We start from the raw sequence: 57,671 nt of genomic DNA on the forward strand, positions 1-57,671 counted from the left end.
GTGATATTTTTAAGCAACTTAACAAAAAACCTAGTTCGAACCGCTTGCCCAAAACTACAAGAAGTCAAAATTTGATAAGCCATAGCTGCTTCAAAAGAACCAGCAATTTTATGCTTCAACTGACTTTCCTTACTAAGATTTGCGCTTGTTTCAATATATGTCCCTGAAAAAAGTCTCAGGTGGACATGAAATTTCTTTCATGTTGGAGCGAGATTTTTTTCTGGTAAGGCTATATTTTCTTCTTTTCATTTTTCGTTATAATGCTGAAAATTTTTTAGAAGTTTTATGCAAGGGACATTACGTAACTTAACATTGTCTTTAATTATTGTCCTATTTTCAACTTCAATAAAACCTGCATCTCTTAATTCTACTAAGCATTGCTTAACTCTTCTTTGACCAACATTCAGCTTATCCTCATAAAGCTGATAACTTTCCTGTAATTCATCTATATCTTTGTTGTAATAGATATGTAGTCTAAATACTATGAATGATAAAAGCTGTTTAGATGTCTTACTTAATGCTTTTCCATTATCTGCAGTTAGCTTTCTCCATTCTAGCGAAATGATATTTCCAATAAAGTTATAAAATATTGTAGCATTATTATTACTATATTTTTTTAATAATATTACAACTATTAGTTAAAAAATCGAATACTACAGGTCGCATTTTTTACCTCCAAAAATACAGCTATAGTAGGTGTTTTAGAAAATAATTTTTTTACAAATTAAATTGAATGTATACGACGCTTTAAGGAAGTTAAACTGACTTACGTATAACTTCGAAAATGGTACTATAGTTACTAACAAAGAAGGTTGTCGTCAAGGCTCAATTGTTTCATCAATCTTGGCTAATGTCTTTCTGCATTATGTTATAGATAGCTTGTTTGCCAAAATCAGCAAAGAGAACTTAATTGGACAAATAGGAGTGGAGAGGTATTGCTACGATATGGTATTTGTCTTTGAAAATGAAAGCAGATGCGAAAAGGTTTTATGATATTTTGCCTAAAAGGTTAAATAAGTATGAGCTAAATATCAATGAAGCTAAATCACAAATGATAAAATCTGGTAGAGACAATGCTGCAAATTTAGCCAAACAAGACAAGAAGATTGCAAGTTATAATTTTCTTAGATTTACTTGCTATTGAGGCAAATCAAGATTTGGTACAACATGGAGACTAAATATACCACAAGGAGAGATCGTTTTACCGAGAAACTGAAAAGACTGAGAAAATATTTGCTTAGTCAGCTAAATCAGCAAGACAAAACACAGATATTATCACAAGTCATTAGAGTTATTAGGTAATGAATCAACTATCATGATATATCAGATAATGAAAGACGAGTAAGGTCATTTATCAACCGAAGTACACGGACAATATATAACTGGTTTAATAAAATAGGAGGAAAACGTAAGATAAATTGGCAAAGACTAACCGAGATACTTAAAAGGGTTAATTTTCCTAAAAATTGAAAAATTATCTCAATGTTCTAAACAACAAATAAGTCATAAAGCTTTATCTTATTTTTCTAGAGCAAAATGTGGTAATTATGCAAGTCAGGTTCTAAGAAGGATCCTAATTGAGCGATTGGTCAGCTCTACTCGCCCAATATTCTGAAACTTTCTGCTATTTTTACTAACAGCTAGTAGCTAAAATTTATATTTATCAGCAAACCTTAAATAATAATAGCAAAAGACTTGCAGTACAAACATACTGGCTTTACTTATAAAATTAAGCCTTAGTTCTTTTAGTAAGTTCGTTGAGTTTAGAGTCGTTTTTTTGCTCTATTTCTTGATGTAGATTTCTATGTAAGCTATTCGCTGGCTCATGAGCATTAATCAATTGATAGTGAAAATAGCAGGAGTTGCAACATAGTAGCAAACTTATGAACCTTCTCCATGATTTGCTTCTGCAATCTTTGAGCTGTAATAACACTTGCAAGCATTGGATTATCAAGCGCTATACGCTGAGCTTGATTAAATTGCTCATTTAATTCTTCGACTCTCTGATCATGAGCTCCACATATCAACTTGGAAGTAGAGTTATCAAGCTCATGACCATGTTTATCATTGTACAATTAAAAACCTTGCTGGCTAAGAATTAGTCGCGTCAACTAATTCTATCGATAAATAATTAAGAACAATCAAGATACCATAGCATACAAAAGCATACAAATAATAACCAGTTTATCTAATAGCTTACTTAAGGTTCTCTGCAGTTGCTTTTAGGATTTTTTTTTGGCCTATTGTTTTCACGCTCAACAAAAGAATAACTTTGTTGTTGCTTTTGAGCTTCCTCAATTACATTTTCTATAGTACATGCAACTCTAGCTGTATTAGGCATAGTTATTGATTGCATGGCTTTTAAATTATCTTTTTTATTTTTAATCTCCTCTAGTGCTTTCTCTACACCTCTTGCAAAAGCATACACATCATATTCTGCTTGTACCTTTTGCTCTTTTCTCCAATTAGCACAGCTAATGCATGTTGTTACAAAATTAACAAATTCTGTAACATAGTACATAAGTGTACCTTTCAAATTTTTTGACTTTTTCTTACCTTCTTGACGTTTAAACAAATCAAGAACGTTCTTATCAAACGCTTTCAGCCTTTTTTGTTGATCTTCAGTTAAAGGTGGCAAATTTTCCTTAATTTTTTTGATTCCATCTTGAACTAAATGTTCTATGCTACAGTTTTCTTTATTAGTTAGATTCATAATCACCCTCTATAAATTATTACATATTACAACTATACTATATTTTTATTTCCTTTTACTAATCTTTAATCTCATAATTACTTTTATTAGTATTAACAGCTTTTTTAACTATACCTAGAATTTCTTTCACAACGGTTTCTGGTTCAAATCATATTTATTGATTTTTAATATTGAACTTATAATTTTTTTTGAATTATTAGCTTCATTAGTATTATTATAGCTATAGCTAAACTAGTATGAAATAGTTATGTTATATACTTTTTGAAAATGGTGTCTACGTTACAGTGATATTTGATTCTCTTGATTAGCTTGAAGCTATTTTTTCAATAGGTTTAAATCAGGAGAATGAGGAGGTAAAATAGTCTAATACATGTCCATCTTTTTCTATCATAGTTTTTAAACGCCAGATTAGGATAAGTGAAAATATGAAATGTAGAGAATAAAAGGTATACAAAGAGAGAATAAAGTAGTTATGGCTGGTTCTTAGGCTTTAAGCAACATATTATAATCAATAATAATATGTGCAAGATTATTAAACTTTATGTCTTGATTTTGCGATGATAGCAACTTTATATGCTCAAGTTTTGTTAACCATGTATTTTCATACTGTGCACGGTCGTTGTTTCCATCTGACATTCTTACTTTTCTGCTACCCCCTTCGCTTCACAAACATTATTGAGTTTCATCACTACTATGGCTAACTTAGCCATCTTTATACCATCTCCAAAGCCTTATGTTGCACCACTTGTACCTTGAATACTTACTTAATTAAGTAAGAGTTATAAGGACTTCTCAAGTTGTGTCATTAATCTTTATAAACTCGCTGACACCTGCGACTCCAGTGGTTGAAAATTTTTGGATTTTCACTAGTTTGACCTCCAATCTTCTTTTGCCTACTATGTGGTATAACATATCAGCTTCCACTACATCTTACTTTCATGGCTATCACGTTCACCATTTGGTTTCGGCTCGAATGTTTCACCTATCTACGCTTTACTACTGTTGCTACCTTCAGCAGCACAAGACTCGCTATATAGTGGAAGTAGCTTCTCCTTCCATAACTGGATTTTCACCAGTAAGATTAATTTACCTTATCTTGACTCACCTCCAATTTATGAGACTAACATGAAGAATTTAACAATTAATAATGATGCAGCAGACTTTAATATAATCACTACTAGTAATTCAATTATAAATCTAGGTCATTACGAAGGAAAAATTTAGTACTGTACTTTTATCCTAAAGATAATACTCCTGGGTGTACAATTGAAACACAGAAATTTAATGAAGCTATTTCTGAATTCAATAAATTAAACAGGATAATTCTTGGTGTACAGAAAGATAATATTGCTTTACATCAAAAATTTCAAGATAAATTCTGTTTAAAATTTGAGTTAGGATATGATGAAACTGATAAGATATTTATGTTAGAGGAATTGCTCTATGTTATTGTTTTAAGAAATTTAAGAAGGTATCAGAGAATTTTTTGCTAAAAAGTTTTTTAGAGAGTAGCTAAAGATTTATTGCTAGCCCCATTAGGATATCCAAGGATGCTGGGCAAAAAAGTTAGCAAGTAATGAATCATCTCTTTAAGCAAAATGCAATACAAGAGCTGGTTAAGTATAATAAATGCTTACTTTCAGTAACTATATTGCTGGCTGCAGTTAATATAATTGTGATAATGCTGCAATTACAAAAGAAGAAAAGTGGTTGTTTCAAGCAATAGAGCCTGATCGTAAAATGACTGTTTCATCAAAAAATTATCATGAAACGTATTTAAATAAATGGGCAATTTTTGTAATAAGAGGCCTATTTACTACTTCTCAAAATGAGGTAGAAAGACAAATAGCAGATATGAAAGTGGTATCCAGTAATACTGATCAGTTATTCTTTTTTAGTAAAAAAGAATAACTTGCAAAAAGAAGCAGAATGAGTTAATTTTTCTTAACTTATAGATTTTGCAAAATCCGCCATTAGCGTTTATGTTAATTTATTCAGTTAATATTCAACCTTTAACTGTATAAGAATTGTTTGTCAATATTGCTAACAGACTAAAATAACATAAGCAATATCACATCAGAAATTTTAAAACTAAGAATTGATTTTTAACTTTACAACCAACAGATTTTATTAACTATTTTATTGCTTCTTTTTATGCTCAAACCTCATTGTCGATGAACTCTAGCATACTTTTCTTCTTATATCAAACTTACGGCTATATTCTAGTTATCTGCAGCATTAAAGGTAATAAACATACCATTACTAGATTTATAATAATTTAGAATTGTAATTAATCTTGCCTGAAAATACGTAATTCTTTATTAGCTCTGTATAACAGAATGGCGGGAGCAACGGGACTTGAACCCGCGGCCTTCGGCTTGACAGGCCGACGCTCTAACCAAGCTGAGCTATGCCCCCTATTATATAATGTATAACCCAATAGTATTGGTCAATGATATACTAAAACTATAAAGCGTTCAAGGAAATTTAAAAGGTACAAAATATATTTTTGATTAATATCACTCTTAGAAAAGCAGATTATTTATTAGTAATATTTATAAACTAGCAAAAATGATAAAAATAACCCAACTTTAATAGACCTCTTTCGAAACTGGTTAAGGTAGTTCAAAATTATTGCTGATAAATATCGAAATAGACGTAAAAGATTCGGTCTTAGATTTAATTTGATCTCTGGCATTTATAATTTTGAACTACCTTAACCAGTTTCGAAAGAGGTCTATTGTGTCGCATCTTATTTTAGTTTATCAATAGAGATTTTTGTTGGAGCTCTGTTTCCATTTTTTTACGGCAATATGTTTTTACTTCATACAAATACTGTATTTTTTCTATCACAAAATGTTTTGATATTAATTCAAAACTGACTTTCTCTCTTGATTTTATCGTTAGCACTTTCTTCCAAAAATCTATAGAACATGTCATACTAATTGACTTTTCTATTACATCTTAATTATTATAATTGTTTTATAGTAGTTGGGCTATAACTAATACATTGAAACAAAGCAACTATATAAATATCTAGTTCTTTAGCTAAAGTTTTTGTGAGCAACTAATTTCACTAACTTCTGATGTCAGATTTCGATATCTTATCCTGTACCGCAAGTTATTCAATTTTGCAAATCTCTTTGATAATATTTCGGTACGCTTTAAAATTTTTCATTTAACATAAATTCTATAATAAAAAAATAAAACTTTTACTTGTAAAATAAAATAATTTATATTATAATTTAATGCTAGCTAATAGGTTTATAAATAAATTGTGCCTTTTATAAGATCTGATTATTTTGTATCCTATTCGTTTACGTATTCATTATAGTTTTGCATTTTGTAGCTTTAGCTACAGGATTATTGTATTAATTAGCAAAACTACTATAATGTTATAACTTTTTTTTGGAGATTGTTATGTTAAATAAATTAAATAATATAAGGCTAGCATTGATAAAAAAAAGTAGCTGTATTCACATTTCACATTTCCTCTGGTGCGTAGCATAGTAGTTATGCATACTATGCCATAGCAGAACTTTTTTTCTTTTCTTAGTTTATACTGAGTTTTTGCTAACAGTTTTTAAAATAATGTTATTATGAGTTTGTAGTGCATAGGTTACAAGGTTTTTAACAAAATAGATAATCTATTTTATAAAAAAATTGTTAATTTTAAAAAACAACAGCTCTAAGCATAAATTGCTTAAAAAAGTATAAAAGTTTGCATCAAAGCTAACAACTTAATGGCATAATGGTTCTACACCTCAATACTTTACAGTAAAAGTATTAACATAGTTAAGAATAAAAAAATATCAAAAATTCGACATAAGTTATGATTTATGTTACATAAATATAATTTTGATTGTTAATCTTTTTTTTACTGAAGCTATAAGTATAGAGTCATAATTTACTTAAAATTACTTTAAAATTAACTAATTAGTGTAATGGAATAGTTTATGAATAAATCAATCAGTGTATTAAATACAACAACCACAGTTAGAAAATTTCCGCAATTTTTATTGTTATTATTCTTTGTTGAGATGTGGGAACGCTTTAGTTATTATGGAATGAGGTCACTTTTAGTGCTTTTTCTAACTTCTCAGTTAGGCTTTACTGATATAAAAGCTTATACTACATACTCTTTATTTGCTGTAGTATGTTATGCTGGACCAGTGATCGGAGGCATTTTAGCGGATAAATTAATGGGATTCCGCAGCATGGTACTAATAGGAGGAATTGTTATGGTAGCTGGACATATGAGCATGCTGCTAGTAGGATTTAATTCAGACCTAATATATTTTAGTCTATCTTTAATAGCTGTAGGCACTGGAATGTTTAAAGGTAATATCTTGAACTTACTTGGAGCTTGTTATAGGACAGATGATTCTGAACGTAGCAGAGGGTTTACTTTGTTTTATGTAGGAATTAATTTAGGTGCAACATTAGCAGCTATTTCTTGTGGGTATATAGCTCATTTATATGGTTGGCACTATGGATTTGGTCTAGCAGGCATTGGCATGACTATTGGTCTTATTACTTTTATAATATTTCAAAACATATTAGGAGATAAAGGTCTTTCTGCCTATCCTATGCTTATGAATAAAAGAATGCTAGGAATAAATATTTTTGGAATAGTATTAGCTGGTTGCTTCTTGCTGGCATTAATGGTATCTAAAATGCTTATATTTAGCGAACTCTTTACTTCTGCGCTTACATTTAGTGGAATAATAGTTCTAGGAGTATTTATTAGTATAATATTCAAAACATCAGTTGAGCAAAGACCAAAGTTAGTAGTATTAGCAATTCTTATGATATTCCAGATGTTATTTTTTGCACTAGAAATGCAACTTGGTTCTTTAATTAACTTGTTTACTGAAAGAAATGTTGCTAACAATATCTTAGGTATAACAATTCCAGCTTCAGTATCTCAAGCAATCAATCCTATATCAATTACAATACTTGGATCTCTCTTTGGAATGTTTTCAAAGTTCAGAAAAAAAGATGCTGCTGCTATCTTTGCTTTTGGTCTTTTTACAATTTCTATATGTTTTTTTATTTTATATACAGGATGTTTGAATGCTAATGATGGAAAAGTAAACTATTTATATCTAATAGCTGCTATTTCTATTATGGGACTAGGAGAGCTTTGTGTTGCACCATTAGTACAAGAACAAGCAACTTTATTATCTCCTAAAAATGCAAAAGGAGCATTAATGGGTATGATGATATTATCATTAGCATTTTCTAACCTAATTGGTATGGTGGTATCAAACTGTATGTTAGTACCTTCTGTAAATGGCGAAGTAAATCGTTTTGAATCTTTAGCAATATATCAAGAGGGATTTTTAAATGTAACAATATCTGCTGCAATATTAAGTATTATATTTTTACTTTTCTTTAAAATGATACATAAAGTTATTGCTATGCAAGAATAATTACAATCCAAATAGGATTTTAACTATTTAAAAACACAAGAGTTCGATATAATTGAGAACAACAGAAAGTAGGAAAAATGTGATGTAATCTTTATATCGAATTTTAGTTTATTTTATAGATTGCTTTTTATACTTTCAACACTTTATGCAATACAATCTAAAATTATTCTTTGCTGCCTATCATGTTCTCAACTTTAACATATAGGTCAAACTCCTCTGCAGTTATTAGATCCAATGATATTGCAGCTTCTTTCAAAGTAATATTATTTTGATATGCTGTTTTAGCAATTTTAGCTGCATTATCGTAGCCAATATGTGGATTGAGCGCTGTTACTAACATTAAAGAATCTTCGCATGTTTTTTTTATTCTATCTATGTTAGGCTGAATACCAGATAAACAATGATTATTAAAGCTAAGAATTCCATCTGATAATAATTGAATTGATTGTAATAAATTATAGATAATTACTGGTTTAAATGCATTCAGCTCAAGATGCCCATTAGATCCAGCAATAGTAATTGTTACATGATTTCCAATAACTTGAGCGCAAATCATTGATAGCGCTTCAACTTGAGTTGGATTAACTTTACCTGGCATAATTGATGATCCAGGCTCATTTATTGGTAAAACTATTTCCCCTAATCCACATCGTGGGCCCGATCCAAGCAATCTAATATCATTAGCGATTTTCATTAAGCTAGCAGCTAATACATTTAATGATCCAGATAGTTCCACAAGGTTATCATGACATGCTATTGCTTCAAATTTATTTTGCGCTGAGTAAAATTTTATACCAGTTAGCTTTGAGATTTTTTCGACAAATTTTACTGAAAAATCTTTATGGCAATTAATACCTGTACCTACAGCAGTTCCTCCCTGAGCAAGTTGACATACTCTTTCTAAAACAGATGTAATACGCGTAATAGCATAACCAATTTGCGCACTATATGCTGAAAACTCTTGCCCTAAAGTTAATGGTGTAGCATCCTGTAAGTGAGTTCTACCAATTTTGACTATTGATTGCCATTCTTTGATTTTGCTTTTAAATGTTACATGTAATTTTTCCAGATTAGGAATTAAATTATTAATTAATATTATTGCTGTAGCAACATTCATAGCAGTAGGAAAAGAGTCATTAGACGATTGGCTCATATTAACATGATCATTTGGATGTACTGGATCTTTTGCTCCCTTACTGCTACCTAGCTGTTCATTAGCAATATTAGCAATTACTTCATTTATATTCATATTAGTCTGAGTGCCTGAGCCAGTTTGCCATACTGATAATGGGAAATTATCGTCATACTTTCCTTGACTTATCTCTTTAGCAGCATTAATAATAGCATCTGCTATTCTAGGTCGAAGTAATCCAAGCTCTTTATTTACTTCTGCTGAGCATTGTTTTTGTAATGCAAGGGCATATATTAACCTAAGAGGCATTTTTTCATGCCCAATTTTAAAATTTAATATTGAACGCTGTGTTTGGGCTCCCCAATAATATTGCTCTTCGACTTCTACATTACCTAGTAAATCACTTTCAGTTCTAACTTTATTTATTTTCATTTGCTTAATTTCAATAGTTCTAGTTTAGAATTAGTAATAAGACAATCGTCACAAAGTCAAAATTTATTGCTCAATAATATAACTAATGTAATCTTCACCATGCTTGCATGATATTGAAGCATTAACCATTTTTTTTAAATAGTACACATAGTAAGCATGAACATTAAAGAATGTAATATTATCATCACTAAGATCAGTAGCAGTTAATATAAAATTCTGCTCTTCGTTATTTTTTATAGATTTGCCTTTTGCTGAAATATTAATTTGGGTTTTATCTTGCTTTCTATATATTTTAACAGTTATATCTCCACCATGTAGTAATGCGTCTTGAGCTGATATTACTAAACACATTAGTAATTTACCAGTACTAATATCAATATTAGTACCTTTAACGTGAAAAAATTCATCTTTAAAAACTAAATTTATCTTAGTATTAATCAAAGCTTTAAAGTAATCATCAAGTACTGCTCTAATTTCATCAAAATTTGCTTCATGATATAACTTATTGTCACTATATGATTTGCTAGCCGAGCCATACATTTGACGATACAGTTGTAGCTTAACAAGCAAGTTTGTGCTACCTATCTTAATAGTATCAAATGCTAAACCATATAATTTGTTATTAAGCTGGTATTGATTATCTATACAGTACTTTATTCCATTTGATATAGCTCCTAATCCGCCAGCAAAATCGTGAAAAATTTTTACGCTAATAAATTGTGCTAATTTAATATTATTCATGTTTAGATTAATAAATGAGACCCTAATTATAAAATTTTTTGTTAAAAAATCAACAATAGACTTCTTTCGAAACTAGAGAATGATGTAGAATGGTGTTACAAATAACTGATTTGAGGTAATAATGAAATTTGATCAAATTAAAGAGTTAAAGGATGAAAAATTTTGTCGATGATTAACAGGAGTAAGGAAGTGAACATTTGCAAAGATGGTGGATATTTTGAGGAAAGCTGATGGTCTTAGAATACCTTAGAGAATACTGTACTTATTTCCATATAGGTCAGAACTATGGGATTAGTGAAAGTTCAGCATATAAAGCTGTTAAATGGGTAGAAAACACCTTAGTTAAACACCAAAACTTTGCTCTTTCAAGTCGTAAAACTCTAATGAAGAGTGATATGAATTATGAAGTAGTCTTGATTGATGCTACTGAGAGTCCTATAGAAAGACTCAAAAAAACAAAAATTCTATTATTCAAAAAAGAAGAAAAGGCATACACTAAAAACTCAAATAGTGGTAGACAAGAAAACGCACTAAGTAATATGCACAGATTTTTCTAACGGTAAAAAACATGACTTTAGATTATTTAATGAATCCAAAATTCTTATCCATCCTAAGGTTAAAGCGATTACTGATACAGGATATCAAAGTATACAAAAAATTCACAATAATTCTGCATTACCAAAGAAAAAAAGCAAGAGACATCCTTTAACTAAAAATGATAAAAAGAATAATCGTAGATTAGCAGGAGAAAGAGTTGTCAATAGACCTCTTTCGAAACTGGTTAAGGTAGTTCAAAATTATAAATGCCAGAGATCAAATTAAATCTAAGACCGAATCTTTTACGTCTATTTCGATATTTGTCAGCAATAATTTTGAACCGTTTTAGCATAGCAATAACGTTTTCATTGACAACTCTTTTTCCTGCTAACCTACGATTATTCTTTTTATCATTTTTAGTTAAAGGATTTTTCTTGCTTTTTTTCTTTGGTAATGCAGAATTATTGTGAATTTTTTGTATACCTTGATATCCTATATCAGTAATCGCTTTAATCTTAGGATGGATAAGAATTTTGGATTCCTTAAATAATCTAAAGTCATGTTTTTTACCGTTAGAAAAATCTGTACATATTACTTGGTGTGTTTTCTTGTCTACCACTATTTGAGTCTTTAGTGTATGCCTTTTCTTCTTTCCTGAATAATAGAATTTTTGTTTTTTTGAGTCTTTCTATTGGACTCTCAGTAGCATCAATCAAGACTACTTCATAATTCATATCGCTATTCATTAGAGCTTTACGACCTGGAAGAGCAAAGTTTGGGTGTTTAACTAAGGTGTCTTCTACCCATTTAACAGCTTTATATGCTGAACTTTCACTAATCCCATAGTTCTGACCTATATGAAAATAAGTACGGTATTCTCTAAGGTATTCTAAGGCCATCAATAACTGTTCCTCCAAATTGAGCTTATTTTTACGCCCTCCTTTTGATTTCTTAACACCATCAGCTTTCCTCAAAATATCCACCATCTTTGAGAATGTTCCCTTCCTTACTACTGTTAATCGACGAAATTTTTCATCCTTTAACTCTTTAATCTGATCTAATTTCATTATTACTTCAAATCAGATTTTTATAACACCATTTTACATCATTGTATAGTTTCGAAAGAAGTCTAATGAAAACGTTATTGGTATGCTAAAACGGTTCAAAATTATTGCTGACAAATATCGAAATAGACGTAAAAGATTCGGTCTTAGATTTAATTTGATCTCTGGCATTTATAATTTTGAACTACCTTAACCAGTTTCGAAAGAGGTCTAATGAAGTTTGCGTATAAAATATCCTGTTGGTAAATCTTATGATGCTATTGTCGCTTTTTTCTATGCTCAAACCTCATTGTAAATGACTATATATTGGAAGCATACATAAAAAATTGGTTTAAATTCATCCAATAGAATCTGGTGCTTCCAAAGGTAAAATAATTTCACCATTACTTGCAAATATGGCATTAGATAGACTAGGAAGATTACTGGCGGAAAAATTTCCGATGAAGATATCCTTAAGAAAACCGGTTCTCAAAGTCAATTATATAAGGTATGCTGATGATTTTGTTATTCTGGAATATCAAAAAAATAATTAGAAAGTCTTGTGTTACTGATAGTTAAAACGCTAGATTAGGATAAGTGGAAATATGAAATGTAGAGAATAAGAGGTATACAAAGAGAGAATGTTGAGTTATAAAAAAAATTTAAATAAACAAGGAATAACCCAACATGAAAAAATGTATTATAACAGTATACTATTTAATAGACAATTTTTGCAAAATATATCACGAGTTGGAGAGAAAGAGATTAATACCAAGTAGAGTAATCAAAGGAACAGAGATGGGAAGTTGTCCTTAGCTGAGTTATTAACAATAGCGATATATTTTTATGTATCTCCATGCAAGGATTGTAAAAATTATTATCTATATTACTTGAGTTATAAGTATAAAAGATACTTTTGCTTACCAAGCTATAGTAGAATAATACAACTGTGGCCTAGAATGTTGCTACCATTAGTCGTATTAATGCATTATCTGAAAGGAGAAGAGACTGGTATATATTACATCGATTCTACAAAGTTAGCAATTTGTCATAATAAATGTACCTCAAGCAATAGAGTTTTTAACAAAATTTCTAAAATTGGTAAAAGTAGTTATGGCTGGTTCTTAGTCTTTAAGCTTCATCTTATAATCAATAATAAAGGCGAAATAATGTCAGTTAAAATTACTAAAAGCAATAAAAGCGACCTATCTATAGCTTCAGTTATTTCTAAAGTCTTATCTGGTAAATTGTTTGGTGATAAAGCTTACATATCTAAAGAGTTATTTCATCAACTGCTGACCAATGGTCTACGTTTATTTACTAATCTTCGTAAAGATATGAAAACATATTTATTGGTCATACAAGATAAGCAGTTATTAAATAAACGTTCTTTAATTGAGTCTGTCTTTAATGTACTAAAAAAACATATGCATTTAGAGCATACTAGACACCCTTCTCCTCTTAATTTCTTTGTTCATATAATTGCTTCTCTTGCTAGTTATTCTATCTCTAAACTTAATCCCCATTTATCTCTTCTTCTTCTGACTCCTTATCCTAAATTGACGTTTTAAGGCTGCAATGTCCTTAACACAGCTGTACAATTTTTGTCGAAAGCTATTCCATTTTAAGCTATGAAGGTGAATGTAGTGTTTAATGTTTTCGATTGGTTCAGAGAAAAATTTTAAAATCACGCTGCTTTATTTTGCTGTTCTTTATCAAAAATATCTTTACCAATTGTAGTCCAATTATCTTGAACATTTGGATGTTATGTTAAAGTTTCTTTTAGTGAAACAATCGTATCAAATAAAGTATTTGTTGGTAAGTGATCAAGCTTAGCCTTAGCAACTAGTCCACCCATTTCGATAAGACGTCGAGTATGCATTTTACATTCTTTAATTTTGAGGTTAATCTCATTCATAATTAGCTTAGCATTTTTTTGTTGGAGAGTAATTTTTTGGTGCACAAGATTTGCCATGTTAGTAATTTAGAAAGATAAAAAATTAGGCGAAGATATATCAAAATAAAATTCCAGTAAAGAAAAAAACACACCTACCAAACCAACATCAAATAATTATAGTCAAAAAAGCGTAAATCCAAGGTTAGAAACTTCATTGAAAAGTAAGTTTATACAACGATATTTACAATCTTATTAATAGCAGTAGATGAAGCTGAAATGATAGGTACTAAGGCTTATACAGAGCTATTTAGAGTAGTCAGGAAGAATAATTATCAACTGATGCTCGCTGTGGATGAAAAACAGCTAGATTCAATAGAAAGAGGTGGAATATTTGAGATGCTGAGTAATATTTTCGATTTACATGTTTTAACAGATATTAGAAGACAAAGTGAAAACTTGATTCGAGAAGTAGCAATGAAGTTTGCTGATAGTAATATTTTAAGCGGCATAACCTTACTGAAACAAAATAACTGCGTTAACTTTGATAATACATTACTTGGACTCAATGAGTAAGTTAGTATATAACTAGAGTCTAAGCAAGTTTAAGCTACACGAAAAATTGGTAATTACTATACATAATAAAGATGTCAACATCCTTAATTCAAGTATTAGGTCTTTGTTAAAAGAAAATGGCATGCTATAAGGTACAGAATGTAGGTGTTCAATTGCTGGAAAAAAAAGAATCATATATGGCAGGAGATAGAATCATATTTCAAAAAAGCAATAAAGATTTACAAATACAAAACAGTGAATTTGAAACTTTAACTTCGGTTAATAAAAATGAATTTGTAGCTAAGACAGATACAGGGAAAGATGTGAGTTTTGATCAAAGTAAAATACAATTTAAACATTGCTATGCTACAACAGTTTGTAACAATCTATAAATAGCTAAAAAGATGTATATGTTCTTCATAATAATAGTATAGGCATAGAAAGTTCTAACATAAGCATGATAGGAAATGCAAAGCAAGTACTGTTGTACTATAACATGCAATCTACAAAAAAAAATGTTGCTAACATGATAGAGCAGCTTAGCACAGCTAAGACAGATTCTATGAATTCCAAAGTTATATAGGAGAATAACAATATTTAAGCAAATGAAGTAAGGCAATATCAATCGGCTCAAAACTATAAACAAAATGTTGCGATGTGAAGTTATGTATAGTCATTTACAATGATGTTTGAGCATAGAAAGAAGCGATAATATATTCATAAGATTTAGCAAATTGAGTAATTTGATTTCTAATCCACATCTTCATATTGGCCTAAAACTTTTCTATTAGATTTAGAGAATAAGGTAGCAAAAAATAACTTTATAACTAACGGATTCTATTAATTTTTATCGCTTCTTTCTATGCTCAAACAATCATATATATAACTTCACATCGCACACACTTTACAATGTTTCTTATATCAATTTGTGATTTATATAAATCGCAGTACTCATTAATTAAGTATTGTAAAACGATTTATTTTGTGCTTAATTGATAGAAAGTATATTTTTATTAATTAAACTGAAATAATTTTTAAGTAAAAAACATGTTTACTAAACAAATATCGCAAGAAAGATACTTCAAAAAATTAATTACTAGGCAAGATACGAAAGTAGAATCACAAGAAAATTTGCAAACTGCAACATTATTATCAAAAATGGATGTATGCATAGAAAAAGTTGATCAAGAATTATTTAGGGCAGAGCAAATAATAAAAAAGCAAGATATAAGGTTGCAAAAACTAAAATTAATACACAAGACATTAGATAATCTTGAGCATAATTACAAACAAAAAATTCTTCAATCTCATGGAATGCAAGGTTTAGATAGTAATAAGAAAGATCTATTGATGATAGATGATTCTAAATTACTAAATAATCATGTTAAAGATGAGTTAAGTAAATTAATTAATATGAAAGGAAAAAAAATAGAATGGCAGGAAAATTGGCAAACATTATTATCAAAAATGGATGCTTGCACAGAAAAAATTGATCAAGAATTATCTAATGCAGAGCAAATAATAAAAGAGCAAGGTATAAGATTACACCAACTAAAATCAATACACAAGACATTAGATAATCTTGAGCATAATTACAAACAAAAAATATACCTAAAAGATGCTAATGCTTTTATTTCTGAACAGAAAGAAAATTATTTTGTACATTTAATATTAAAAAAATTAGAAACACATAGATCAACTCTTGATACTGCTTTACAGATTTTGACAAGCAACAAACTAAGCACAGAAAATCAAGATATAAAAATTAGAGATTTACTTGATACTACATATAAAGCAGAAAATGTAAATAACCTAGAGATAATAATTTGTGATACATTTAATATTATACATAAGGTAAAAAAGTTAATAGACAACACTAGTAAAACCAAAGATGGTGATGCTATTTTAGCACAACATGTACTTGAGATATTTGAGAAAATTGTTGCTAATCTGCAAAGTAATCAAATTATTTTAGATTATGCGAAACAAAATCTAGGAAAGAGTTATTTAAAGTTATTTTCTGAAGATAAACAAGTAGATTTAAATTGTAGTTTAGAAAGCACAAAAGCTCAAAATACAGAAGATGTTCCTATCTTAAATAGTAAAACTGAAAAACTTGTTAATAAAAATGAAGAGATAGCAGATAATGAAATAATACATAAAAATTCCTCAGCATATCTGCAAATATATAATTCAGACTTGAAAGAGATAAAAAGTATAATGCGTGATATAAAAGAGATAGCAGAAACAGAATATTCAAATGATGAGTGTAATAATGCTATTAAAAGAGCAGCAATAGAACAAATTGATACTTGCATTAGTAAATGTGATACTATTTGCAATACTGAAAAAGAAAATCAAAATTCTGATAGCGAAATTACGCTCGAAGAGTGGAAACAAATGACCGAATGTACAAAAGAGAATAGCAAAAAAACAGAGCAAAATAATCTTAATGAACACACAACTTTCTTTGATAAAGCTAAAGAAGCAGTTGTAACAGTCGCTTCTTCGTTTTTTAAACTATTTTTACCTATAGAAGTAAACAATAAAAATTCTGTTCATGAAACACAAGATCTAGATATTTCAAGTAGTTTTGAATTATTAGATATAAATGAAAACGATACAGAAGCTATAGGAGAAGTTCTATAGCTTCGTCTGTTTATAAATTATAATAGTTTGGCTATCATTATGACCTAGCTATGCTTTTTGAAAAGTATATAATATAACTGTGTTATAGTAGCTTAGCTATAGTGCAGAATAGCTGAAGTTATTTTTCGACAAATCTATGTTTTCAATATTTATTGGTTAGGCTGATTATTCCTAAGTAATGAATTATTGTAAAAAATACCGGTCAGCTGCTCACCATATTATTAATAAAATTTAGATTTTTAATATGTTGTAGCTGCCAGGTAGCAAACATAAAGATCATTGAAACTACTAAAGCAAAAAATATACAGATTGTAAAATTGGAATTATACAAGCGGATATTTCACATGCTACTAAGTATGAAAATGACAGTTGAAATAGCGATCTGATTGGACGCATACTCACTAGATTAGTATGAACACGTGATATAGAAAATTTATTTCTGTGCTAATAACTCATCTAATTTGTCAGTATTATCAAGATCTTGTAATTGCATATATCCGCCAATAAATTGGCCATATATAAATATATATGGTACAGTAGTTTGAGAAGTAGCTTGCTTCAATTTTTCGTGTAACTGTTGATTATTGCTAATATCTATTTCTTTAAATGATACTGACTTTTGATTTAAAAGTGATTTTGCATTTAAGCAATATGGACATGTTGGTTTAGTATAAATATAAATATTATCATCATCATAAATCATAAAATCCTCATCCTGTAAATCTGATTTTTTCATGTATTCTAGTATACCAGTTTTTTCTATAATAAAATATGATAAAATGATAGGTAGTATTACAATGATAAGAATTCTTTTCATTTAATTAAAAATTTAAGTGAATTTATTTTAAACCTATGCTTTAAAATAAATAATACAAGGAAGTTAAAAACTATGTCAAGACAAATGATTCTAATTATATTTGATAGCAACCCTATAGTTGTTTATTCATATTTAGCTAAGTAGCTATACTATATTATAAATCAATTTATATGGTTGTATGATTTATATTATGGCTTTATTATTGCCTTAGTTATTATGAAAGTCATATTTTTTTGAATTATAAAGCTGATCATATATTAATCCCAAGCTTGTCAGCTTTTGCATTTTATAAATATTAATTAAATATCCTATCAACATTATTATTAAAGAACTTACGATAAAAATATAGAGCTTATTTACTGATTGAATATTCACTAAATAAAATGATGTCAAAAAAATAATAGTTAATGATAAAACTAAAAACAGTAAATTTATTTTCTTAAATAAGCTGATAATTATATTTTGAGTATCATTTAACACCTGTTGATGTTTTTTCTTATTTTTGACTGATTCAATGAATGTAGAGCGGTTTTGATACTGTATTTCATGGTTGTATTCATTATTGCTATTTTTTGAATAACCTTTGTTTAACGTATTATTATCATAAAAAAAATAACTGTACTTTACTTGGGCCATATCGACTATTCTTATAAATTTCTAGAATAAAATTATATTTTGAGAATCAATTTATTGTATATAACTAGACTAAAAAAGTACATAATTAACTATTATTTTATTTAAAAGTTTTAAGAGTATCAATAAAAGGTTCTCCGCGAAAATTTATAGCATTGTTGAATTTTTGAATACAGTTATTAAAAGTTTTATCACATCCTATAGTTAATTTAATTTCTGAAGTATTATGTAAAAATTCAGGAATAGTAATACTGGTTTCAATAATACTATTATTATTCATTAACGGAGTATTATAATGCTTAACAATGTTAAATTTATGTTTAGAAGAAAATACAGCTTTGCCATAAGCATAGTTTATGGCTTGTGGACAACAGTCAATAACTATAATATCGTTAGCTTGAATATTATGAACTTTATAAGATTTTGTATACTGATCGGTATTAATTTTACAATATTTATCTCCTAAATTTGCTCTGCAACTTTTGCTATATGTTTTTAATATAGTTTGATATAGCTTAATACCAATTGATGATAAAGAAAGGCAAAATTTAACTGTATCATGATTAACCTCAATACAATAGAAAGTAAAAAAATCATTATAAGAGGTTTGATCAACAGTAATTAATATTTCAATTCTCAAATTATGAAGAATATGCTCATACGTTATACCTTGTTTTTCAAAAATTCCTTCAATTTCCGCTATAGCCTCTCCTGAATCATTTAGGTTAATACTATTTATTACTAGTCCTGAGTTAGGTAAATATAGATTCTTACCAAGCAAAATTGATGTAGGAGATGAAGTTAAATATAATTTCTCTCCAGAGAATAAAGTAATTTTATAACAAAAGTCAATATTATTTGAATTATTAATCTTATTAGCAAATTCATCAGAAAAAATACGCATAATTACCAACTTTTATATGACTTCAATTAATTCAAGATTACTTATTATAATGGTTTGATCTGAATTAACACTATAGACTAAGGAGTCATTATTGAAGCGCACTTGTACGTCGAATTGATAGGTAATATATAAGCTTTGAGTTAAATGGCATGATTGATTATTTCTAAAATATATAATTCCAGTATTATAATCAGCTTCAAATTCTACGATTGCATTATTTTCACTCTCTATTTTAACAGATCCTTTAACTGGTTTTGTAATTTTACGGTAAGCAATTTCATAATCATCTTTATAAATTTTTGTTAATTGAAGCTTGTTGCCAATCAGCATGTGACTAATTGCTTGTTTACTAACAGTAAAATCAGCATAATCTTTTAACCGAAAGGAGAAAGCTTTGCCTTTTCTAGCTCGAAAAAAACTGTTAAGCAGATAAAGCTTCTCATTACTTAAATAACAATTTTTAATAGTATATTTTTGTAGTGGATAGTGCCAGTTAATATATCTGTGCTCACGTCCTGATGCAGTTGAGATATGATAGGTATTAAATACCGGTCCTCCATGAGCATGCATTGCTATAAAATCAGGTATGTTAACATCATGAAAATTAGTCATTATATCTTTCGCAATATTGTAAAATTGATTTATAATTTATATTAAACTTATCTGTAATAAATAGTTTATCAGTGTGCCATGAAACACTTTGGAATCTAAGATTTATTACTAAATATTTGTTTTGCTGTTTTTCAATGTGAGAAGCAGTAATAACATTTAAAATTTGCTCTCCAAGTGCTATAATTCTATTAGTAGCTAGATCATTAGTAAAAAGAGCTATGTTAAAGCTCAATTCATAAGTTATTAAGCCCAGGCTGGTTAAATTATTAGCTGTTAAAAATTCTACTGCTATAAATGGTGTAGGGCTATTTTTGTGAAAACCAAGGTAAATATTATTAACTTCTTTTCTTAGAATAGAATCAGTATTAAGTAAATTATATATATCCGTTTGAAATTGCTGTAATACTAATAAATGCATTATGCTGGCTCTTTATTATGATGAAGTTCAAAAGCAAAAATTTCTAGGTTATGATTTTGCTCAAGTGGATTGATTATCCTGTGTATCTCAAATCTTCTTTGCGCAAATTTAATGCGCATATTAATACAGATGGCTGAGCTAAATCTTATGGTAAATAAATAGTAGTCCTCTGTAGTTAAATTACCAAAAGTAAGATTTTGAGTGATTATTGGTTTATAAAGATATAAAGCTTTTATTTCAGCAAAACATGATAAAACTTCAATCCATCTACTAGTATTACTTTCTTTTGAAAAAAAAGTGATATTATGCTTTAGTCTACTACTAAAATTAATGATACTCATTTTATATTAATACTTTTTTATAGCTTTGATATATTTGGTTTATATTAGTAAATACCTTGTGGTCTATAATTCTTCGATCATATAACTCACTTATATGTAGTAATATTCCAGGTTTAATCGCATTAATAATTGAAGGATCTGTAGTTAAAACAGTGTATTCAATTTTAAAGGACTGATTAATAAAGTCATTGCTTGAAAATTGAATATTAGTGCTGTTGCAACTTAACTGATAAAATTGTTGATCAATAATAGAATTATTACTACGATTTTTAACAGAAATAATTTTTTTTGCTGGCACAATTGGTAACAAAATCTTAAGACTTTTAACCTTTACAATTATATAGCAAACATTTTTTTCAATTAAATTAATGCGCAGGAATTTTTCTGCATAGCTAATAGCAGCTATAGTTATTGTATTCAAGATTGTGTTTTCCATCTCATTATGAAAGTTGCTACTATTTATACGTAGGTAAGTTTTAATTTCTGCTATAGATAACAGTTGTTGCTCATGTATCTTAGTAATATTGTAGTAACAATTTTCATTCATAATGATTCAACTTTTTTGCCTAAAGCTATTTTATTACTGTTTAGTTTTAGTACTAAATTGCAAAATTTTTATTGCCTTAGAAACAACAATATCACCTCCAACTCGCTTTACCGCATAAAATTTAACAAAAGGTTTTTCAGTATATGGATCCCGTGTCATCTTAATATTGGCAGCGTGATCAACAATTTTATATGCTAGTTTAAAATCAGCTAATATAATAGGATAACATGGTATAGAGTCATTGGTTAGCTGAGTAGTTGGCATATCGCTTGCACATATTACTGGTATTCCTAGGATTGTTTGTGGCAAATTTCTTGATAATTTAGGTTGCCAGATAAATCGACCTGATGAGTCTTGAATAGTTTGAATTTTTGCTAAAGTAGTACGATGCATTAACAATGTTGAATTAGCGTGATAATAATCATCAAGTGAATTGATTAACGATAACAATGCTTCAAGATCTATTTTATGGCATGGTATAATTTCAATACCATATTCTTCAGGATTATATAATATACCATGTGGCTGACTAATACCATTTCCTAAGATGAAACTTTTATTTTCAGCATTAGCAAAACTATCTTCTAATCGTTCAATTAGCCAGTTTTCAATATTGATATTAGAATCATCTAAAAGCTTTTGAGTAGCTTTAGGTTGAGCGTAGAGTTCATGTACTGCGATCTTACGGCGCAATAGAGTAGGAGACTTTGTTTCTGCTCTCTCATCTTGCTCTGCGACCCAGCCAGTTATGAATTCATTATCTTCGATTACTGTATCTAATGCACTGCTGGATATTAATTCGAGACTAGCAAGCTGACGCATAGGAGATTTATGTTTAATTCCACCAACAATTTTTTGATGTAAAGTTGGTTGTACTAAGTAGCAGCCTTCTTTTTCACTGCCAGCAGTTAGTTGACTTGATTTAGTAGTAAGTTCTCCAAATCTGATGAATTCATTTAATCCATTATGACTATCATTGGAATTAATTTGGTTGTTAGTTAAAATATCTTGCCTAGCTATTATGGTTTCTAGGTTATGTATTTTAGTTTCCAGGTTATGGATCATGTTTTTAGATACTAATTCATTTTTATGTTTACACCAATCATTAGATAATTCTAAAATTTTGTTATTAATTTGTTCGATTTGCATGATATTGATTATTATTGAGTTATGTTGTTTAGCGACTTTTGCGCTTCAATTAATGAATTTAATATGGTAACAAGCTGATTAGAGCTAATAACATCGTATGGAGATGTATGTTTACAGTTTCGTATTTTAGCATGTTTATTTGCAGGAAAAGTAACCAAACTTACTTCCCATAATAATGCTGATTTTATTATTCTATTTCCCTTTTTGTTATAACTAGAATCTTCAATAGTAAAACCAATACTAAAATTGTTAATTACTCCTTGTTGAATTAATGCTGTAGCTTCTTTGCCTTTTTGAATATGTTGGTTAATACTTGCATCAACTCTAACTCCATATTCATCTTCTTCTATATTAGTAATTAAGCCAATAGGAGAAGCAATATTATGTTGCCATAGTAATTTAATATCAGATAGATATCGATGATGAATATTTTTAAATGCTCCTTTAAGAATATAGTCTCCAGAACTGTCAACAAGATTAAAAACAGTAGCATATCCGCTAATAATGACATTATCGTGATTAACTGCTTTGATAATTAAATTAGTCTTATAATTGTTGCTATCCACTATTACTTATCTCCATAATGGTTATTAAGTAGTTGGTACTATACTCAATAATATGGTATGCACTAATAGCTAATAGAGCTCTTTCGAAACTGGTTAAGGTAGTTCAAAATTATTGCTGATAAATGTCGAAATAGACGTAAAAGATTCGGTCTGTGCGTCAAGAAAAGGGGAATTAATCTTACTGATGAAAGTGCAGTTATGGAAGGAGAAGCTAGCTCCACTATATAGCAAGTCTTATGCTGCTGAAGGCAACGACAGTGGTAAAGCATAGACAGTGAAACATTCAAGCAAAAACTAAATGGTGAACGTAATAGCCCCTAAAGTGTGATGTAGTGGAAGTCGATATGTTCTACCACATAGTAGGCAAAAGAAGATTGGAGGTCAAATTAGTGAAAATCCAAAAATTTTCAACCACTGGAGTCGCAGGTGTCAGCGAGTTTATAAAGATTAATGACACAACTTGAGAAGTCCTTATAACTCTTACTTAATTAAGTAAGTATTCAAAGTATAAGTGGTGAAACATGAAGCTTTGGAGATGGTATAAGGATTGCTGAGTTAGCCATAGTAGTGATAAAACTCAATAATGTTGGTGGAGCAAAGGGTTAGCAGAAAAGCAAGAATGTAAGAGAGAACCAATGACTGTAACAGCATAGACAGAAATACATTGTTAACGAAACTTGAGCATATAAAGTTGCTATCATCGCAAAATCAAGACATAAAGTTTAATAATCTTGCACATATTATTGATTATAAGATGTACTATAGGAAAAATTGGTCTTCTAAGGCAGATAGTATAAGTATGAAGATTTATATAGGTTTGGCATAATGATTTTTGTCAACCTTTTGCATAAAAATTTGATGGTAATTTGTAAAAAAATTATTTTCTAAAACACCTACTATAGCTGTATTTTTGGAGATGAAAAATGCGACCTGTAGTATTCGATTTTTTAACTAATAGTTGTAATATTATTAAAAAAACAGTAACAATAATGACACAATATTTTATAACTTTATTGGAAATATCATTCCGCCAGAATGGAGGAAGCTAACTTGAGATAATGGAAAAGCATTAAGCAAAACATCTAAACAGTTTTTATCATTTATAGTATTTAGACTACATATCTATCACAACAAAGATATGGATGAATTACAGGAAAGTTATCAGCTTTATGAGGATAAGCTGAATGTTGGTCAACGAAGAGTTAGGCAATGCTTAGTAGAATTAAGAGACGCAGGTTTTATTGAAGTTGAAAATAGGACAATAATTAAAGACAATGTTAAGTTACGTAATGTCCCTTGCATAAAAATTCTGAAAAATTTTCAGCACTATAGTAAAAAAGAAAAAGAAGAAAATATAGCCTTACCAGAAAAAAAATTTCGTCCCAACATGAAAGAAATTTCAGGTCAACCTGAAACTTTTTTCAGGGACATATATAGATATATAGTCATTTACAATGAGGTTTGAGCATAGAAAAAAGCGACAATAGCATCATAAGATTTACCAACAGGATATTTTATACGCAAACTTCATTGTAAATGACTATATAAAAAAATCTAAAATATCTAGATCTACTGAAGGTGAGTTAGTAGAGAATAACAAAAATGAAAATGAAGAACAAAATTTTCAAAATGTTGATGATTTTGAAAATGATATACGAACTTCAACTAAAAATTGTAATCAAGACATTGAATAACTAATAACAAATATTCTCAAGTCTTCGAATGGTAAAAAAGAATGGTTCAAAAGGTACAGGCTAGAAGAGTTTTACCCACTAACACCAGAAGATGCAGTTGCACTGCAACACAAGTCTGATAGAGCTTTTAACATATACTTTATCAACAAATTGCTATTAAAGCTAGCAGATCAATATTCGAATTATCATTTTGGCTGTAAGGCATCAGTTCTAAACTATATGGCAAAAGTGTTAGCAAATGAATTACGAAATACTGATCAGGCAAATAGTGGCAACTGTAGATTTGATAACGTAGAAAAATTTAATAAGGAAAAATATCTTGCTCAAATTGAAACAAGCACAAATCTTAGTAAAGAAAGTCAGTTGAAGCGTAAAATAGCTGGAGTCTTTGAAGCAGATATGGCTTATCAAATTTTGACTTCTTGTAGTTTTGGGCCAGCAGTTCGAACTAGGTTTTTTGTTAAGTTGCTAAAAAATATTACACTAACAGAATGTGATAGATCAAAGATATTACAAGCTATACAAGATGTGTATGGATACGAAATTCAAGACTTACAAGTTACACAATTTGAGCAACCTACAACTGTTTCACAGAAACAAATCAATGAAGAAGAGTATCTCTTGAATCTCAGTAAACAATTGGACTCCAACTCAACTTGGTACAAAGTACGAGAATCTTTGATTAAAAGTTATGGTAAAACTATTGATAAAAAATACTTTAGCGAATTGAACATTAGACCTCTTTCGAAACTGGTTAAGGTAGATCAAAATTATAAATGCCAGAGATCAAATTAAATCTAAGACCGAATCTTTTACGTCTATTTCGATATTTGTCAGCAATAATTTTGAACCGTTTTAGCATAGCAATAACGTTTTCATTGACAACTCTTTTTCCTGCTAACCTACGATTATTCTTTTTATCATTTTTAGTTAAAGGATTTTTCTTGCTTTTTTTCTTTGGTAATGCAGAATTATTGTGAATTTTTTGTATACCTTGATATCCTGTATCAGTAATCGCTTTAATCTTAGGATGGATAAGAATTTTGGATTCCTTAAATAATCTAAAGTCATGTTTTTTACCGTTAGAAAAATCTGTACATATTACTTGGTGTGTTTTCTTGTCTACCACTATTTGAGTCTTTAGTGTATGCCTTTTCTTCTTTCCTGAATAATAGAATTTTTGTTTTTTTTGGGTCTTTCTATTGGACTCTCAGTAGCATCAATCAAGACTACTTCATAATTCATATCGCTATTCATTAGAGCTTTACGACCTGGAAGAGCAAAGTTTGGGTGTTTAACTAAGGTGTCTTCTACCCATTTTACAGCCTTATATGCTGAACTTTCACTAATCCCATAGTTCTGACCTATATGAAAATAAGTACGGTATTCTCTAAGGTATTCTAAGGCCATCAATAACTGTTCCTCCAAATTGAGCTTATTTTTACGCCCTCCTTTTGATTTCTTAACACCATCAGCTTTCCTCAAAATATCCACCATCTTTGAGAATGTTCCCTTCCTTACTACTGTTAATCGACGAAATTTTTCATCCTTTAACTCTTTAATCTGATCTAATTTCATTATTACTTCAAATCAGATTTTTATAACACCATTTTACATCATTGTATAGTTTCGAAAGAAGTCTAATATAAAAGGTCTACAAGAGATATTATGTAATATCTTTAAATATAGTTTCAATTAATAACAGTTTATTTATTGCTCACATGTCTGTAAATGCAATTTTAGGATAAGAAACAATTAGAAATATGTAATATACAAGTGTTACAATGGTGAATGTTCAGGTTATTAATATAGATTATGAAAGAATATTTGTAGAAATATGAGCAATAAATAAACGGTTATTAATTGAAACTACAGATAATATATAATTATACATTATCTCTTGTATACCTTTTACTCACTACTTTTCATATTTTTTCTTATCCTAAATTAGCGTAACTAGTGATATGTAAAGTTATGACTCTTGTGTCTACTACCATATGTAATAAGTGAATCCATTTCTATCTAAGCTTTTCAAGTCTAGTCAAGTGGCGGCCACCTTCAAATTTTGTAGTTATAAATTTTGAAATCATATTAATAACAGACCTAAAATTAGAAACCTTGGCTCCTATAATTAAGATATTAGCATTATTGTGCAAACGCGATTGCTCTGCCATATATTCATTAAAGCATAAAGCGGCTCTAATATCAGAATGCCGATTTGCAGCTATACTCATGCCAATACCTGTTGTGCAAATTAAAATACCATATCTAGCTCGATTATTAATTATAGTATCACATAATAAGTTGGCAATATCTGGATAATCAACCTGCTGATTATTATTACCTCCTAGATCAAGGACTGAAAAACTAATAAAACGTTCTTGCTCAGATAAATGTTGACAAATTTTTGTTTTTAACTCGTACTCTTTTTGATCAGATGCAATAGCAATAATATTAGATGAAACCATAAAAAAAAATCTTGGCAATAAAAACACCTTCATTTTAATATTATATTTTGTATTATCAATAATAAAATTATGAAAAAATAAGAATTTTTTGGTAAAGCATTACTGTATCTTCTTCCTGCCAAAGCTGTCATTTAGTAAAAAATATTTGCTGTATATGTTCTGGATCATCAATTAATAATAGACCTCTTTCGAAACTGGTTAAAGTAGTTCAAAATTATAAATGCCAGAGATCAAATTAAATCTAAGACCGAATCTTTTACGTCTATTTCGATATTTATCGGCAATAATTTTGAACTACTTTAACCAGTTTCGAAAGAGGCCTAATATATCACCATCTAAAAAATTAATTCTACTATCAGATTGTTGCAACATTGTTGAGTTAAGCTATCTAATTGTTCCTGTAACCCTTTATTCTGATTATTATATACAATAGTTAAGTTAGTTTTATTACTTTGGCATATAGATGATAATATATAATGCTTATCTACTATTGATCTTAGTATATTACAATCAAAATTTATTAGTGTATATACATTTCGTTTGCTATAGTTAAATATATAACTGTAAACTAAATTTGTTAATTCAGCTAAATTATTGCTGTTAGGCAAGATTTGGATAGAATCACTAGTATCACTGATTCGCATAACCACCCTATATATTTAAAAATTGTATTACATTCCTGATTTATAAATTACATTAGCTGAATTATCAAGCTGTATTTGTTGTATAGGTATTAAAAAACTAAGATATAAGCTCTAGTTTATACTGAATATTAAGAAGGCTATGCTTTAAGCCTCAATATCCTTAACATAACTGCGCGCTATTCTTGACGAAAACTATTCCATTTTAAGCCATGAAGGCGAATGTGACGGTGTTTTAATCTAGTTCAGAGGAAAATTTTAAAATCAATGCAGCTTTATTTTGCTGTTCTTTATCAAAAATATCTTTACCAACCATAGTCCAATAATCTTGAACATTTGGATGTTACGTTAAAGTTTTTTTTAGTGAAACAATTGCACCAAATAAAGTATTTGTTGGTAACTGATCAAGCTTAACATTAGCAACTAATCCTCCAATTTCAATAAAACGTCGAGTACGCATTTTACGGTCTTTAATTTTGAGGTTAACTTCATCCATGATTATCTTAGCTTTTTTGTTGGAAAGTAATTTTTTGCTGCATAAGATTTGCAATGTTAGTAATTCAGAAAGATAAAAAAAATTAGGAAAAATATATCAAAATAAAATCACGTAAAGAAAAAAACGCACCTACCAAACCAGCATCAAATAATTATAGTCAAAAAAACGTGAATTCAAAGTTAGAAGCTTCATTAAAGAATAAGCTTAAGCTGGCAGGTAAGCTAGATAGCGCTTTCCATCCATAAGAACAGTACTGTGATAGTACATTTCATGTTCAAGATGATTTAACTAACTAGAAGAAATAAGTTAGAGTAAGAGTTATTATGAGCCTTATACGCTTTATAAAAGCTGCTATTTAGTTTATTCTCGTTTAAGTTGATACACGAAATTTAACTGTAGCTGTATTAATATTATTTGTCATATGACAATAATATCTTGATGTTAATTGTGAAAATATAGCGCAAATTTATGTATAACATTTGGCTAATTGGAGTGCTAATTTTTAATCCAACAACTTGAATTTATAGTTGATAAGGTTAGAGTAGCATTCAGTTGATAATGTTGCTTAAAAATATTTCTTAGAGTAAAGAAGTATGCAGCATCTTTATACAATAAAAAGATATCATAGATTATCAGAGAAGATACTCAGAAAATTTTTGATTAAATAAAACAGAAAGAAAGCACTATGTAACAGCAAACAATATTCTAAAACTGTTAAGTCCTATATTCAATAAGGCTATAGACTGTGGATTATTAGATAAAAATCCTGTATATAATAAAAAAAACACAAGCAAAAATCAAGATCTAAATATATAATATATAATAGACTTCTTTCGAAACTAGTTAATGTAGTTCAAAATTATAAATGCCAGAGATCAAATTAAATCTAAAACCGAATCTTTTACGTCTATTTCTATATTTATCATCAATAATTTTGAACTACATTAACCAGTTTCGAAAGAGGTCTAATAAATGAAGAAATGGTAAGACTCATGAAAGTGCTAAAAGAGCAGGAGATCATCAATTAACAGAAGAGCAAAAACAATTAAAGGTATCAGATTTAAAAGAATGTGCAATTTTTGTGATGAAAAGCTTGTTTATTACTTCTCCAAATGAGGTAAAAAGACAAATAACAGATATGAAAGTGGTATCTAGTAATACTGAATCTTTAAATAAATTTTTTCATGATCACTTGCAATTTGTTAAAGGCTTAAATGTGCCTTCAGTCTTTTTTTCTAAAGAAAGTTGAAGTGATAAAGGGTGGAGTATTAATTAGTGAAACGCCTCGTTATTGGTTTAGCGATAGTAAACATGTCGCTGTCAATAAGACTTACCTTTTGACTTACAAGCAAAGTTCTAATTACCTTTTGTTGTTGAATGGCATTAAAGAGAATGAGATAAAAAAATGAGATTAGAGTTTTGAGGTTTATGATAGGGTTTATTGCTTTAGTAAAGTTTAGTGATGTATATGCTGTAGAATATGAGTTAGAGGCTAATAATTTGCTAAAGCTTGAAATTTCTGATAGTTGATCAAAGAGGCTAGATCGGACTTTTTATCTAACTTTCCATCCATTTTAGCAACAATGGCTGCACCTCAGTATATAACAAGCAATCTGCGACCAATGTTACAGATGGCTTTAACACTTGCACTATTCTCCCTCATATAGAGCATATGCTCCTTTAAGTACAGCTTCTGCTTCATCAAAGTCTTGGAGTTTTATTAAATCGTTAGTACTTAAATTCTCTAATACTATCATCTTTAATTCTGGTGCCAAGGAAAGCCAACATGCCTGACATTCTTGATTAGCATCATGATTGGATTCAAATATCTCATCCATTGATTCAGCTGCTCCTTGTAGTAGCTTAGTTCTTCCTGTCGCTTCTACAATAGACTTTACAATAAATGGAGAATACATACAAAACTCATTCGTAAGCTTTATAATATCATCATGCTTATAACTACATCTTATTAGCTCTTGTTTATCTTTTTGCAGTATAAATATATCCCAAACAGATAAGCCACTTTCGTTAACGTAGGTAGACTTCATTTGATCTATTTCTTTACAACATTTTTGTTGAAATTTTGTGAGCAAATCTGAGTTACTAATAAGTCTTTTATTTAAACTCAACCCTTCTAAATCACTTTCACTAATCTTTGCGTTGATGTGCTCTAACTTAACAATTTCAGCAACGAGCAACTGCATAACTTCTTTATTTTTCTCTGGATCCGCCATAAACATCGTGTGAGATTCACTGAACGGAGTTATACCTATAGTATCTACTACATTAGGATTAGCTCCATTCTTCAATAATAGAAGTTTTATAATCTCAACTGTGCAGTTATGAGCTGCAAAATGAAAAGGAGTATCAAAATTGTGATTTTGTATATTAGAATCAGCTCCATGCTTCAATAGAAGCTTTATAAAAGTTAAACTTCCTTTAGAACAAGCAACATGAAAAGGAGTATGACCATACCTATCTTTCGCATTAGGATTAGCTCCATGAGTTAATAAAGTGTCTGTAATTTCTAAGTTGCAAGCTCTGACAGCATAATGTAAAGCTGTGTTATCACGAATATCATCACTTGAATTTACATAATCTAAGCTACTGTTCTCACAAAGAATTGATTTTACAGCTTGTATATTGCCACTTTTAACAGCTTCATGTAAAGCAGTATTACACATCGTTATCTCCTAAATTAGTTTTTTTATTGACAATTATACACTTGAAAAGCTTCTGTATAGAATTGCCAGGTAAGTAAATGTAAAATAGCAAATAATTACTCAATAGATTTTTACATTGAAATTAATTATATCTTACAAAGATAATATACATAAAATAAGTAATTTACAACTTAAAATTGAATATTTTTTATTATTTTATATGATTTTTTATTAACGAAATCATACTTTCTTCAAAACATCGAAAAATCACTTTTAAAGCAAAAAATAAATTAGATGCATTTGTCCTAAACCAGGAATTTTAGTACATGTACCTGGTATTCCTGTTGGATTTTGGGAGCCAGTACGCCTTGTAGATGTTACAAAGTCACCAATGTGTATGGTAAGTCTTGGTGGTTTGTCATTTGGAACTGCTACTCAAAAAGGCATGAAAGATGAGGCTGAAGGAAGTGCTTTTTACCACATTCATTGGTATGTCTATCCAGTGATTTACTGGCTGGAAATTTTGCTTGATTTTATTTGTCTGGAAATGGCTGCAGTCGATATAGCATATTTAACAAAGTTTGATCCATTATGGAGTGACGATGCTAAATCTGCGATTTTAAATCCAGAGAAACGCTGTTGTTTCAAAATGTAGCTGCTTATCAAGCATGTATAGCTTGATTGCATGAGTTACAGCACTGGTTTATTAGCAAGTGCTTATGCTTTTTGATGTGCTGGATGTCAAGGAATGCTTTACCTTTTACTGGAACAGCTGCAGCACATAATGGTGCAGTTGGAACATCTGTATTAAAATAGTAAGTAAGTTTATGGCTAAGATGCATAGGCAACTGATGTTATGGTGATATTCTGGCAGAGAATTTTCAGTGAATGCTTTAGAAATAATTAGAAATTCTATTAAAAATTCTAATAAACGTCAGATTAAGATAATGGGAAATATGAAAAGTAGAGAATAAAATGTATACAAAGAGAGAATAGACCTCTTTCGAAACTGGTTAAGGTAGTTCAAAATTATAAATGCCAGAGATCAAATTAACTCTAAGACCGAATCTTTTACGTCTATTTCGATATTTATCAGCAATAATTTTGAACTACCTTAACCAGTTTCGAAAGAGGTCTAATGTTGAGTTAAAAAGAAAATTTAAATAAAAAAGGAATAACCCAACATGAAAAAATGTATTATACCAGTGTACTATTTAATAGACAATTTTTGTAAGATATATCAAGAGTGGGAAAGAAAGAGATAAATACCAAGTAATAGTCAAAGGAATAGAGATGGAAAGTTGTCCTTAGATGAGTTATTAACAATAGCGATATATTTTTATTTGTCTCCATGCAAGGATTTTAAAAATTATTATCTATATTACTTGTGTCATAAGTATAAAGAATACTTTTGTTTACCAAGTTATAGTAGAATAATACAACTGTGGCCTAGAATGTTACTACCGCTAGCTGTATTAATGCATTATCTGAAAGGAGAAGAGACTGGTATATATTATATCGATTCTACAAAGTTAGCAATTTGTCATAACAAACACATTTTCAGCAATAGAGTTTTTAACAAAATTTCTAAAATTGTTAAGAGTAGTTATGGCTTGTTCTTAGGCTTTAAGTTGCATCTTATAATCAATAATAAAGGCGAAATAATGTCAGTTAAAATTACTAAAGGCAATAAAAGCGACACATCTGTAGCTTCAGTTTTTTCTAAAGGTTTATCTGGTAAATTGTTTTGTGATAAAGCTTACATATCTAAGGAGTTATTTCATCAACTGCTGACCAATGGTCTACGTTTATTCACTAATCTTCGTAAAGATATGAAAACATATTTATTGGACATACAAGATAAGAAGTTATTAAATAAACGTTCTTTAATTGAGTCTGTATTTATAAAACATCTCCATAGATCATACTAGACACTGTTCTTCTTGGTTTATATAATTGCTTCTCTTGCTAGTTATTCTATCTCTAAACTTAATTTTCTTATCTTCTCTTCTTTTCCATGCTCTGCCTTAGCATATTCTGGCATTATTAAGCTTGTTACATAGACATAAATTAAAATTTACTTTGGATTATCTGGAATAATACCTTTTATCTGAGAGTTCCACAGCTCAGTGTAAACTTTGCCAGCTTTTAAAAGAGTGTCATGAGTGCCAGTTTCAACAATTTTTCCTTTATCAAAAACGATAATTTGATCCATGTCAAGAATAGTCGACAATCTGTGAGCAATTATTAATACAGTTTTATCAGTCATCAGGTAATCTAATGATTTTTTAATTAATGCTTCAGTTATGCTATCCAACGCACTTGTTGCTTCATCTAATATTAATATAGGAGAGTTTTTTAAAATTGCTCTAGCAATAACTATTCTTTGACGTTGTCCTACTGACAAATTTTTTCCTCTTTCTCCGCAAAAACTATCATAACCATTCGGTAGTGAGATAATAATATCATGAATATTTGCTTTTTTAGCTGCCATAATAATTTCTTCATCTGTACAGTTAAAATTGCCATACCTTATATTATCCTTTATTGTTCTGTCAAAAAGTAACGGTTCTTGAGGAATTACAGTTATGTTACTGCGTAATGAACTTTGAGTTACTTGTTTGATGTTTTGATTATCAATTAAGATTTGACCATGTTCAATATCATATAACCTATTAAGTAAATTTATAAAAGTAGTTTTACCTGAACCTGAGAACCCTACTAATCCTACTCTTTGTTTACCAAGAATCGTAACAGATTCGCTATTAAATATATTATCATTGTTTTTATAATTAAAAGTTACGTTTTTAAACTCAATGCATCCATTAGTTACTTTTAAATCTTGAGCATTATAAGTATCTTGTACTAAGTATGGTTGTATTAACGATGTACACTGGTTAAAATTACCTACTTCTTCATAGAAATCAGACATTTCAAATATTAAATCCCATATTTCATTTACAGTTTCCATAGCTAAGCCTATAACTAGAACAAAATCTCCAATAGTTATAGATTGGTTAATTTTTAAATAGACTGATACACATATAATACAAAAATACATAATACTACAGGATAACCCTAAAATATAGCGTAGCTTTAACATAAACCATCGCATATTTTGTTCACTAGTGGTAATATCTCCAATATATGAATGCAAATATTTTCTCTCAAAGTGATGTGATAAAAACATTTTTATTGAAGAAACATTAGTGATAGCATCAACGATTTTGCCAACTACAGTTGCTTTGCATTTAGTAAATATTCTAGCATAATTACTTACATACTTAGAAAAATAGATGCTTATACTACAGAAAAGGGTTAACCAAACAAAAAATGTAATAAAAAATAGAAAATGAATGCTGTATAAGATTGCTAATGCACTGATAGCAATTATTAATTTTCTGAGTATTTTTTCAGTAAATATAGCAAAAACTTCTTCTAGTGATCTAGCAGCTTCAGTGATATGGTATCCAATGTTACCAGTAACATTTTCTTCAAAGAATTTATGACTATGGTGCTGAACATAATTATATAGTTCATCTATTACTATTCCTTTGAGTGTAGGCATAAATTTTAAATAAATATAGTCGTAAACGCAATATAGCAGGTTAATTAATTCACGATGCAAGATATATAAGAGAACCCAAAAAGCCAAAATTTGCAACACAGACGCTGTTGGACTATTAGCTATGTTGATATAATCAATTATTTTTTTTTGCAGCAATTTGTCTACTGCTACTGAGCTTCCTATTATTATAGATAAAATAATTAATGACCATGCTTTACCAGTATGATATTTAAAAAAATGCGCAAGTAACTTAAATAAGGTATTTGGCATACTTGACTGATGATGATTCATGTTATTGATACATTATTTTCAGCTATAATTTTTCTCGATGAAAACATTGTTATTAATTTGAAAATTGCATTTTTGTATTTGAAGAAATATAAGTACCAATATTCTTACCTAAACATATATTCTTTGCTGCTAACTCTTGATCAAAGTTAAAAATATGAATTGGTAAATTATGCTGCTTTGCTAATAACACAGCTGAATGATCCATAATATTTAGTTGATTAATTAAAAAGTCGTCATATGCTAAAGTACAATATTGTCTTGCATTAGTATCCTCTTTAGGATTGGAATCAAAAACTCCATTTACTCCATGCTTTGCAACAAGCATGGCATCACATCTTAACTCTAATGCTCGTTGTGCAGCAGTATAGTCAGTTGTAATAAATGGTTGTCCTATGCCAGCAGCTAAAATGATTAAATATCCTTTGTATAGATGACTTAAAGCTCTAGATCTAATAAATGGTTCAGCAACTGCTTCAATTTTAATTGCACTCATAACCCTAACTTTATAATTAGATTCTTTTTCTAATGCTGCCTTTAGCATCAAAGCATTTATAATAGTGCCAAGCATTCCAACGTTATCAGCTTCAGCCCGTTCTATCTTCCAATACTCTGCACTATTTCCTCTAAAAATATTTCCACCTCCAGTTACAAGTACAACCTCTATTCCCATATTTTTGATAGCTAATATTTCTTGAGCTATGTATTTCAGCTTTTTAATATCAAAATTATCAGTATTGCTATCTCCTTTTAATGCTGCTCCGCTAAGCTTGATAAGCAATCTGTTATACCTTAAGTTGTTCATAGTTGCATTCTCATAGATTATAACTCTATTTATTTTTTTGAGAAATTCATTTAATACATACTAAAGATGAAATTTAAGCTTTTATCAAGAGTTTAGCTATTTATACCATAATTAAATATGCTTTAGATATAAAATGCTGGCTTTTTGATTGTTTAAACTATATAGTAATATGTTATTTTCACAATCATAATTTACTTGAGTTGCTTCTAAATACTGTAGAAAATGCTATAATATTAAACTAGACAGGCCAATTAATGAAAAAATTATTGACAAAAGCCAAAATCTACTTACTATCTTAGATTCGCTCCACCCTATTTGTTCAAAATGGTGATGTATAGGTGCCATTTTAAAAACGCGTTTTCCTCCCAAATATCTAATGGAATATATTTGAATTATAGCTGATAAAGCCTCTATTACAAATAAGCCTCCAATGATACCTAGCCTGATTTCATTTTTACTAATTACACTGATTATACCAATGGCACCGCCAAGTGATAAACTACCAACATCTCCCATGAATATTTTGGCTGGCTGAATATTATACCATAAAAACCCTAAACTTGCTCCAATTATAGCAGAACATAATACTGTTAGTTCTGAAGCTTGTTGGACATGCAAAATTTGCAAGTGATTAATATTAATATATTGCGCATTGTCAGCCAAGTAACACATTAGTCCTAGACAGAAAGCTACTATAATAATTGGCACAGTAACCAATCCATCTAGTCCATCAGTTAAGTTTACTGCGTTCGATGATCCAATAATTATAAACAAAGCAAAGGGAATATAAAATATAGACAAATCAATAGTTAATTTCTTAAAAAAAGGAATTATTAAATGATTTGCTATTTCTGAGTCTAGATTATAGTTAACAATCATACAACAAATTACACTTACCATAATTTGGCTAATCAATTTGTAAGTAGCATTAATACCTTTTGTATTTTTCTTTGTTACTTTCTGATAATCATCAATTAATCCTAAAATTGCTAAACTAAGCATTACAAATATGGTTGTTAGTACATAAATATTTTTGTAATCAGCCAGCATTAAGGTTGATATTATTATTGAGAATACAATTGCAATTCCTCCCATTGTCGGCGTACCAGCTTTAGCTATATGACTTTTATGCCCAAGGTTTCTAATAGGCTGTGCTAAATTTTTCCAATACTTAAAATATTTAATTAGGATAGGAATTAGAGAAAATGATATACTAAAGCTTAGTAATATAGCTATTCCACTTCTTACTATAACATTATAAAAAATATTAGAAATATAACAGCTATTTATATGCGATACGAGTAAATTATATAGCATCTTTTAACATTCCAGATTCAAGTAAATTTTCGATGACTTGCCAAAGCCTCATGCGGTTTGATCCTTTAATTAAAACATAATCTTTATCATGTAGTAATGGCAACAACTGATCAACCGGCAACTCATTAATATTATTATAATGACTAAGCTTAAGTTCAGCGGGTAATAGTTCATATACATTTTTCATTAAAGAGCCAATAGCAATAACATGAATATTGTACTTTTTAATGTAAGTAACAAGATTTAAATGATGTTCTTTAGTATTATTGCCTAACTCTAACATATCACCTAAAATAGCTACTTTTCTTTTAGCCTTAATTTGCCCTAATAGATCTAAAGCATTTTTCATTGATGCTGGATTTGCATTATAACAATCATCTATTATAAACGAAGAGTTTGAATGAAAATTTAATAAATAAATCTTACCTCTGCCTTCATAGTTTCTAAGTGTATTAATTACTTCTGTTACCTTATTTAGATTTATTTTGCAAATATTACTTACTAACATTACTGCAGCAATGTTGAATGCTTGACCATAGCCTAGAATTTGAGTATTAAATTGCCAATCATAACCATTACAACTAATATTTATTACAGATTTTTGGTTATCTGCATCATAATAATAATTTGTAATGTTACTATTAGCTTCTTGGTGTGTTCCAAAGGTAAAGACATTATTAATACCAAGTTTATTAATGTACTCTAACTGCTTAGTGTAAAACATGCTGTCAGAATTAATAACTGCTATACCTTTGTTAACTAATCCATTAAAAATTTCACATTTAGCCTCTGTTAAATGTTCCAGCGAATTAAAAAATTCAGTATGGGCTGAATTAATATTAGTAAGTACAGCAATATTTAATGGTAAAATTTTAACTAATTTTTGAAGCCCACCAGGACTACTCGTTGATAATTCAAAAATAGCATATTCGGTATTAATTGGCACTGATGCAAGATTTAGTAGCATACCAAGTAAATTGTTGAAATTTTTACGACTTGCAAAAGTTTTATAATATGTACTAAACACCTTGAACATTATTTCTTTTGTAGATGTTTTGCCAACGCTGCCTGTAATACCAATAAACGTAGTATTTTTTAACTGCTGACGTCGATAATTTGCTAGCTGTGATAACGCACTCATTGTATTGTTGACTAATATGATTTTATCATTTGCATTGTTATCAATTAACTTGCTTACTATTACTGCATCAGCACCACGAGCTAAAGCATCATTAACAAATTGGTGTCCGTCACCTCCATTTTCAGACTGCAGTGCAATAAATAAATCCCCTGGCTGTATATCTTTAGAATTAAACTGTACAATGCCATTAACATTAACATTAACATTTACTGGCACTCCTAGTGCTGCTGTTAAATCTGCAGCTGACCATATATTGCATTTCATTGGTTACTCATCTTGTTTAATTGTTTTAGATGAAGTTTTACTTGTTCCATGTCGTTATAATTAATTATACGACCTTTTAACACTTGGCGAGTTTCATGACCTTTACCTGCTATAAGTAGTATATCATTGTCGACCATTATACTGATAGCGTATTTTATAGCTTCTCCTCGATTAGGAATTTCAATTGCTGATGGAGCTACTTGCAAAATTTCTTTTCTAATAGCAGCTGGATCTTCATTTCCTGAATCTTGGTCAGTTACTATTACTAAGTCAGATAATTTGCTTGCTACTATTCCCATTTGCATTCTCCTAGCTATCGCATCTCTATTTTCACTGCCACCAAATATAGTTATTAATCTTCCTTTACTATTTAATGTTCGTAGCTCAGTTAGCATTGTTGCTAATGCATTGGGAGTAAGAGCATAATCAACAAAGGCATAACAATTGCCAAATTGAATTTTCTCCATTCTGCCTTTAATTGGTTTTAAATTAGATAGTAACGGTATTAATTTTGCTGAATCAAATCCAGCATTAACAGCTAATAACAAGGCTATTAGTATGTTAGTGATGTGAACCCTGCCTATTACTAGCACTTCAAATTTATAATCGCTATTCTTATACCTAAAATGTACTTTTTGACCATTTAATGAACTTTGAACATTGATAATTTGAATATCACCTTGTTGTTCTACACTTAATAACTTTAGACCAAATTCATCAGTGATTTTAGATTGAATAATTGATAACTCATTAATGTTATTGTTGACTATTGCGATGCCATTACTAACTATATTTTCTTTAAAAAGCTTTAACTTAGCATCAAGATATTTATTCATAGTTTTATGATAATCCAAATGATCACGGCTAAAACTAGTAAATGCTGCCGCTTGAAATTTAATGTCCATTAAGCGGTTTTGATCAAGGCCATGGCTAGAAGCTTCTAATGCTACAAAATTAATTCCATTAGTAGCAAGTTGATGTAGGAGATACCGTGTTTGAATATAGCTCATAGTAGTAGCACATTCAGGTTTTGTCTTATTCTGATTTAATCGCTTATTTAAATGATCATTTGTAGTTATAACTCCTAACGTGCCGATACTAGCAGCTTGCTCACCAGCTAACATACATAGTTGTTGAAAATAATTAACCACTGAAGTTTTACCATCAGTACCAGTTACAGCGACTAAGTATTTAGGAAATTTAGGATATAAGTAATTAACTATATCTTTCATAACTAGTGTAATATTTTTTACTACTATAACATTACTATATGATGTTATATGTGCTTGATCAGTAATAATTAGACTAGCTCCATTTGCTAAAGCAATATCGATAAAATCGTTTCCATGACGAGATATCCCTGGTAATGCAAAAAATATTTGATTAGGTTCTGCTGATTGAGCTGTTATAGCAATGTTTCTTATATTTAGCTTTTTTATAATCTCAATGATATTATTTGATTCCATGATGAGAGTTGTTATTGGTTTTAAGATTCTGAACACTAGTCATTTCTGTATGATATGGCTGTATACCATATAGCGTACCTATTTTAGAAATAATTTTAGCTGCAGCGGAAGTAATGCCATGTTCAGCTGCATTAGTCAATTCGTAAGTTGAATTATTGCTTTTAGGCTCATCAAGCATTAAATATATAATAAATTTAGGTGCTATCGATGGATAAATACCAATAAAAGATGACCTTATACTATTGCTATCATATTTTCTATCTTTAATTTTTTTCGCGGTACCAACCTTTCCGCCAACAAGATATCCAACTACATCACTGTTTTTACTAGTACCATGTTTAACTGCTAAACGCAATAAACTATTAAGTTCTTTTGATGTTTTACTACTCAATATTTTTTGGGATATAAGATTATCATTAGGCGTTCTTTTAATTAGAGTAATAGGATACAAATTTCCTCCATTAACAATAGGAATCATTGCCTGAACAAAATGTAATGGACTAATAGATATACCATAACCATAAGATATTGTTGCTGTTGTAATATTATTCCAGGATGTATTAGCATGATACAATGAATTTGCTTTTTCTGGTAGTTCTATTTTTAATGTCTTGTCTAGAGCTAGCAATTTGAAGTATTTCTTTAAGTTAAATTGTCCAATATCTAATCCAATTTGGACAATACCAATATTCGAGGAATACATAAAAATTTCCGGAACATTATAATATCCTACAAAATTTTTATAATCTTTGATTCTAAAATTATCAATTTTAAAATCTGTAAGGTCATAAGTATTGTTTAGAGTTATAGTTTGAGTATCTAAACCTATAGCAATAGTTAAAGCATGCATAACAGAACCAAGTTCATAAACTCCTAGACTCGCTTTATTAAATAATTGTCTTCCAACTGCTTTAGCTGGGTAATGAGGATCAAAGTCTGGTTTGCTAACTAGAGCTAATATTTCACCATTATTTGGATCGGCTACTATTCCTACTCCGCCTATAGCACTAAAATCTTTAATTGTCTTATCTAGTTCTTTGCTTACTATGTCTTGTATTCTAATGTCAATGCTTAGCACTAGAGGTTTATTTAACTCTTCTTCTTTTAATTGAGAATCATTATTAGATAGATAGTTATGATAGTAGTTCTCTATTCCTGCTAAACCACGCATATCGGTACTAACATAACCTAGTACATGAGATAAAAGATTTCCATATGTATAAACTCTTTTATAATCTTCTTCAAAATCTAAGCCAGGAATTCCTAAATCATACACTTGTTTATGTTGGGTAGGCGTAAGATGACGTTTTACTACAACAAAATTTTTATTATTTTTTAGAGCATGTAAAAGCTTATCTCCATTAATATCAGTAAAAACATATTGCAATTGTTTTACTAATCTTTCAGGAGAACTAATTTTTTTTGTACGAGCTATGATTGAAGGAGCAAATAGGTTTACTGCTAATATATTATTGTTTCTATCCACAATTTCTTTTCTATGCTTAAAATGCATGTTTCTGCTACAGTATGAATATTGGGAATTGTAAGTAGAAAGCTTGATAATTCTAAAAGCAACAACTAGAAAAGCAACTAAAAAGCTTAATATTACAAATAATATTCTAATTCTTAACGTTAAATTAGGCTGATTAGAAAAGAATAAATAATTAATATTAAAACTAGCTGTCCTGAGTAATTCAATAAGCGTTTTAAAGATGCTATTAAATAATGCTTTTAACATTTCTAGTTAGTAGTTATATAGCTTGATTTGCTAATGATGTAACATTCTGTGAGGTGTAGTAAATAGCTAACATATTTTTTCTTCCAAATTTTTAAACTATTACATACTCTTTTCAGATATTGTAACTACCTTAATCATTTATATTTAAACAAATAATTGATGTGTCTTAAAACAATTATCTGAAAGGTAGTAATAATCTCGTTAACTGTTTTTATTAATACCCTCTTCAGTTGATAGTAAATCATCTATCATTTGAGATGTATGAATATTGCGAAGATGTAGATGATTAGTAGATAGTTTTCTTAACCTATCTGGAGCAGTTAAATGAGATAATTCAGCTTTAATAATATTAATATTGTTAACTTCTTCTCTAATCTGTTTATCAATTTGAGTTAATTGATAATTTAAATTATTTACATCATTCTTTATTGTGAATAGGTAATAACCAACAATAAATATCATTATAACAATGGCACAATTTATAATATTCAACATAATTTTACTATTCATTAATTTTTAATGCTGCTCTTAATCTCGCTGATCTAGATCTAGGATTATTGATAATCTCTGTTCTAGTTGGTACTGCTATTTTCTTAGTTAATAAATGTAATACTCCATTTTGTAAAGGTAATTGCTTATTAGTACTATATTTTGATTGAGCAACTTTCTTTACTGCGTTTTGATGCATAAACTTTTTTACAATAGCATCTTCTAATGCATGAAAACTAACTACAATAAGTCTGCCGTTAACAGCTAATAATTCTAAACTTTGATTAAGGAAGTTTTGTATAGCAGATAATTCATCATTGATAAAAATTCTAATAGCCTGAAAAGTTTTTGTAGCTGAATCAATTTTATTCTTTTTATAATAATTGTTATATCCAACGGCTTCTCTAATTATATTGGCTAATTGCAGAGTAGTTGTAATTGGTTTTTTTTCTCTGGCAAGCACAATATGCTTAGCAATTTTATTAGCTTTATTTTCTTCGCCAAACTTGTAAATAATATCAGCTAATTGATGTTCAGAGGCTTCATTGACAAGTTCTGAAGCCTTATATCCTTTTTGGCTCATTCTCATATCAAGCTCAGCATCATAACGAAATGAAAAACCTCGATTAGCAGCATCTAGTTGCATCGATGAAACCCCTAAATCCATTACTATACCGTTTAGTTTTGCTGATTTAGATAAATACTTATTAGCTTCAACAAAATTGTCATTAAAAAAAGTAAATCTATTTGAGTATTGTTGATAAAATTGGCTAGCAATGCTTATTACAGCTGGATCTCTGTCAAAAGCGATAATTTTACAATTACAATTTGACAAAATTAGTTTGCTATATCCACCAGTGCCAAATGTACAATCTAGATATGTCTCATTATCTACTGGGGCTAAATAACTTAGCATTTCTGTAGCCATCACTGGAGTATGAATGTTATTCAATCCAACTGTTTCCTTACCATACTTATTTTAAACTACTAGCAACTACTTAAATGGTATATAATTTATTCTTATTCACTGCCACTAGCCCAAAAATTTCTTACTTTACTTAAGAACCCTTCTTCTGATGCTTCATTAAGCTCTTTATCTAATTTAATCATTAGTTCTCTTTGAGATTTAGTTAAACTTTTTGGTACCTTGATATTAACGTGAACAATCATATTTCCACAGCGATCAGAATGCAAAATTTGCATTCCTTTACCACTAAGTTTTAATTTATGATTATTTTGAGTACCAGCTGGTATCTTAAGTTTTAGTTTGCTTCCTGTTATATCTGCAACCTCTACTTCCCCACCTAATGCAGCTGTAGTGCAATTAATATCAAGCTGGCAATGTAGATCATTACCGTCAACAGAAAAAGTATTATGAGGAATAAGTGTTATGCAAACATATAAATCACCAGTTTTACCTCCTCTACTTCCAGCTTCTCCTTCGCCAGTAAGTTTAATTCTACTACCTTCTTTTACTCCTGCTGGTATCTTAACTTCAAGATTTCTGGTATTAATATATCTGCCTTCACCATAACATTTTGTACAAGGGTTTTTAATGACGTGCCCAGCTCCACGACAGGTTTGACAAGTGTTTTCAAAAAAGAAGAAGCCTTGTTGAGATCTAGTTACTCCACTTCCTCGACATGTAGGACAACTTGATGTGCTATTGTTATCTAAACTACCTTTTCCAGCACAAGCATCACATGTCAGCGCTGTTTTAAAACTTATAATTTTAGTTACACCATAAAATGCCTCTTCTAAAGTTAAAGAAATATCATATTTTAAATTAGCTCCAGCTTTTTTAGAAAAAGCAGTTTTTGATGAACGTCTTGCCCCCATGAAGTCACCAAATATATTTTCAAAAATATCATTTGGATCAATTCCTCCAGTAAACCCATGATGTTGCTGATAATTTCCACCACCACTGTTTTTAAATGCTTGGTGACCTAATTGATCATATGCACTTCTCTTTTTCTCATCTTTTAGTATATCATATGCTTCATTAATGTTCTTAATCTTTTGTTCAGCATTTTTATCTCCAGGATTATGATCAGGATGATACTTGAGAACAAGCTTACGATAAGCCCTTTTTATCTCTTCCTGAGAAGCAGTTCTAGATACTCCTAGAACTTGATAATAATCTAAGTCAGACATATAACATTTATTCTATTGATGACACTTTATAATATATAAACAATTTACTAATACTATAATAGTATTAGTAAATCTAGTAGTAATTTATTACTTTTTATCAATATCTTCATATTCAGCTTCTACGACCTTATCATCTTTGTTACTGCTATTATCAGCTGAGCTTCCATGTGTATTGTTGTTGCCTGTTGCAGCTTGTTCAGCTTGTTGCTTATATATTATTTCTCCAATCTTCATGCTAGCAGTAGTTAATGCTTCAGTTTTAGATTTTATCTCATCTAAATTGTCAGCTTTAATAGCTTGCTGCAGTTCATTCATAATTGTAGTAATATTATTTCTATCACTTTCAGGAAGCTTGTCGCCATACTCTTTAAGACCTTTTTCAGTTGTGTAAATTATGCTCTCAGCTTTGTTTTTTAGCTCGATAGCTTCTTGACGTTTGCGATCTTCGCTTGCATATTTTTCAGCTTCTTGAACCATTTTTTCTATATCATCCTTACTTAGTCCACCAGATGCCTGAATTGTTACTTTTTGCTCTTTATTTGTTGCTAAATCTTTAGCTGAAACATTCACAATTCCATTAGCATCGATATCAAATGTTACTTCTATCTTAGGTTCTCCACGTCTAGCTGGAGGAATGCCTTCAAAATTAAATTGTCCTAGTAATTTGTTATCAGCTGCCATAGCTCTTTCACCTTGAAATACTCTTACTGTTACAGCTGATTGATTATCCTCGGCTGTCGAAAAAATTTGGCTTTTCTTGGTTGGAATAGTAGTATTACGATCAATTAATTTAGTAAATACTCCACCTAAAGTTTCAATTCCTAAAGATAGTGGTGTAACATCCAGTAATAATATATCTTTAACATCGCCTTGTAATACTCCTGCTTGTATTGCAGCTCCAAGCGCTACTACTTCATCAGGGTTTACTCCTTTGTGCGGCTCACGACCAAAAAATTCTTTTACTGTTTCAATTACTTTTGGCATTCTAGTCATACCACCAACTAATATTACTTCATGAATATCTGAAGCTTTTAAATTAGCATCTTCTAAAGCTTTACGGCATGGCTCGATAGTTTTAGTTATCAAATCTCCTACTAATGATTCTAGCTTAGCTCTAGTTAGCTTAACATTAAGATGCTTTGGGCCGCTTGCATCTGCAGTAATATAAGGCAGATTTACCTCCACTTGCTGAGTAGATGATAATTCTTTTTTAACTTTTTCTGCTTCATCCTTTAGTCTTTGTAAAGCAAACGGATCATTTTTTAGATTAATACCATTACTTTTTTTAAATTCATCTACGAGGTAATTTAGTAATCGCATATCAAAATCTTCACCACCAAGAAATGTATCACCATTAGTGGCTTTTACTTCAACTACTCCATCTTCTAAGTTTAACACTGAAACGTCAAAAGTTCCTCCTCCTAAATCATACACTACAACATTTTTACTGCCACCAGCTTTATCAAATCCATAAGCTAGTGCAGCAGCTGTTGGTTCATTAACTATTCTTAGTACTTCTAATCCTGCAATTTGTCCAGCATCCTTAGTTGCCTGGCGCTGAGCATCATTAAAGTAAGCTGGTACAGTAATGACTGCTTTATTTACAGGCTTGCCTAAATAACGCTCTGCTGCAGCTTTCATTTTTTGTAGAATATGGGCTCCAATTTGGCTAGGAGAATATTTGTTGCCATTAGCTTCAACCCAAGCATCACCATTATTTGCTCTAACAATATTGTACGGTACTAATTCTTGATCTTTTTTTACTGTTGGATCATCAAAGGTACGCCCAATTAATCTTTTAGTAGCAAAGAAAGTATTTTTAGGATTAGGTATAGCTTGCCTTTTTGCACTATCACCTACTAAAACTTCTCCATTGGCGGTAAATGCGACTATAGATGGTGTAACTCTGACTCCCTCTGCATTTTCTATTACTTTTGGTTTTTTTCCTTCCATAATTGACACACAGGAATTTGTTGTTCCTAAATCAATTCCTATAGCTACTTCTTTTCCTGACATTTTAATTAACTCCTATGATTAATTTAATAGTTATTCAAGTTATTCACACTTTCAATTAACTCTTGAGAAGAGTTATACACATTAAATGTTTTAAATTTTGTTATAGCACTAGAATTATTCTTAAAGGCTATACTTAACATTTAATAAGAGTATAAGAGAAACTTATTTCTCTTTAGAAATATGCTTTACACACATAAATTATTGTTTATAAACCTATTACATATTATGATATAATATGGCTCAGTTAATTTTACAAGGTATGAAAATCCAAAATTTATTAAATTTTTATCTTTATAAAGTTTAATTATATAAATTTCATGCTTTTTTATAGTATAGTCTAAAATTCTGGATTGATATATTCTAATATCTGTAATCGATCTCAACTGTCTGATTCAATAGTATATTCTGATGGTGTAAGAGCTTGTATTGAGACAGCATGCAAGCCATTTTGAAATTCTGTTTTCAGTAACGAATTAATTAATCTATGCCTTGTTACCTTAGTCATACCATTAAATTTGTTTGATATGATAAGTATATGTATATGTGAAACTTGCTTAGGCCCTAAATATTCAATATGACCTTTATGTAGCGGACTAACATCATTAATTTTCATTACTTCAGGACTAATAACAGATAATTTATCCTGTATTTCTTGTATAGAAGTCATTACTATATATGCTTATTATTTAAATAATATTAAGATTATTGCAAAAATATTCATCTTAACTAGAATTATTATACTTAAAATTGTTCTTTAAAGACTTAATTACTTGACTTTAAATCTTATGTTTACTACCATTGAGATATAATTAAAATGATAAAATACTAGAATTATCATTTAACATCAAGCAAATCTTAATTAGAATATGACAAATGCCAGGTAATAATATACAAAAAAATTTAGCCTTACTAACTGGCAAAAAGGGCGTTATACTTGGTGTAGCTAATTCAATGTCAATTGCTTGGAAAATTGCTGAACTATGCCATACTAATGAGGCTGAAATTGCTATAACATATCAAGATGATAAATTAAAAACACGTATAGAGCCATTAGTTGAAGCAACAAAATGTAGTATGTTTCAGTGCGATGTTAAGAAAACAGCATCTATTGATAAATTATTTGATAATCTAGCAAATAATTGGGGTAAATTAGATTTTTTAGTACATTCAATCGCTTATACAGATAAAGAAGCACTTAAAGGACAATACATAAACACTTCTCAAGAGAACTTTCTTAATACGCTTGATATTTCTTGTTATTCTTTTACTTATTTGAGCAAAAAAGCAGCCGAGCTAATGAAGAGTGGTGGAGACATACTGACTTTAAGTTACTATGGTGCTAAAAAGGTTATACCTTCATATAATGTTATGGGAGTCGCTAAAGCTGCATTAGAAGCTAGTGTAAGATATATAGCAGCTGATTTGGGAGCACAAAATATCAGAGTAAATGCAATTTCATCTGGGCCAATTAGAACTTTATCAGCAAGTGCAATTAGCAATTTTAGTTTAATGCTTAATATGCATCAGTCTTCTGCCCCACTAAAGCGAAATACTACTCAAAATGATGTTGCTAATGCTGCATTATATTTGCTAAGTGATCTAAGTAATAGTATTACTGGGCAAATACACTATGTTGATTGTGGTTATAGTATTATGGGAATAGATAAGTAACTAGCCTTCAGGATAACTCAAGATAGCAGCTATTCTTAGGCTAAACAGGCTACATTTACAATGTATTATAATAGTGTACTATTTAATAGATAATTTTTTGCATTATATAGCTTAATTTGTGAATGAAGTTAGAGATTATAAAATGAAAGAGACAGCATCAAAAAAGTCGTTAAATAAGTAAGATACTATTATCCAATATTACTGTTTGTCGAGTGTCAAATCTTTAATTAATATAGCTTGTATATAAACCTCAAAAATACTTTTATTACAATTGTCATCAAATAAAAAAGTAGCAATAACTTTACCATTATAAAAGCTAGCTATCATAGTTACTCTTCATGTATGCGGGATAAGTTTTTTAACTATAACGCTTGCTACTATATAGCTAATCCACTATAAAACAGTTATAATTGTTTAGCTATGACTAGCTGATTTTTCTGTTCTAAACCAATACGAATGTTTATCTGCTGTTGTTTCTGCAACTGGTTTTAATACTAGCTTGTAAATAGCTTGCATAGTTCTATCTTTCACAGTAGGTATACCAAGCGGTCTTTTCTTACTAAGAGGATATGGATTATACACATGTTGCCTCAAGTTAATTATTGCCTGAGATTTAATATCAAAAGTATTCAAGATTTCTTTATCTATTCCTGCAGTCCTTTTACTTAGAATTTCAATCACTCTTCTAACAGCAAGAGCTTTACCACTAAAAGAGTGAATCAGTAGCCGTTGCGAAGCTTTAACTTTGCCTCATCTACCTTCCTTTGTTGCTTTTACGATACATATCTGATAACTTCTAACAATTCTATTACACTTTTTCAAGCTTATACTGTGACAGCTTATATAGTTAAGCCACTATAAAACAGTTATATTATATACTTTTTAAAAATAGTGTTTACATCATAGTAATAGCTAAACTATTATGACTGTTTTATAGTAGTTTAGCTATATTATTGTCAGTATATGTACTAGCTATGTTTTGATTCATAATGTCTTGATACATTCAGTGTTAAAACTACTTAAGTTATTATAAACGCCAGATTAGGATAAGTGGAAATATGAAATGTTGAGAATAAAAGGTATACAAAGTGAGAATGTTGAGTTATAAAAAAATTTAAATAAACAAGGAATAACCCAACATGAAAAAATGTATTATAACAGTATACTATTTAATAGACAATTTTTGCAAAATATATCACGAGTTGGAGAGAAAGAGATTAATACTAAGTAGGTATAATCAAATGAACAGATGTAGGAAGTTGTCCTTAGCTGAGTTATTAACAATAGCGATATATTTTTATTTATCTCCATGCAAGGATTTTAAAGATTATTATCTATATTACCTGAGTTATAAGTATAAGGGATACTTTTGTTTATCAAGTTATAGTAGAATAATACAGCTATGACCTGGAGTGTTGCTATCACTAGCTGTATTAATGCATTATATGAAAAAGAGAAGAAACAGATATATATTACATCGATTCTACAAAGTTAGCAATTTGTCATAATAAACGTACCTCCAGCAATAGAGTTTTTAACAAAATTTCTAAAATTGGTAAAAGTAGTTATTGCTGGTTCTTAGTCTTTAAGCTTCATCTTATAATCAATAAGATGTTCTATAGGTAAAAGTGCAAAGGTAGATCAAGTATAAGGGAGAAGAAAAGTTAATTTTTTATTAACTTCTACACTTTATAGAACCTACTATTAACTTATGTTAACTTTTATTAATATTTTTAATCAAGCTTCAACTTTAACTATAAATATATTTCCAATATTTGTCAATATAACAAAAAAATTAAAGCAAAAGGTTGACAAAAGGTTGACAGAAAATTTAGGAAATTGGGGGCCAGTTTTTAATCTAGAGGTTAATCTAATGATCGAAAAATATATACAATCTAGGATTGATAAGTGATTTTCAAGTTATATGTATTATGAACAAATTAGTATAAAAATTTGCTATCAAATAAAAAGTATAATATAGATCATCTGTTTAATTAAACGTAATACTTTAATAATAAATATTAATATTATGTGGGGTGATTATGACTTCAATATCATCAAAGTTTATAAATCGAGCACTACGTAAAATTAAAATTCCTAAGGGAGAAAAATTATTAATTATCCACGATCCAGATATAATAGGACTTAAACTGAAAATCTCATGTACAGTCTGTGGAGGAATAGTAAGAAAAACATGGATTTTAGAACAAAAATATAAAAACCAGAGTTTAAAAATAAGGATAGTGGAATTTCCATATTTATCTATTAAAGAAGCTAGAAAAATAGCAAGAGAATTAAAGACATTAATGGCGAACGGAATAGATCCAAGAGCAGTAAAACATCAACAACAGATAGAAGAAAATGAGAATCGTATAAAAGAAAGAGAAAGAAAAGCTAACGATATTACATTCAAAGAGCTGTGTTATAAGTATATTGAAGAGTATGCCAAAATATATACTATAAACTGGAAAGAGAATGCTGACAGAGTACATACTTATGCACAAGCATTATATGAAAAAAAGATAAGCAAGATTCGAATGAGTGATATTGAACCAATATTCAATGATATCCAGCAAAGAGGGAAAATATGCCACAGCAAATGCATTGCTAGCAACCTTACGCACTATATTTAATAAGGCAATAAAATGGGGATTAATAGAAAACAATCCTACTCTAGGGATAGAGCAGCATAAACTGCAAGCAAGAGAGAGACGTCTAAGTTACGATGAAATGGGTAGATTTTTACAAGTATTATGCGGAGAAGCAAGTCCATTGATAAGAGATTTTGCATTACTAGCGTTATATACTGGAGCTAGAAAAAGTAATGTGTTAGAGATGGAATGGGACAATATAGATTTTGAAAGAAAAATATGGCATATACCAAAAACTAAGAACGGAAAGGCGCAAAATATACCATTAACAGATGAGGCAATGGAAATATTGCAAGCAAGGAAATTAATATCTACAAGTAAATGGGTACTACCAAGTTCTACTAGCGAAAGCGGACACTTATCGCATCCAAATACCGCATGGAAGATAATTTGTGAAAAGGCAAGCATAAAAAATTTCAGAATACACGATCTAAGAAGGACGTTTGCAAGTTGTATGGGGGATGCAGGCGAAAGTCAGAGGACAATTAGTATAGCATTGAATCATATTAATCCAAACTCAACAATACCTTATACTATAGCTTGTATGGAGTTAGTACGAGAGTATATGTCTAAGGCTATACAAATAATTAGTGAATGTGCTAGAAGTTATAATATTTATAATACTATCTGACTGATATAAACGTTGTGGTAAGAATAGTGCGATTTCATGTCGCACATGCATATATGAACACTAATTATTGCAGGTAAAATCTGTGTTTGAAGATATTTAGCTAATTTAAACATTATAGTAGCAGAATGAGAAATCTCATGCTACAATTGAGGCTGAAGGTGATTATACAAAATCAAAAATTATGTTGGGCATTATCGAGGCCGTTGAAGTATATGGGTTTGAGCATTGACGAATGGGGAGTAGTGCTAGCTGGAGTAGCTCCAGGAATTGTACTACTAAACAGCAGGCATGCTAAATTAGGCCTAGCCTTTATGGTTGGAGGAATTGCTCTATGTTATTGCTTTAAGAAAATTAAGAAGGTATCTGAGAATTTTTTGCTAAAAAGTTTTTTAGTAGCTAAAGGTTTATTGCCAGCTCCATTAGGATATCCAAGGCTTTTGGGCAAAAAAGTTGGCAAGTAATGAATCATCTCTTTAAGTAAAATGCTATACAAGAGCTGGTTAAATATAATAAATGCTTACTTTCAGTAACTATATTGCTAGCTGCAGCTAATATAATTGCGATAATGGCTGCAATTACCAAAGAAGAAAAGTGGTTGTTAATTCCAGCAATAGAGCCTGATCGTAAAATGACGGTTTCATCGAAAAATTACCATGAAACCTATTTAAAGGAATGGGCAATTTATGTGACGAAACTCTTATTTACTACTTCTCCAAATGAGGTAGAAAGACAAATAGCAGACATGAAGGTAGTATTCAGTAATACTGAATCTTTAAACGCCAATTTAGGATAAGAGAAAGTATGAAAGATATAATGCAAAAGGTTTACAAGAGATATTATGTAATATCTTTAAATATAGTTTTAATTAATAATAGTTTATTTATTGCTCACATGTCTGTAAATGCAAATTTAGAATAAAAAACAGTTAGAAAGAGATAATATAGAAGTGTTACAATGGTCAATGTTCAGGTTAGCAAGATAGTATTATGAACTAATTTTTGTAGAAATATGAGCAATAAATAAACCGTCATTAATTGAAATTATATTTAAATATATTGCATAATTATAATTGTACAGTATCTCTTGTATACCTTTTTCATTATGCTTTTCATACTTCCCATTATCCTAATCTGGCGTTTAATAACTAATAAGTTTTATAGTTAGTAATGATTAGCTCATTAACGAGATTACGATGTTCATTGATTGAGTATGTAACTCCAATATGAGTGATGAAAAAATCTTTGTATAAATCTTTAATGAAGGTAGTGTTATTATTTGAAAGCATAATTTTAACACCTTTATTGTTTAGTTCATAAACAAAATCTCGTAGTCTGATTTGCTCTTTTTCATCAAATTGAACTCTAGTGTAGAACCGTTCTCCTGATTGGTGGTAAGGTGGATCAAGATAAACGAAATCACCTTTTTTAGGTTCTATAAACGCCAGATCAAGATAAGGAAAAGTATGAAAAGCATAATACAGAAGGCTTATAAAGAATAGCTAGTTATTAAACATTGATATTACAAAGGCGAATTTACTAGAAATATTAGAGCAGTAAATGGTTTTGAATTAAGATTATATTTAATGTAATGTATTAAAAGTCATAACGAAATATTATCCTTTGTAAACCTTTTGCATTATATCTTTCATACTTTCCCTTATCCTAAACTGACGTTAATAATCTTGAGAAAGTTGAAACATCAAAAATTAAATCAAAAAGGCGTTGTGTTCTATACTGTAAGCGATCTAAAGCAGTTCAAGGTGTAGATGTTGTTCACAAGTCGCCGAAAAAACCAAAAAAATATCTTATTAATTTATTTAAATCAAAACAGAGTCAAGGTGAACGCAAGCATACATAAGGATTTTGATCGAGAAAGATTTTCTAAACACTTTGTCTATGAATCGTATGATGAGGAGACTCAGCTATTCTTTAATCGTGGTTCAATAGGTTTTGTATTGCTTGCATGCCCATTGGCTGAAGCTAGTGTTTCGGCTCAAAATGAAATTGCTAAATTTCTAAAAAGTGATGAAAATTTACCAGCTGAAAGTAGCATGCAAGTCTTAATGATTGGTAGTAATAATATCGAACATTTTTTAAGCAACTGGCAGTTATATCGTAAAGGAGAGATATTTATTGAGTTAGCCAACAAAAGAACAGAGTTTTTGCGTGATCAAGCTCAAAAAGTAGGTTCTATAAAGGATGTAGTATTGTTAATTTCAGTTACTATACCTAATTTAAATGCAAATATCGATGATATGATTCGCAGACGAGATGCTTTAAAAGATACGTTTAGGTCCATTGGATTAAGCACTGACAATGTGAATGCACAGCAATTATTAAAGTTTCTGAGAGTAATATTTGGCTGGCCTGAAGAAGAACATTCGAATATTAATGAGTATGAAATATTGTCTGAACAAATTCTAAGTGGAGATTTTTCGTTATTTGAGAATGATGATTGTGTAAATGTAAATAATGATCAAATATTTATCAGCCTAGAAGCTCGAAAAAGGCCTGCAGAGTGCAAATTATCTGCCATGGATCTGTTTTTAGGCAATGAAATGCGTCGTGATGAATATATAAAATCAAATTTCCTGATTCATTTTGGTTTACAAATGTTGCCAAATCAAGCAATGGAAAGAACTGCAGCCATAACTAAAAGAGAGGCGCTAGAAAGAAATATTAATGCAGGAATGGGTAAATTTTTTTCATGATATACAGCAAGAAGCAGAAGATTTAGCTGATGTAGTAGCTGCTTTACAGAGTGGTGATAGAGTAGTTAATATTCACTTCAATGTTATTATGTTTGATAAAACAAAAAAGGCTAAGCAATCTGCATCAGCTTTTTGTTCGATGTTAAGACGCAGTGGATGGTATTTTGTTCCATGCAAATATGATCATGTAGCCGTGTTGCTAGCAGCGCTGCCAATGCAATTGGTTGAACAAGGTCAAAGAGGTGTATTGGGTCAAAAAACATCAGGAGTTGGAGTAGCCCTTTCTAGCTTAGGTAGAGGCATAAAAACTGTTTCCGTAGAGAGCAAAGTATTATTACCAATAATTGGTGAATGGAAAGGTGATTTAAGCTCTCCAGGTATGTTGTTAGCTGGCAGACGAGGCCAAATAATGTATTGGTCTCCTTTTGGTGGAGCTTTATTACCTGCATTAAATAAGCATGGAGCAGCTCCAAATGAGAACTTTAACCTTTGTATAGCTGGAGTTCCAGGGTTTGGAAAATCTGTTTTTATGCAAGAACTAATGCTATCAGTTTTAGGAGTTGGTGGTAAAGTTTTTGTTCTTGATTACGGAAGATCATTTAAGCGTACATGCTTGATTCTAGGTGGCAGCTACATAGAATTTGACATGAAAAATCCTGTATCAATTAATCCATTTTCCGAAGTACCAGAAGATGATAGTGCAAAGTCTATAGAAGCTAGATCGGATTTTTATCTAACTTTCCATCTATTTTAGCTACTATGGCTGCTCCACAGTATGGAACAAGCGATTTACAACAACCAATGCTTACAGAGAGCTTTGATATCAGTCTGGCAAAAAAGTGGCTCTAAGGCTGAAATAACCGATATTGCAGACTGGTTATCGAATAGAGAAGAATCATATGCTAAAGAACTTGGAAATATGCTTTTTCCTTTTACTAAGGATGGTCAACATGGAAGATTTTTTAGCGGTAAAGCTAAGTTATCATTGAACTCTGATATCGTAGTAATTGAAACTGATCATTTAAGGTCTGTACCAGAGCTGCTAGCAGTGATAGTTCAAATCATGATTGTTCATATTAATCAAACAATGGTCAAGGGAGATAGAAGTAGACCATTTTTAATTATGATAGATGAAGCCTGGAAGCTATTAGCTGGAAAGCGTTCAGGAGAGTTTATTGAAGAAGCTGGCAGAATAGCTCGAAAATATAATGGATCGATTGCTTTAGCTACTCAGCAACTCACGGATTACTTTCGTCAAGAGGGCTCTGCGTCTGAAAAGGCCTTTGAGAACTCATCGCATAAGATAATTTTGAAGCAAAATTCGGAATCCTTTAAGGCGATGCGAGCTAATCCAAAGCTTGCAGGCTTTGTTGATGAAGATTGGAAGCTGAATTTACTGCAATCTGTACATTCAAATCCTCCATATTATAGCGAAGTAGCAATTTATAGCCCTAATGTCTCTGGTGTGATAGGCAGATTAATGATTGATCCATTTACTCTACTGTTAACCTCAACGAATGCTAGAGATTATCAGGCTATAGAAGATCATATGGCTAAGGGTATGAATGTCAGTGAGGCAATTAATTATGTGATAAGAGAGCGAGAAATAATTCCATGAAGCACCAGGTAATGATGAGTATAGGCGCATTCTTTGCTTTATTTGCTGTTGCTTATCAGGTAAGTGATACAATGGCTAATTCATTAAATGCTGATATAGGTGTTGAGATTAAGGATTATGGTACTAGAGGGCATGTTTTTCCAATCATTGAGGAATCATTACTGGAGGTGATTATGGCTAAACTTAATGCTGCATCAAAAAGTGGATTGTTGAACCAAATGCAGCTGGAATTTCAGGAAAAAATTAGGCAAAAAATCATGAGACCAGTTCCAGTAAAAAATTTGAGTAAAGCTACTGAAAATAAAACGCGAATATATGATTCTACCTATGTTCAAAAGGATGACATTAAGACAAAAAATGGTATAATAATAGTAAGGAGAGGAACTAAAATAAATCCTTTAGAGATGATAAATTGGGGTGAACCACTAATATTAATTGATGGAGATGATGAAGATCAGGTCGCTTGGGTAAAATCAAGACCAGGAAAGATAGTGTTAGTTAATGGAAATCCTATTGAACTGAGCAATCTATTAGGCCGACACATATTTTTTGATCAATTTGGTATGTTGATTAGAAAATTTAAAATACAAGCTGTGCCAGCCATAATAGAGCAAGAAAATAACGTGCTTAAAATTAGCGAAGTAAGCACCTATTAAAACCATATGACGTACGATGGAAGTACGCTGTAAATAGTATAACTCAATATACTAGTCGATTCAACTTAAAAGAAGGTTTTATATGAAAAGTTGGAAATTACAGCAATTAGAACAAGATCTAGTCAAAATATTCAATTATACGCTTATAAGTGGTGAAATACAGGAGATAGTAAATTCGAGTGGTGAAACTGCATATTTAGTGCCAGGTGTAAAAGATATAGAAAATACTGCTAGCAAATTTCGAAAATATAAAAAAAGGAAGTATACATAATCAAGAAAAGCTGGTAAGTGAAGGAACTGGTAATTTTGTTAGCGATAGTAATGTCTATAACAGCTAATAACTGTTATGCAGCTGCTGGATGTGTTGGAAGATTTGTAAATCCTATAACACGATGTATGTTGGAAGTTCTTGTTTCCAATTACTATAGCTGGATTTAAGGTAGTTAGCAGTTCAATGCCAGATACTAATGCTTCTGGTAGACTTATATGTCTTTGTCCTAAGCCAGGGATTCCAATACCTGTACCTGGTATATTCCGGTAGGATTTTGGGAGCCAGTACGCCTTGTAGATGTTACAAAGTCGCCAATGTGTATGGTAAGTCTTGGAGGTTTGTCATTTGGAAGTGCTACTCAAAAAGGCATGAAAGATGAGGCTGAAGGAAGTGCTTTTTATCACATTCATTGGTATGTCTATCCTGTGATTTATTGGCTGGAAATTTTGCTTGATTTTATTTGTCTGGAAATGGCTGCAGTCGATATAGCATATTTAACAGAGTTTGATCCATTATGGAGTGATGACGCTAAATCTGCGATTTTAAATCCAGAAACGCTGTTGTTTCAAAATGTAGCTGCTTATCAAGCATGTATAGCTGATTGCATGAGTTGTGGCGCTGGTTTATTAGCAAGTGATTATGCTTTTTGGTGTGCTGAATGTCAAGGAATGCTTTACCCTTTTACTGGAACAGCTGCGGCGCATAATGGTGGAGTTGGAACATCTGTATTAATGGTAAGTAAGTTTATGGCTAGAATGCATAGGCAACTGATGTTATGGGGATATTATGGTTATAAAGGCTTATGTGGCAAGTATCCCATGCCTATTATGAAGAAAAGTCAGTATCGACTACAAATGACTTATCCGATTCCAGAAACCAGATCCTGCAAGAGCATAGGCCAAACAGAAGCTACATGGCAGGCTGGAAGAGAATTTCCAGTTAATGGTGAAGATTTTGGTTACTTGATTTGGCGAAAAAGAGATTGTTGTTTGCTTTGATAAGGGTTAGAGAGGAATATGGTTATACGAGTAATGATGTTGATGGTTTTATTATTTGTTAATAATGCTAATGCTTTTTTTTGGGCCAGCAAAAAACTTTTATTTTTGTCTCATTTTCAATGAGTGATGAGGCTTTAAA

General features: G+C 30.0%; 48 protein-coding genes, 1 tRNA gene and 20 pseudogenes (2 of these 69 cut by a window edge). 31 read left to right on the forward strand and 38 right to left on the reverse strand.

Going from position 1 to position 57,671, the window contains the following annotated elements; translation table 11 throughout:
• Positions 1–119, reverse strand: the 5' end (the start) of a protein-coding gene (locus OTBS_RS16070) for a hypothetical protein (RefSeq protein ID WP_041621158.1). The gene continues 142 nt to the left of window position 1, outside the view; only the first 119 of its 261 coding nucleotides appear in the window; its start codon is at positions 117–119; its stop codon lies beyond the left edge, outside the window.
• 845 nt (positions 120–964) lie between these two features.
• Here OTBS_RS16070 and OTBS_RS10220 point away from each other — a divergent pair.
• Together OTBS_RS10220 and OTBS_RS17520 are read left to right on the forward strand one after the other, a co-directional pair.
• Entirely contained in the window at positions 965–1,144 is a 180-nt protein-coding gene (locus OTBS_RS10220; RefSeq protein WP_012460886.1) for a hypothetical protein, read from the forward strand.
• Positions 1,145–1,167: 23 nt separating this feature from the next.
• Entirely contained in the window at positions 1,168–1,302 is a 135-nt protein-coding gene (locus tag OTBS_RS17520; RefSeq protein WP_269763909.1) for a hypothetical protein, read from the forward strand.
• Positions 1,303–1,832: 530 nt separating this feature from the next.
• On the opposite strand, the gene traF is transcribed toward OTBS_RS17520, so the two are convergent.
• The 3 genes from traF to OTBS_RS13925 all read right to left on the reverse strand — a co-directional run bounded on the left by traF (position 1,833) and on the right by OTBS_RS13925 (position 3,349).
• The gene (gene traF, locus OTBS_RS16075; RefSeq protein WP_050897515.1) at positions 1,833–2,075 is read right to left on the reverse strand and encodes a conjugal transfer protein TraF; all 243 of its coding nucleotides are present in this window, start codon (positions 2,073–2,075) and stop codon (positions 1,833–1,835) included.
• A gap of 125 nt (positions 2,076–2,200) precedes the next feature.
• Positions 2,201–2,713: a hypothetical protein gene (locus OTBS_RS03095; RefSeq protein ID WP_041621159.1), complete on the reverse strand. Its 513-nt coding sequence runs from the start codon at positions 2,711–2,713 to the stop codon at positions 2,201–2,203.
• Between the two features lie 483 nt (positions 2,714–3,196).
• Positions 3,197–3,349, reverse strand: a complete 153-nt coding sequence (locus OTBS_RS13925; RefSeq protein ID WP_157866325.1) for a hypothetical protein — start codon at positions 3,347–3,349, stop codon at positions 3,197–3,199.
• Positions 3,350–3,939: 590 nt separating this feature from the next.
• On the opposite strand from OTBS_RS13925, the gene OTBS_RS11545 reads away from it, so the two are divergent.
• Positions 3,940–4,206, forward strand: coding sequence for a redoxin domain-containing protein (locus OTBS_RS11545; RefSeq protein ID WP_232489040.1), 267 nt, complete (start codon positions 3,940–3,942; stop codon positions 4,204–4,206).
• Between the two features lie 83 nt (positions 4,207–4,289).
• Positions 4,290–4,600, forward strand: a pseudogene (locus OTBS_RS17860) (TraE/TraK family type IV conjugative transfer system protein); the annotation flags it as partial.
• A gap of 453 nt (positions 4,601–5,053) precedes the next feature.
• Here the strand turns inward: OTBS_RS17860 and OTBS_RS03105 are convergent.
• A tRNA-Asp gene (locus tag OTBS_RS03105) sits at positions 5,054–5,131 on the reverse strand.
• A gap of 206 nt (positions 5,132–5,337) precedes the next feature.
• Here OTBS_RS03105 and OTBS_RS13930 point away from each other — a divergent pair.
• Both OTBS_RS13930 and OTBS_RS03110 read left to right on the forward strand, forming a co-directional pair.
• A pseudogene (locus tag OTBS_RS13930) lies at positions 5,338–5,433 on the forward strand (IS5/IS1182 family transposase); the annotation flags it as partial.
• Positions 5,434–6,669: 1,236 nt separating this feature from the next.
• Entirely contained in the window at positions 6,670–8,148 is a 1,479-nt protein-coding gene (locus OTBS_RS03110) for a peptide MFS transporter (RefSeq protein ID WP_011944593.1), read from the forward strand.
• 163 nt (positions 8,149–8,311) lie between these two features.
• On the opposite strand, the gene fumC is transcribed toward OTBS_RS03110, so the two are convergent.
• Complete coding sequence (fumC, locus tag OTBS_RS03115; protein WP_173361690.1) at positions 8,312–9,706, reverse strand: class II fumarate hydratase; 1,395 nt, start codon at positions 9,704–9,706, stop codon at positions 8,312–8,314.
• A gap of 69 nt (positions 9,707–9,775) precedes the next feature.
• The gene (locus tag OTBS_RS03120; protein ID WP_011944595.1) at positions 9,776–10,453 is read right to left on the reverse strand and encodes a histidine phosphotransferase family protein; all 678 of its coding nucleotides are present in this window, start codon (positions 10,451–10,453) and stop codon (positions 9,776–9,778) included.
• Positions 10,454–10,574: 121 nt separating this feature from the next.
• On the opposite strand from OTBS_RS03120, the pseudogene OTBS_RS11555 reads away from it, so the two are divergent.
• A pseudogene (locus tag OTBS_RS11555) lies at positions 10,575–11,239 on the forward strand (transposase family protein); the annotation flags it as partial.
• Here the strand turns inward: OTBS_RS11555 and OTBS_RS11560 are convergent.
• Positions 11,235–12,057 (reverse strand): IS5 family transposase gene (locus tag OTBS_RS11560; protein ID WP_157866327.1). Its coding sequence is split into 2 segments (ribosomal slippage): positions 11,235–11,673 and positions 11,672–12,057, totalling 825 coding nucleotides; the frame shifts between segments, so codons are not numbered across the junction. The pseudogene OTBS_RS11555 and the gene OTBS_RS11560 sit on opposite strands and share 5 nt — an antisense overlap.
• Positions 12,058–12,121: 64 nt before the next feature.
• Here OTBS_RS11560 and OTBS_RS13935 point away from each other — a divergent pair.
• The 3 genes and pseudogenes from OTBS_RS13935 to OTBS_RS03140 form a co-directional block, all read left to right on the forward strand.
• A pseudogene (locus OTBS_RS13935) lies at positions 12,122–12,247 on the forward strand (IS5/IS1182 family transposase); the annotation flags it as partial.
• Positions 12,248–12,398: 151 nt separating this feature from the next.
• Entirely contained in the window at positions 12,399–12,587 is a 189-nt protein-coding gene (locus tag OTBS_RS18230) for a hypothetical protein (protein ID WP_410517962.1), read from the forward strand.
• A 252-nt stretch (positions 12,588–12,839) separates the two neighbouring features.
• Complete coding sequence (locus OTBS_RS03140) at positions 12,840–13,604, forward strand: IS982 family transposase (RefSeq protein ID WP_050897517.1); 765 nt, start codon at positions 12,840–12,842, stop codon at positions 13,602–13,604.
• On the opposite strand, the pseudogene OTBS_RS13940 reads toward OTBS_RS03140, so the two are convergent.
• Positions 13,560–14,008, reverse strand: a pseudogene (locus OTBS_RS13940) (conjugal transfer protein TraD). The gene OTBS_RS03140 and the pseudogene OTBS_RS13940 overlap by 45 nt on opposite strands.
• Before the next feature lie 174 nt (positions 14,009–14,182).
• Between OTBS_RS13940 and OTBS_RS11575 the strand changes: the two are divergent.
• Together OTBS_RS11575 and OTBS_RS03160 are read left to right on the forward strand one after the other, a co-directional pair.
• Positions 14,183–15,083: pseudogene (locus OTBS_RS11575) on the forward strand (AAA family ATPase); the annotation flags it as partial.
• A gap of 446 nt (positions 15,084–15,529) precedes the next feature.
• On the forward strand, positions 15,530–17,131 hold the full coding sequence (locus OTBS_RS03160; protein ID WP_011944596.1) for a hypothetical protein: 1,602 nt from the start codon (positions 15,530–15,532) through the stop codon (positions 17,129–17,131).
• Between the two features lie 433 nt (positions 17,132–17,564).
• On the opposite strand, the gene OTBS_RS03165 is transcribed toward OTBS_RS03160, so the two are convergent.
• From OTBS_RS03165 to OTBS_RS03205, 8 genes are all read right to left on the reverse strand, one after another.
• A complete protein-coding gene (locus OTBS_RS03165) occupies positions 17,565–17,867 on the reverse strand; it encodes a glutaredoxin domain-containing protein (protein WP_332370168.1) in 303 nt (100 codons plus the stop codon).
• Positions 17,868–18,681: 814 nt separating this feature from the next.
• Positions 18,682–19,485, reverse strand: coding sequence for a DUF2163 domain-containing protein (locus OTBS_RS03175; RefSeq protein ID WP_041621164.1), 804 nt, complete (start codon positions 19,483–19,485; stop codon positions 18,682–18,684).
• A 12-nt stretch (positions 19,486–19,497) separates the two neighbouring features.
• The gene (locus OTBS_RS03180) at positions 19,498–20,097 is read right to left on the reverse strand and encodes a DUF2460 domain-containing protein (protein ID WP_011944600.1); all 600 of its coding nucleotides are present in this window, start codon (positions 20,095–20,097) and stop codon (positions 19,498–19,500) included.
• Positions 20,090–20,515 carry a hypothetical protein gene (locus OTBS_RS03185; RefSeq protein WP_011944601.1) on the reverse strand — a complete coding sequence of 142 codons (426 nt, stop codon included), beginning with the start codon at positions 20,513–20,515 and terminating at the stop codon, positions 20,090–20,092. The genes OTBS_RS03180 and OTBS_RS03185 overlap by 8 nt, the downstream gene beginning before the upstream one ends.
• Positions 20,515–20,856, reverse strand: a complete 342-nt coding sequence (locus tag OTBS_RS03190) for a head-tail adaptor protein (protein WP_011944602.1) — start codon at positions 20,854–20,856, stop codon at positions 20,515–20,517. The genes OTBS_RS03185 and OTBS_RS03190 overlap by 1 nt, the downstream gene beginning before the upstream one ends.
• Position 20,857: 1 nt before the next feature.
• Positions 20,858–21,403 (reverse strand): hypothetical protein, encoded by a 546-nt coding sequence (locus tag OTBS_RS03195; RefSeq protein WP_011944603.1) that lies wholly within the window; start codon positions 21,401–21,403, stop codon positions 20,858–20,860.
• 33 nt (positions 21,404–21,436) lie between these two features.
• Complete coding sequence (locus OTBS_RS03200; protein ID WP_232488883.1) at positions 21,437–22,468, reverse strand: phage major capsid protein; 1,032 nt, start codon at positions 22,466–22,468, stop codon at positions 21,437–21,439.
• A gap of 95 nt (positions 22,469–22,563) precedes the next feature.
• Positions 22,564–23,118 carry an HK97 family phage prohead protease gene (locus OTBS_RS03205; RefSeq protein WP_011944605.1) on the reverse strand — a complete coding sequence of 185 codons (555 nt, stop codon included), beginning with the start codon at positions 23,116–23,118 and terminating at the stop codon, positions 22,564–22,566.
• Positions 23,119–24,256: 1,138 nt separating this feature from the next.
• Here OTBS_RS03205 and OTBS_RS16080 point away from each other — a divergent pair.
• Positions 24,257–24,583 carry a hypothetical protein gene (locus OTBS_RS16080; protein ID WP_232488884.1) on the forward strand — a complete coding sequence of 109 codons (327 nt, stop codon included), beginning with the start codon at positions 24,257–24,259 and terminating at the stop codon, positions 24,581–24,583.
• A gap of 448 nt (positions 24,584–25,031) precedes the next feature.
• Positions 25,032–25,607 carry a hypothetical protein gene (locus OTBS_RS11605; RefSeq protein ID WP_080571824.1) on the forward strand — a complete coding sequence of 192 codons (576 nt, stop codon included), beginning with the start codon at positions 25,032–25,034 and terminating at the stop codon, positions 25,605–25,607.
• On the opposite strand, the gene OTBS_RS11610 is transcribed toward OTBS_RS11605, so the two are convergent.
• From OTBS_RS11610 to OTBS_RS13950, 6 genes and pseudogenes are all read right to left on the reverse strand, one after another.
• Positions 25,567–26,390 (reverse strand): IS5-like element ISOt6 family transposase gene (locus OTBS_RS11610; protein ID WP_157866331.1). Its coding sequence is split into 2 segments (ribosomal slippage): positions 25,567–26,003 and positions 26,003–26,390, totalling 825 coding nucleotides; the frame shifts between segments, so codons are not numbered across the junction. The genes OTBS_RS11605 and OTBS_RS11610 overlap by 41 nt on opposite strands.
• Before the next feature lie 440 nt (positions 26,391–26,830).
• Positions 26,831–27,280 carry a ribose 5-phosphate isomerase B gene (gene rpiB, locus OTBS_RS03220; protein WP_041621165.1) on the reverse strand — a complete coding sequence of 150 codons (450 nt, stop codon included), beginning with the start codon at positions 27,278–27,280 and terminating at the stop codon, positions 26,831–26,833.
• 198 nt (positions 27,281–27,478) lie between these two features.
• Positions 27,479–27,574 (reverse strand): annotated as a pseudogene (locus tag OTBS_RS18235) (IS5/IS1182 family transposase); the annotation flags it as partial.
• A gap of 41 nt (positions 27,575–27,615) precedes the next feature.
• Complete coding sequence (locus OTBS_RS03225; protein ID WP_041621109.1) at positions 27,616–27,924, reverse strand: hypothetical protein; 309 nt, start codon at positions 27,922–27,924, stop codon at positions 27,616–27,618.
• A 97-nt stretch (positions 27,925–28,021) separates the two neighbouring features.
• Positions 28,022–28,472 (reverse strand): annotated as a pseudogene (locus tag OTBS_RS17865) (conjugal transfer protein TraD).
• Between the two features lie 788 nt (positions 28,473–29,260).
• Positions 29,261–29,356 (reverse strand): annotated as a pseudogene (locus OTBS_RS13950) (IS5/IS1182 family transposase); the annotation flags it as partial.
• A 118-nt stretch (positions 29,357–29,474) separates the two neighbouring features.
• On the opposite strand from OTBS_RS13950, the pseudogene OTBS_RS17870 reads away from it, so the two are divergent.
• Both OTBS_RS17870 and OTBS_RS18240 read left to right on the forward strand, forming a co-directional pair.
• Positions 29,475–29,826: pseudogene (locus OTBS_RS17870) on the forward strand (conjugal transfer protein); the annotation flags it as partial.
• Positions 29,827–29,952: 126 nt separating this feature from the next.
• A pseudogene (locus OTBS_RS18240) lies at positions 29,953–30,081 on the forward strand (conjugal transfer protein TraC); the annotation flags it as partial.
• On the opposite strand, the gene OTBS_RS03240 reads toward OTBS_RS18240, so the two are convergent.
• The gene (locus OTBS_RS03240) at positions 30,067–31,101 is read right to left on the reverse strand and encodes an ankyrin repeat domain-containing protein (protein WP_011944607.1); all 1,035 of its coding nucleotides are present in this window, start codon (positions 31,099–31,101) and stop codon (positions 30,067–30,069) included. The pseudogene OTBS_RS18240 and the gene OTBS_RS03240 overlap by 15 nt on opposite strands.
• A gap of 268 nt (positions 31,102–31,369) precedes the next feature.
• On the opposite strand from OTBS_RS03240, the pseudogene OTBS_RS03245 reads away from it, so the two are divergent.
• Positions 31,370–31,940, forward strand: a pseudogene (locus OTBS_RS03245) (TraU family protein); the annotation flags it as partial.
• 153 nt (positions 31,941–32,093) lie between these two features.
• Here OTBS_RS03245 and OTBS_RS13955 read toward each other — a convergent pair.
• A pseudogene (locus OTBS_RS13955) lies at positions 32,094–32,189 on the reverse strand (IS5/IS1182 family transposase); the annotation flags it as partial.
• 234 nt (positions 32,190–32,423) lie between these two features.
• Between OTBS_RS13955 and OTBS_RS03250 the strand changes: the two are divergent.
• Positions 32,424–33,011 (forward strand): IS982 family transposase, encoded by a 588-nt coding sequence (locus OTBS_RS03250; RefSeq protein ID WP_232489041.1) that lies wholly within the window; start codon positions 32,424–32,426, stop codon positions 33,009–33,011.
• Positions 33,012–33,157: 146 nt separating this feature from the next.
• Here the strand turns inward: OTBS_RS03250 and OTBS_RS03255 are convergent, their stop codons facing one another.
• From OTBS_RS03255 to OTBS_RS03305, 11 genes are all read right to left on the reverse strand, one after another.
• Entirely contained in the window at positions 33,158–34,939 is a 1,782-nt protein-coding gene (locus tag OTBS_RS03255) for an ABC transporter ATP-binding protein (protein ID WP_011944608.1), read from the reverse strand.
• 52 nt (positions 34,940–34,991) lie between these two features.
• Positions 34,992–35,717 carry a UMP kinase gene (gene pyrH / locus OTBS_RS03260; protein ID WP_232488885.1) on the reverse strand — a complete coding sequence of 242 codons (726 nt, stop codon included), beginning with the start codon at positions 35,715–35,717 and terminating at the stop codon, positions 34,992–34,994.
• Between the two features lie 249 nt (positions 35,718–35,966).
• A complete protein-coding gene (gene mraY, locus OTBS_RS03265; RefSeq protein WP_011944610.1) occupies positions 35,967–37,058 on the reverse strand; it encodes a phospho-N-acetylmuramoyl-pentapeptide-transferase in 1,092 nt (363 codons plus the stop codon).
• Positions 37,048–38,463: a UDP-N-acetylmuramoyl-tripeptide--D-alanyl-D-alanine ligase gene (locus OTBS_RS03270; protein ID WP_011944611.1), complete on the reverse strand. Its 1,416-nt coding sequence runs from the start codon at positions 38,461–38,463 to the stop codon at positions 37,048–37,050. The genes mraY and OTBS_RS03270 overlap by 11 nt, the downstream gene beginning before the upstream one ends.
• Positions 38,460–39,929, reverse strand: a complete 1,470-nt coding sequence (locus tag OTBS_RS03275; RefSeq protein ID WP_011944612.1) for a UDP-N-acetylmuramoyl-L-alanyl-D-glutamate--2,6-diaminopimelate ligase — start codon at positions 39,927–39,929, stop codon at positions 38,460–38,462. Before OTBS_RS03275 ends, OTBS_RS03270 begins: the two co-directional genes overlap by 4 nt.
• Entirely contained in the window at positions 39,916–41,442 is a 1,527-nt protein-coding gene (locus OTBS_RS03280; RefSeq protein ID WP_232488886.1) for a peptidoglycan D,D-transpeptidase FtsI family protein, read from the reverse strand. Before OTBS_RS03280 ends, OTBS_RS03275 begins: the two co-directional genes overlap by 14 nt.
• 426 nt (positions 41,443–41,868) lie before the next feature.
• On the reverse strand, positions 41,869–42,129 hold the full coding sequence (locus tag OTBS_RS03285) for a hypothetical protein (protein ID WP_232488887.1): 261 nt from the start codon (positions 42,127–42,129) through the stop codon (positions 41,869–41,871).
• A 40-nt stretch (positions 42,130–42,169) separates the two neighbouring features.
• Positions 42,170–43,108, reverse strand: a complete 939-nt coding sequence (gene rsmH, locus OTBS_RS03290) for a 16S rRNA (cytosine(1402)-N(4))-methyltransferase RsmH (protein ID WP_011944614.1) — start codon at positions 43,106–43,108, stop codon at positions 42,170–42,172.
• A 68-nt stretch (positions 43,109–43,176) separates the two neighbouring features.
• On the reverse strand, positions 43,177–44,310 hold the full coding sequence (dnaJ, locus tag OTBS_RS03295; protein ID WP_011944615.1) for a molecular chaperone DnaJ: 1,134 nt from the start codon (positions 44,308–44,310) through the stop codon (positions 43,177–43,179).
• Between the two features lie 87 nt (positions 44,311–44,397).
• Positions 44,398–46,326 (reverse strand): molecular chaperone DnaK, encoded by a 1,929-nt coding sequence (gene dnaK / locus OTBS_RS03300; RefSeq protein ID WP_011944616.1) that lies wholly within the window; start codon positions 46,324–46,326, stop codon positions 44,398–44,400.
• 379 nt (positions 46,327–46,705) lie between these two features.
• Complete coding sequence (locus OTBS_RS03305; RefSeq protein ID WP_011944617.1) at positions 46,706–46,993, reverse strand: BolA family protein; 288 nt, start codon at positions 46,991–46,993, stop codon at positions 46,706–46,708.
• A 206-nt stretch (positions 46,994–47,199) separates the two neighbouring features.
• Between OTBS_RS03305 and OTBS_RS03310 the strand changes: the two genes are divergently transcribed.
• On the forward strand, positions 47,200–47,997 hold the full coding sequence (locus OTBS_RS03310; protein WP_011944618.1) for an enoyl-ACP reductase: 798 nt from the start codon (positions 47,200–47,202) through the stop codon (positions 47,995–47,997).
• A gap of 414 nt (positions 47,998–48,411) precedes the next feature.
• On the opposite strand, the pseudogene OTBS_RS03315 reads toward OTBS_RS03310, so the two are convergent.
• Positions 48,412–48,732, reverse strand: a pseudogene (locus OTBS_RS03315) (reverse transcriptase N-terminal domain-containing protein); the annotation flags it as partial.
• A 404-nt stretch (positions 48,733–49,136) separates the two neighbouring features.
• Between OTBS_RS03315 and OTBS_RS11625 the strand changes: the two are divergent.
• The 6 genes and pseudogenes from OTBS_RS11625 to OTBS_RS03340 all read left to right on the forward strand — a co-directional run.
• A pseudogene (locus OTBS_RS11625) lies at positions 49,137–49,605 on the forward strand (transposase); the annotation flags it as partial.
• Positions 49,606–49,708: 103 nt separating this feature from the next.
• Positions 49,709–49,909 carry a hypothetical protein gene (locus OTBS_RS03320; protein WP_011944470.1) on the forward strand — a complete coding sequence of 67 codons (201 nt, stop codon included), beginning with the start codon at positions 49,709–49,711 and terminating at the stop codon, positions 49,907–49,909.
• Positions 49,910–50,039: 130 nt separating this feature from the next.
• Entirely contained in the window at positions 50,040–50,630 is a 591-nt protein-coding gene (locus tag OTBS_RS15050) for an Arm DNA-binding domain-containing protein (protein ID WP_041621169.1), read from the forward strand.
• Positions 50,560–51,279, forward strand: coding sequence for a tyrosine-type recombinase/integrase (locus OTBS_RS15055; RefSeq protein WP_232488888.1), 720 nt, complete (start codon positions 50,560–50,562; stop codon positions 51,277–51,279). Before OTBS_RS15050 ends, OTBS_RS15055 begins: the two co-directional genes overlap by 71 nt.
• A gap of 125 nt (positions 51,280–51,404) precedes the next feature.
• The gene (locus OTBS_RS03335; protein ID WP_011944246.1) at positions 51,405–51,740 is read left to right on the forward strand and encodes a hypothetical protein; all 336 of its coding nucleotides are present in this window, start codon (positions 51,405–51,407) and stop codon (positions 51,738–51,740) included.
• Positions 51,741–51,766: 26 nt separating this feature from the next.
• A pseudogene (locus OTBS_RS03340) lies at positions 51,767–52,057 on the forward strand (TraE/TraK family type IV conjugative transfer system protein); the annotation flags it as partial.
• Between the two features lie 366 nt (positions 52,058–52,423).
• On the opposite strand, the pseudogene OTBS_RS11630 reads toward OTBS_RS03340, so the two are convergent.
• A pseudogene (locus OTBS_RS11630) lies at positions 52,424–52,729 on the reverse strand (DNA adenine methylase); the annotation flags it as partial.
• A 218-nt stretch (positions 52,730–52,947) separates the two neighbouring features.
• On the opposite strand from OTBS_RS11630, the pseudogene OTBS_RS16090 reads away from it, so the two are divergent.
• The 6 genes and pseudogenes from OTBS_RS16090 to trbC all read left to right on the forward strand — a co-directional run.
• Positions 52,948–53,136, forward strand: a pseudogene (locus OTBS_RS16090) (conjugal transfer protein); the annotation flags it as partial.
• A pseudogene (locus tag OTBS_RS15385) lies at positions 53,117–55,607 on the forward strand (TraC family protein). The pseudogenes OTBS_RS16090 and OTBS_RS15385, both read left to right, overlap by 20 nt.
• Complete coding sequence (traW, locus tag OTBS_RS03350) at positions 55,604–56,263, forward strand: type-F conjugative transfer system protein TraW (RefSeq protein WP_011944619.1); 660 nt, start codon at positions 55,604–55,606, stop codon at positions 56,261–56,263. Before OTBS_RS15385 ends, traW begins: the two are co-directional and overlap by 4 nt.
• Before the next feature lie 82 nt (positions 56,264–56,345).
• Positions 56,346–56,534 carry a hypothetical protein gene (locus OTBS_RS03355; protein WP_011944620.1) on the forward strand — a complete coding sequence of 63 codons (189 nt, stop codon included), beginning with the start codon at positions 56,346–56,348 and terminating at the stop codon, positions 56,532–56,534.
• A 50-nt stretch (positions 56,535–56,584) separates the two neighbouring features.
• A pseudogene (gene traU, locus OTBS_RS03360) lies at positions 56,585–57,532 on the forward strand (conjugal transfer pilus assembly protein TraU).
• Between the two features lie 80 nt (positions 57,533–57,612).
• Positions 57,613–57,671, forward strand: partial view of a type-F conjugative transfer system pilin assembly protein TrbC gene (gene trbC / locus OTBS_RS03365; protein WP_011944350.1) — the 5' end (the start) only. 262 nt of this gene lie beyond the right edge of the window; the window shows 59 of its 321 coding nt (coding positions 1–59); the start codon lies at positions 57,613–57,615; its stop codon lies off the right edge, out of view.

The sequence above is a fragment of the Orientia tsutsugamushi str. Boryong genome (assembly GCF_000063545.1).
GTDB classification, from domain to species: domain Bacteria; phylum Pseudomonadota; class Alphaproteobacteria; order Rickettsiales; family Rickettsiaceae; genus Orientia; species Orientia tsutsugamushi_C.

Excerpts from the sequence above, each read along its gene's own strand:
- OTBS_RS10220 (WP_012460886.1), top strand. The coding sequence starts at position 965 with ATGAAAGCAGATGCGAAAAGGTTTTATGATATTTTGCCTAAAAGGTTA.
- OTBS_RS17520 (WP_269763909.1), top strand. The coding sequence starts at position 1,168 with ATGGAGACTAAATATACCACAAGGAGAGATCGTTTTACCGAGAAACTG.
- OTBS_RS03095 (WP_041621159.1), bottom strand. The coding sequence starts at position 2,713 with ATGAATCTAACTAATAAAGAAAACTGTAGCATAGAACATTTAGTTCAA.
- OTBS_RS13925 (WP_157866325.1), bottom strand. The coding sequence starts at position 3,349 with ATGTCAGATGGAAACAACGACCGTGCACAGTATGAAAATACATGGTTA.
- OTBS_RS03110 (WP_011944593.1), top strand. The coding sequence starts at position 6,670 with ATGAATAAATCAATCAGTGTATTAAATACAACAACCACAGTTAGAAAA.
- OTBS_RS03120 (WP_011944595.1), bottom strand. The coding sequence starts at position 10,453 with ATGAATAATATTAAATTAGCACAATTTATTAGCGTAAAAATTTTTCAC.
- OTBS_RS03160 (WP_011944596.1), top strand. The coding sequence starts at position 15,530 with ATGTTTACTAAACAAATATCGCAAGAAAGATACTTCAAAAAATTAATT.
- OTBS_RS03165 (WP_332370168.1), bottom strand. The coding sequence starts at position 17,867 with ATGAAAAAATCAGATTTACAGGATGAGGATTTTATGATTTATGATGAT.
- OTBS_RS03175 (WP_041621164.1), bottom strand. The coding sequence starts at position 19,485 with ATGCGTATTTTTTCTGATGAATTTGCTAATAAGATTAATAATTCAAAT.
- OTBS_RS03180 (WP_011944600.1), bottom strand. The coding sequence starts at position 20,097 with ATGACTAATTTTCATGATGTTAACATACCTGATTTTATAGCAATGCAT.
- OTBS_RS03185 (WP_011944601.1), bottom strand. The coding sequence starts at position 20,515 with ATGCATTTATTAGTATTACAGCAATTTCAAACGGATATATATAATTTA.
- OTBS_RS03190 (WP_011944602.1), bottom strand. The coding sequence starts at position 20,856 with ATGAGTATCATTAATTTTAGTAGTAGACTAAAGCATAATATCACTTTT.
- OTBS_RS03195 (WP_011944603.1), bottom strand. The coding sequence starts at position 21,403 with ATGAATGAAAATTGTTACTACAATATTACTAAGATACATGAGCAACAA.
- OTBS_RS03200 (WP_232488883.1), bottom strand. The coding sequence starts at position 22,468 with ATGATCCATAACCTGGAAACTAAAATACATAACCTAGAAACCATAATA.
- OTBS_RS16080 (WP_232488884.1), top strand. The coding sequence starts at position 24,257 with ATGGATGAATTACAGGAAAGTTATCAGCTTTATGAGGATAAGCTGAAT.
- OTBS_RS11605 (WP_080571824.1), top strand. The coding sequence starts at position 25,032 with ATGGCAAAAGTGTTAGCAAATGAATTACGAAATACTGATCAGGCAAAT.
- rpiB (WP_041621165.1), bottom strand. The coding sequence starts at position 27,280 with ATGGTTTCATCTAATATTATTGCTATTGCATCTGATCAAAAAGAGTAC.
- OTBS_RS03225 (WP_041621109.1), bottom strand. The coding sequence starts at position 27,924 with ATGCGAATCAGTGATACTAGTGATTCTATCCAAATCTTGCCTAACAGC.
- OTBS_RS03240 (WP_011944607.1), bottom strand. The coding sequence starts at position 31,101 with ATGTGTAATACTGCTTTACATGAAGCTGTTAAAAGTGGCAATATACAA.
- OTBS_RS03255 (WP_011944608.1), bottom strand. The coding sequence starts at position 34,939 with ATGAATCATCATCAGTCAAGTATGCCAAATACCTTATTTAAGTTACTT.
- mraY (WP_011944610.1), bottom strand. The coding sequence starts at position 37,058 with ATGCTATATAATTTACTCGTATCGCATATAAATAGCTGTTATATTTCT.
- OTBS_RS03270 (WP_011944611.1), bottom strand. The coding sequence starts at position 38,463 with ATGAAATGCAATATATGGTCAGCTGCAGATTTAACAGCAGCACTAGGA.
- OTBS_RS03275 (WP_011944612.1), bottom strand. The coding sequence starts at position 39,929 with ATGGAATCAAATAATATCATTGAGATTATAAAAAAGCTAAATATAAGA.
- OTBS_RS03280 (WP_232488886.1), bottom strand. The coding sequence starts at position 41,442 with ATGCATTTTAAGCATAGAAAAGAAATTGTGGATAGAAACAATAATATA.
- OTBS_RS03285 (WP_232488887.1), bottom strand. The coding sequence starts at position 42,129 with ATGATATTTATTGTTGGTTATTACCTATTCACAATAAAGAATGATGTA.
- dnaJ (WP_011944615.1), bottom strand. The coding sequence starts at position 44,310 with ATGTCTGACTTAGATTATTATCAAGTTCTAGGAGTATCTAGAACTGCT.
- dnaK (WP_011944616.1), bottom strand. The coding sequence starts at position 46,326 with ATGTCAGGAAAAGAAGTAGCTATAGGAATTGATTTAGGAACAACAAAT.
- OTBS_RS03305 (WP_011944617.1), bottom strand. The coding sequence starts at position 46,993 with ATGACTTCTATACAAGAAATACAGGATAAATTATCTGTTATTAGTCCT.
- OTBS_RS03310 (WP_011944618.1), top strand. The coding sequence starts at position 47,200 with ATGCCAGGTAATAATATACAAAAAAATTTAGCCTTACTAACTGGCAAA.
- OTBS_RS03320 (WP_011944470.1), top strand. The coding sequence starts at position 49,709 with ATGTTAACTTTTATTAATATTTTTAATCAAGCTTCAACTTTAACTATA.
- OTBS_RS15050 (WP_041621169.1), top strand. The coding sequence starts at position 50,040 with ATGACTTCAATATCATCAAAGTTTATAAATCGAGCACTACGTAAAATT.
- OTBS_RS15055 (WP_232488888.1), top strand. The coding sequence starts at position 50,560 with ATGATATCCAGCAAAGAGGGAAAATATGCCACAGCAAATGCATTGCTA.
- OTBS_RS03335 (WP_011944246.1), top strand. The coding sequence starts at position 51,405 with ATGAGAAATCTCATGCTACAATTGAGGCTGAAGGTGATTATACAAAAT.
- traW (WP_011944619.1), top strand. The coding sequence starts at position 55,604 with ATGAAGCACCAGGTAATGATGAGTATAGGCGCATTCTTTGCTTTATTT.
- OTBS_RS03355 (WP_011944620.1), top strand. The coding sequence starts at position 56,346 with ATGAAAAGTTGGAAATTACAGCAATTAGAACAAGATCTAGTCAAAATA.